This is a genomic window from Paenibacillus sp. IHB B 3084, from assembly GCF_001447315.1.
GTDB lineage: Bacteria > Bacillota > Bacilli > Paenibacillales > Paenibacillaceae > Paenibacillus.
Map to the genome: position 1 here is coordinate 57,672 of NZ_CP013203.1, position 57,671 is coordinate 115,342.

The following is a 57,671-nucleotide window of genomic DNA, read 5'->3' on the forward strand; positions in this document are numbered from 1 at the left end:
TTCTGCATTACCCTGAGTTTCAATTTCCTTGATGGTTTCATCCAAAGCAAGACCGATTTCTGTGCCGCCTGTCATTAAGGTCTGCATGCTGTCGATTTTGGCATAAACGGCTTGCTTCTCCGCATCTGTGCCAATCGGGGTAAACGGCTGAACCAACTGCGCAGTGGACTCAAAGGAAACAATGGCTACCCGCTTGTCTCCATCTATTTGGCCGATCAGACTCTTGGCGGCCGTCAGGCGTTCGTTATCGGGATCTGTTTGCTGCATACTTCCGGAATTATCAATGACGAGCACGAGGTCCTGTACGCTTTTGCGACCTTCCGGGTTCACCTGATAGCCCAGCTCCAGCAGCAGCCCTGCCACGAACAGCATCACCAGCGTAGCAGGCACCAGCAGCTTCCAGGACAGCCCGGAGTACCGCTGCCGCCATGAAGGCCCGTTCAGTTGTGGTGAAATCCATTCGCCGATAAGGCATCCCAGGCCAATACACAGCGCCATGATGCCAAAATACAGCCCAAGCACGATGATATGCGGCCAGTGGCCTATCAGTTTGTTAAGAATCAGCTCTCCAATGATGAAGCCCACTACGGCGCCCAGCAAGCCGAACAGCAGCAGGAGAACATTAAATTTACGCTGCTTCATAAGAATCATTGCTTCCTTCCATAATTAAAGTAGGATACACATGTTGCTACCGCAATTCCGGCAGCCGATCCGCGCTGATCCCGTGAAACACGAAACCATTCGCCATATATGTCTCATAATACGTCTTACCGTTACGGTAGACCATCAGATCCTCCAGATGGAAACCACCCATCAAATGAAGCTTTTCTACCCCGCTGCTGCGGCGCTCATGCACAAACCCCAGCTTGTAAATGCGCGAGGTAATATCCACATCCAGCGCATAAGGAAGAAATTCGCCTTCGTAGTCACCAAAGAAATACTTTTCCTCATACCGATGCTCATGAGTGTAATCCAGTAAACGCACGTTAATGCCGCCGTTTTCCTCCAGCGTTTGGTACAGTTTTTTAAACAGCTCATCCTTCGGAACGACCAGCCGATTTTCATAGGCAGCAGCCACATTCGCCCGCCGCAGCAATTCTTCCTCGAATGTCTGGTTAAACGGCTGTGCGCTGAGGATCAGGGTGCGGCAAGTCTGTGTGAGTCGATCCACCAGCTTTGACGGACCTCCATCCAGCAAATTGGACACAGGACCCATATGCCGTACATCAAAGAATACAGATTTGCCCCGCTTGGTCTCCAGCTCTTGCATGACATCTTCCGTCACACGCTCGTAATACTCAAACAGGTTTTGGCCCGTGTAGCTGTCAGCCTGACGGACGCTGTCCGTTGCAGCCTGATGCAGGTCACGCTCCAAATTGGCAAGCTGTACAGTAATATGTTTCGCCTGCATATGCCATTTTTCAAGAGCCAGCTCATAACGGCGAAGTAGCTCCAGATCCGTTTGAATCCGCAGCATGTGCAGCTTGTGCCCATAGACCGTCTCGGTCAGGTAACGGATAAAGCTGCGCACATTATGTTTATCCATCAGCGGTAAGCGTTGAAAAGGCTGGTCCTCCACTCGTCCGCTATACAGGGCATCCAGTTCGGCAGCGCTGACCTGCAAATCATTGGACGTATCGCGAATCAATCCCCGAATGGCGGTAAGCACATTCCCGGTCTTATTCTCATCCGTCCAGTCCGTAAGCTCGAACAAACTGATCTCAGGGTGCTCCTTGGCCGATTCGTTCACAGCCGTTTGCAGACGTAATTCTGCCTGAAAATCCCCCAACCGTTTGTGTGCGATCCGTTCACAATTATCACGGAAAAAGGCTTCACAGCCCTGTCCGAACAAGGCTTCCTCCGCCTCGCGCAGTGTCATCCGCTTTAACGAGCCGTAGCTGGCTCCGCTGGTCATGAGGGCGCTCATGTCGGTAATGGCCTCATTGCCAGGAACGAGGTCATTACGTGTACGGCCTCGCTCGGTAGCATCCAGACCGAAATAATCCAGCTTATCGCGTATATCCCATTCCTGCTCTGTTCTCATACGCGCCAGCAGCTTCACATAAAAGTGATACAGCACCGTAAGCGCAATCGACTCATTAGGGCGCTTTACCCGGGAAAATCCGGCCGACACATAGCCCTGCCGCCCGGATTCCGTCATGATGTTGTTTTTAAACGATGTATTGTTGTATCCCCCATCCTGTGACCGATAGGAATCCCCCGCCTGATAACGATTTTTAAGAAGCTGAATGTGGCAAATGATATCACAGCTCTCCCGCAGGCTATTCGGCACCGTTACACCGCGTTCGTTCTTGTCGGACAGCACATAGACGAGATCGAACAACGGCGACGGAGCATGAGATACAGGAATGGTCAGTTTGTCCTCAGTCATATGCAGTGGCGCCGTAAACGTATAATCCGGACTTTGAATATAGTCCAGCTCCCGCATAAAAGCGACTGACGCTGCGCTGCTGTAACCAAATTGGGCTGCCTGATCGCTTTCGCTGACCAAAACGTACAAATCCATCTGCACCGACTTAAAGGACTGCGCAAAAATGTATTCCGCCAACAGCGTAATCTCGGGAACCAATACATTCATGGGATCGTCGGCTGTCGTCAGGATCGACAAATGGACACGCTCGAACGAGGAATACAAGCGACCGTAATCCGCCAAGTGCCCACTAGCCCGGCGCAACGCGGCGTTAAGCTCAATCAATTGCGATTCATGTGTATAAAAAGCCTGATGCAAATCACGGCGTCCGGTTTTGTGGCTACTTTCCTCCGGTACCGCTACTGTATGGGCAATGACATCCATCGAACGGTCAACAGCGGCATGATCCTCCTGCGAGCGGATGTGGATGTACGTTACCCCCGTACTGTTATCCCACTTGGTCCGGTTGATATCTGCAATGGTGTTCATCGCCGGGCCCATACGGTCACCGATAAAAAGAAACACGGACGGGAAATGGATGCTGCTGCGTCCATCCCCGCTACCGATTAATTGATCCTCTGCGACTGCATAGTCAGCCGCATAACGTAACAGCTGCTCTCTCATACTTTACTTCAACTTTCTGCGGATATCGTTTAGTTTCCCGGACATTTGAGCGTAGAACGCATAGAGTTCCGCTCCGTTAGCCAGCTCCACCTTTTCATATTCCAATTGATTCCGGGCTTCCATGTAGGTTGCAGCCAGTTCATCCAGCTTCGCCAGCAACGGCGTAATATCCTCGGACGAAGTCAGGACAGCATCACGACGATCCGCCTTACGCATCAGAGCTGCATATTTTTTCTCTTCCAGACCACGGAAGTTCGTAAACACTTCAAACTCCACGTAATTGCGGCTCTTCATGACATTGGCAAACGGCTCCCAAGCCTCTTCCTCTTCGTCACGGTCATAGACGTACAAAGCGCCTTTCTTCGTAATCGTGTCGGTATAGAGTGCCTGAATGAACTGATCCAGCCATTTTTCCTCATCCTGATATTTGCCCAGCAAGGCTTCCAGCTCGGCAGCCTTCGCTTCAATTTGAGTATATTTCGTCAGCTCTTCACGAACCACCTGCGTTAACTCCGGTGAACGGATTAGATTTTCCTTCGCCATCTCTTCATTGATGCTGCCAAAGATGTCCTTGCTTCCCGCCTGTTCCAGCCCTTCAGCCAGCAGACGTTTTAGCTCAGACCATGCTCTCTTCACCTCACCCAGATTCGGCTTGGATTCCTGCAAACGCATATCGTAGCCTGCCAGCAGACCATTCAGATCCAGCGCACGTGAACGCAGCACAGTAAAGCGGCTGCTCGTATTCTGGTCAACATCCTTCTCACGGATCACGCCAAGTGACTTGGCACGGTCGAAGTCATTACGAATGCGGGCATTGTAAGCTTGCACACGCGAATTGACATACGTTTCGCCCCAGGATTTTTCAGGAATCGGCGACGGCAGATTCGTCCAGTTGTTTTGGCCAGTTTGCACCAGATGGCGGCCAATACCTTCACGGTCGAGAATCGTTTTTTCATAGCTTTCTTCATACACCTTGAGCGGCGTATAAACAAACAACGGCACACCATTGCGCGTATTGAGCCAGAAAATCCGGTTACGGACTTCGCTCTCTTTAATTGTAAAGTGTGATTTACCAATTGCATTATTTTGATAATTGCGAACGCCTTTCAGGATATTAGGCGACTGTACAGGTACCGAAACGAAGCCCCATGACGGGAAGTACAGGTTACCGGAGCTATTGCTCAGATGGAAAACAGGCACGGCTTCTTCATCCAGTTTGCTCGCAATATAGCGCTCCACGAATTTTTCAATGGCCTCATCCTGCCCGTATTTCATAACGAGGAAATCCTCCATCGAACGGGTAATCAGATCACCGAACTTGTCGGTCAGGAAGTTGGAGATGGAACTAATGATGTCGATATCCTGATCCTTCACCCATTGATCTGAATTTTCTAACAACTCTTGGGCAAAATCACGAATCAGATCATCACCGTCGCGATTATCCAGCAACTTGGTTACGACTTCGGAAATATCCGGCACGCTGACCAGATTCCAATAATACGTCTTGTTGCCTCTGTGATCGGACTGTTCTTCGCCGTTGATCAGCAGATCGCCATTCTTCTCGAAAATCGCGCTCAGTGCGTTCAAAATTTCAGTAAATACATTATAAATGCGGCTGTTTTCCTTATTCAGCAGATCATACAGGTCTTCATAAAATTCAATAAGCTGCTCTGTACGCTCCACATCGGCCCGAAGCCAGTATTCATTAATTTTCGCTTCGATGTAAGCATTTTTCTTTTTATCCTTGGACACGAACGCGCTCTTGGCGTCGCCCAGCTTTTCGCCCGCCTGTTCACGCGCCCATTCAATATCCGTAGGGATACGATGCAGTGATTCACGCAGCGTCTCAATGTACGAAAGCAGCATTTTCAGCAAGCTAAAGCCTTTTTCCGTATAAATCATACGGGATACATAAAACGGCCCTTGCTCGGGATGCAGGAACATCCGGCGAATTTGGTCGGTAAACTGCCCGGTAATTTCACCCGGAAGCTGCTTCTTCGCCTTGATATATTCCTCGCGGGCACGCGTCAGGAAGGTCTGCTCCAGCTCGGTATCCATATTCACAACTTGCATTTTGACTACATTGTTGTAGCTTAGTCGTTCACTGTTTTCAAAGCCCGGCAGCGGTTCAGGTACACGAGATTCAAAGTTTTTGATCATGCTGTCCAGATCGACACCCAGCTTGCGAGCGAACTTCTCGACATCCTCTTGATTCGGTGATTGCTCGAACATTTTGGACATTTTGCCAAACATCCGGTAGGCCAGGTATGTTGTCATTTCCTCCATCGGCAGTACCGCTGAGGAAGCCCCGATAATATTGTAATCGTAGTTGGCAGGATATGCCTTGTTCATTTGTGCAATATTGGTACGAATGTTGCTGATATAGTCATGAATGGCAAACTCTTCGCCTGACTGCTTTTCCTCGCTCGCCATAAAGTTGGTGATGTTCTCGGCGGTGACATTCATGCAGTAATCATAAGCGTTTTCCAGTAGCTTGCCTTCTGTATTCGTCGCTGAAATGAGATGACACAGATTAAATGGCGGCAACGGTGAATTTACGGTCAAAATGTTGCCATACTGCTGTTTGAACCGTTCACTGCGGCTGTCCACATTCATCCAGTAATCCAGCTCTTTCAGCGCAGCATAGCCGTTCTTTTTAATATATTCACGTGTATGCTCGCTTAAGCTTTTGTTCGCCAGATTAATGTCCGGCGTAAACAGATAACCGAGTGTGTTCACGCGGTCTACACCTGCGGAGCCGTAATCACGCTCAATAATCCCACGGACGATATACGAGATATCGAGGAAGGTACCGCTTCCCGTACCGCCGGACAACCCGGACAGGAGGAACACCATAAGCTTCTTATTGGTGCCTTCAGACAGGGTTTTGATTTTCTTATCAATGCTTTGCACGACTTGATTGATTTTGGTGAACAGCAGCAAACGTCCAGCCTGACGCACCCCTGCGGCCCCGTTCATGCCATCGGTAATGCTCAGCTCGGGTGATAGCCAATCCGTAATGTATGGCTCCAAAATGCTGCGGTTTTGCAGCAAGCCACCGATTTCCGCATTGGACAGCAGGACAAACTCGTTGATCGGGTCCAAGCCAATACCTTTATATTTTTTGTTACGGTCCTGTTCATTCGTTTCAAAAGCGAGAAATTCCACGTTGTCCGGCTTCTCGCTTTTTTTCTTGGAAACCGGATCTGCTGGCAGCTTGAATCTGCGGTTAATCTGATATTTCAAGCGGAGGAGGGCATCGATTCCCGTCCCTCCGAGTCCGATAATCAAAATGGGATTATCAATGGTATCAACCCTGATTTTATCGCTTACGATCCCTCCGCCGAGTGATACATCTAATTGCTGGATATGCTCTCTAACTACTGGTTTCATAGATTTGGCCTCCTAAGGGTTCGTTTAGCTGTTTACTGAAATGAATTCCAGCAAAATGGTTTTGTCCACGCTTGCCAGCGGAATCGTCAGACGATCACCGTTTTTCAGCTCAAGACCACTGCCTGTATCTACAGCGCGTCCGGATTTTTCAATCGTAATCTCCGGAGTGCTGCGCACAATGATACGGTCCTGATTGGCTGGCGTGAACACACCTTATCGGTTCCGGCAAATTCCGGTGCCAGTTGCAGCAACTGGTGCAGATTGAATTTGCCCCGGAAGGTGTTCAGCTTTTGTATTGCGGATACGTTTTTTCGCCGGTATTTTCGTCCCGAATCTCCAGAACGATTTGTCCGACAAAGCCGCGGTTGGCTTTTTTGACAGCCTTCCAGATAAAGTAAGCTGCAATCAGCAGAACGATCAGTCCCAGCCCCAACAGAATGAGGGTAGCAGTTTGGACTTCTCGGTAGGTGCTGCTGGCGCCGTCGTAGTACCGTTATTCGTGCTACTGCCCGCCGCAGCCTTGGCACTGATGGTCACAGGCTGGGTTTCACGGTAGAAGCTCTTTTCCTCTGCTCTGACGGTCAGTTCATAGTCATGCTCATCCGGTATCGTGTAGGAGCCGGTAAGGCGTCTCCCTCATTCTTCAATGGAACCTCATTCGTTGTACCAGAATCAAGGTCCTTGACCTTTAGAACTGCATTCATATTTGCATACAGTTCCTGATCCTGAAGCTGCTGGTTGTTACTCGTCAGGTAGGAACGAATTTGGACTGCGTCACCTTTTTTGTAAGCTTTGGCAGGCGGTGCATCCAGTTTCAGTTCCAAATCATAGTTGAACACCAGATTAATATCAATCTGATCCTGCTGGACTCCCTTGACCTGAAGCTTCCAGTCGCCAGCCACAGGCTTGAGCAGCTTAATCAACGAGTAGCTTTTCGACTTGGACAGCAGTACATCACTTGAAGGAATCGGCTTGGTATTGCCCGACGGGTCTATCAGTCTCGCATCCACCGGCTTGGAGGACATAATCGAAATATTAGCCTCCAGCACGCTATCGTTCGGTACAGTTACCGTAACGTCCTGATAGTTGCCGTTAGCCGTAATGGACTGCAAGGGAACAACCTTCAGCTTCAAATTGCTGGCGAAAATTTCACTCAAGATGTTCGGCAGATCATCCGCCGAGCTTGTAATAAAGGATTTACCGCCCGTTTGCTGCGCAATGTCTGCGAGCTTGTTTTTATTCAGTTTTCCGTTTGCATTCAAACCGATGGTGTAGATCGGAACGCCGCTATTTTTAGCTTCGGCCACAGCCTTTGCCATATCCTGATCGGATTGGCTTTCAGTTCTGCCCGTCGTTTTATTTAAATCGTTGTTACCATCGGCCAGCATAACGATCATAGGCGCATGTCCCGCTGTCTTGCCATCCTGCAAATACGGATCGCTTCCTTGACACCTACGGAGGTGTCAGTATACGCCCCCGGTTCAGCCCGTCAATGAACGACTTCAGTTCCTGCTTGTCCGCTTCGGACGTAATATTAAGCAAAGCCTTCTCGCGCTGTACGACATCCGTATACGCTACAATGCCGACCTTGTCGTTTTGCGTCGACAGCATATCAATGAACATTTTCATGGCTTCATTGCCAATTTTGCCTGGATCACTGGTGTTCATGGAATTACTCACATCGACGAGCAGCACCGCATCCACCTTGGAGGCGGAGGTTGAAGCGGCATTCGCCGTCTGCGGCTGCCATGCCGAAATTGAGGTCATGATCATTGTACATATGATTCCGATGACCAAAAACCATTTTCTGTCTCTACTAAACATCGCCTGTACCCCTTTGCCGATTAGTTCTCATTCTAAATTACAGTTGTACTCCCCTACTATTAATTATAATGAGTTTTACATGAGAGCTAGCTGAAAATGGTGCCCGAATAGCCTGAATACACCCAAGAAGTCTATTACACCGCAGGATTTTACCAATATCCTGCAGTAATGATATAATTATACCCCAACGAGGGCAATTGGGCACCAGCCTTCTCCTTTATACGACAAAAATGACAGAAGCGAAACCCGCCCTTGTAAAATATCGCTGTAAAATCTGAGCAGAAAGAGGAAGTACACTATGATCTCATACGGATGTTTGGCGATTTTGTTTCTTTTGTCGCCATCAAATTAATCACTTACACTATACATAAAAACGCGCTCCCTCGATTACGCAAATTAACACTGAGCTTCTAGCCCTGCTGAACCGGAGAAGTGATCGCAATGAGTAGTTCCAAGCAGCCTGTACAATTTCGTCCGTTTACCCACACCGAGCATGCGTACCAAAAGCTGCGGATCTGCAAACGATGCGGACAGTTCACTGCCCTATGGGAGAAGGAATGTACGTCATGCGGTCGCGATGCGCTGGTGCCTGTAGAGCAATATGCCAACCGCAAAGCCAAGCTTTATTTTCGCAAGGACCTTGCCTTCGGCATCGCGCTGCTGGCCGCCGCCGTCTTTTTCGGTCATTCAACCCAGCAAATGCTCCTGTGCGGTATCGTCGGCGCGCTTCTCCTGCTACCCTTGGTGCTTCTACAGCAGCGTATTCGTCCCTATGAGCAGCACAGGCAGCTTATACGCCTGTTCAGAGGCCGCATAGAACAGATTAAAGAGGGCCTGAGCATCAATCATAAAACGCGGTTGCCCTGCGACAGCTCAGCGAGCGTGTCTCCTATGAAATGCTGCGTGAGATTGCCGTACTCATTCACAACGACCGGATAAGGCTCCAACAAGTCGCCTTGCTGCAATCTTTTGTTCTCCGCAAGGATATGGAGCTAACGCTCGACCCTCTCCTGATCAAAAGCTTTGAACCGCTTATGGTCAGATATATCGGAGAGATTGCGAGATTAAATCGCGAGCTAATTAAGGATCGAACGTTCCGTTACGTCACCTTTTATGAGCGCCGCATTCTGGAAATGGCAGGAGGCGAGGATATTCTTGTCCGTGTTGCCAGCGCAGCAGTCCGTAAAAAGCGCTATGTGGTCACGCACGCCGGTTTTATTTCCAAATATGTGCGCAAACTGCCGAAGGAACGAGTCCAGCGTTTATATCATATCATTCAGGAGAATCCTTATGAACCCTTTGGCGATTTGGCCGATGAGGTCAAGATCGTATACCTGATGGAGCAGTATAAAAACTGATCTGTCCTAATGCCCTTCTATATATGACGTCATTACCATGACAAACCACTGCAATGAAGCAGCAAAAAAACCGTCAGGATCGCCAGCGCCTCCGGACGGTTTTTAGTTCTGGCTTTTGGATCAGCCTTGCAGCTTTTGCTGCGCTTGATTTATGGAAGTAAAATTAAAAGCACGTACACCCTTGCTGTCATACACGATAATATCCTTGTTCAAATACGGGTGCAGACCGTTAAAATAACCGGGCATAATCAGTCTGCGCGTGAACAGGTTTTTACCTAGCATGCGGGGAGAATTTGTCGCCACAACAAGCATTTGTTGGCTTTTGGACCACGGGGCAGGCTGGATATACGAAAGACAATACTCGCCTGCCGTAAAATCGCCGTCCAGTATATACCCTTTTTCCGTACAGGTGATCTGCAAATGGGCTTGATGCCGCTGAAGCAGCTCATGTCGGGACAAGCCCGAGGTGATACAGATCACGTTACTGTCAGCCAACTCTTCCTCCGAAATAGCATGAGAAGCCACGACAGGGTAATGAACACCGATATACGGATTCCAGGTTGCTGTGCGTGGGCTGGCCAATGCCTTCGCCGTCCGTTTTACCGCCTGCTCTTCTTCGGGTGTAGCATAGCTGGACGGAAGGACAATGTGCAGGCGCCCCATATAAACGTCGAGCACTCCCATACCATGGCCAGAAGAATTCCGACCTGCACTTTTTAACCTGAACGTTGCCGTTTCGTCATCCGTTTCTTTTCCAGAACTCCCATACGTTTCGCTCCCCCGTTCAGCAATCAATCGATATTCAGGTGAGGGGCGTTTCCGCGACTCTATTTTAACAAAGCGAAAGCGGTTATATTCTAGTAAATCCAACACGAAAACCCGCGCTCCAATACGGACATGGACAAGCTCCAATGGTACGATCTCATGTGAGAGGTGAATAATAAATTCATCAACGTGGACGGCTCTAACATCCAGTTTACCCGTTTTGCTCAATTCACCGTAAAGTTCGGCGTATTCCTCGGTTTCATCCACTTGTGTCAGCTCCAGCCAATAAGCCCGGTTATGTCTCCCCCGCTCCGTTCGGTAGGCAATACGCTGAGGTACCATCACTCTCTTCCATTGCATTAGCCAGCTCAGTACACCGTCCAAAAGCCTCAGTTCATGCGTGTCCCAATGGTTGGCCCACCGTTCCACTACTCCTTTATAATGGTCGGATGAAAGGTCGGTTTCAGGAGCCGTATAAGCTTGCGCAAACAAGTAATCCTGATCTCCAACCACATTGAATATGGGCATATTCAGTAAGTTCATCAGATGCTTCGGATGCGGTGCGCCAGCAATGACAGCAATAGCCGCAAAACGCGAAGGATACGCCTGTGCCATCGCCCAGGCAGCGTATGCGCCGTTAGAATAGCCCGTCAGATAGATTCGGTCTTCATCCACCCGGTACGCTTGCAGAATGACATCCAGCGCCTCCAGAAAAGCGGCTTCGCCAATATAACTGCCCAGCGTAACTCCACGGCACGAAAAAGTGACGAATATCGCTTCTTCCTCCCAGCCCCGTCCAAAGCCCCGTTTCTGAAAATCCGGCAGACCCAGCTCATACCGTTTGCCCGGCATCAGGACGATCAGAGGATACTGCCGATCCGCCGAATAGTTTCGGGGAAGCTGTATCGTGTAGCGTTGAAGGCTGTTGTCCAAACGGGAGACAAAAAAGCCTTCGCCAATCCCGTCAGGGCACAAAAGGATGTTATCTTCCCGAGATGGATGCTGAGGTCGTTCCGTATATGCATGTGTGAAAATCCGTTTTAGCAGCTTGATATATTCCCGCACTATGCGATAATCCCAGATTTCAAAAGGGTCTTCCGGCAAAGCCGTTAACCTTTTCAGTTCCTCCAGCAAGCCTTCTGCCTGTAAATTCCTCGCAGAGCCGGGAGCATCTATATTATAAAAATGATTATACTGGTCGTACTCTTCTTGCAAACCCTCCACAACCGCCGACAAAGGCCGCACAAGCATCGAGTACACAAAATAATGCTCTCTTGCCTCATGGTCCTGATATGTAACCGTAAAATGCAGCATTCCCGTATTCCCGGTAACTTCCTCATTCCAAACATATTGCTGCTCCTGTTCCCAAACCGCCTGAAACCGGTCCAGCAGCGTTCCCTCATCATTTGTTACCTCGACCCATAACGGCTGATCTACAGGAAGATCTATACGATCCTTGCGCAGCAAATAAAACGAGACCGGACTGTCTTCCCCCTCTCTGCCAGCGGGTTTCTCCACTTCCAGCCATGCCATATGAAAACGTATATTGCGCTCTACGAATTCCTGATGTAGTTCCTCCACATCTGGGCTGTCGCACGTCTGATTTCCACTGATCCGAATAGAGCGAGCTTCATCGGGAATAAAGGCTGCAACGACCACTACTGTATGATTACCTTCCTCCAAATACAAGCGCAAAGGACCGGATTCCGCATATACCAATATGCCGTCCACCCAAATTTGTCCTGTTCCTTCAAACGGTCTGAAAATAACTTCCTGTGCTGCCGCGCAGCGGAGATTCGAAACCAGCAAAAGCCTTTCTTGCTCAGTCAGGGGCGGAAAGACACCTAAATTCAATTCGGCGTTCCGGGGGTCCAGCTCAGTTAATAAGCGGCACGCTACCTTTCCTCCAGCCGAAAGCTCCAGTCCTTCTTCATTACAAGCCCTTTCCAAATCCCATTCCTCAGGGGTAAAATGATCAGACCATGCCCTACCCACACCGCAATTTTCCGGCAGCTTGACCGGACCGACTGCATAAGCAGACGTCAGACGAACCGGATGATCCAACAGCACAGTTGTCGCTTTTTCCAGATGCGTGAACCTCATAACATTCCCCCTCCAGGTTTTTGTTTCCTCAGAGACGTCGCGATAATATTCCGTTAACATTCATTTTAACTATATAAAGCTATTCGTTATCACCTTTGCGTACTCCTTTCTTCCTCCCAAAAAAAGAGGCTATTCTTAAAAAACAAAAAAACGAAGAAAGCAGAGTGCTTAACTTCGTTATTGAAAATTTCTATACTTATAAACCTGTTTTTAGCTGTCATGATTATTGCTATCTCTACTAGGGTATAGTATGTTTAGGAAGAAGTTACTATTTCCAAATGATGAGGAGGGAAAACAATGGAAAAGATGTGTATGGAAATGATGATGACCATGTGTATGGAAGACATGATGGCTAAAATGAAAAGCATGAACATGTGCATGGAAAAAATGTCGGATATGGATATGATGGACATGAACATGGATATGATGATGACTAAAATGCAAGAATGCGACGAAATGATGACGATGATGATGAAAATGATGCGCGACATGAAACAAACTTCAAAATAATTTCTTTGTATTGAGCATTATTTTTCAACTGATTTTCGCGAATTCTTGGCATTGCAGTTACAGCTGCATGCCTTTTTTTATCTAGTTTTGTTATATTTATTGGTATGCCGAACCCTTAATAATGTGCATAACTCGCTTGAATTTGCTTTTCTAACTTGATGCGCTCCAGCTTCAGTTCCCAAATCTGTTCGCTCCACGAATTTCTCTCTACCGTATTATTACTATTTCGTAAAAGATCAAACAACTCCAATAATCTATCGTTGATCTGGTCAAAATGCTGCCAAAGCGCATTGATTTCAGAATCTTTAGTCTCTTTGCCATTCTCCAGCAATTGATGCTGTAAGGCTTCTTTAAGCTCTTGCTGCCACTCTGTATCGTTTAATTGTTTCGCATAATTAAGTAGATCCAAATAGTCATCCACTTGCAGATAGCTATGTGTTTTTATCAGTTGCATATTGTCTCTCTCCTTATGATGCACCCTATTACCAAGTATTATACTCGGTTATCTAGGGAAATCAATACCTTCTTCCACATTTTCGAAAAAAAAGAGGCGGCCTCAGCCACCCCTTACTTTTCAAATGATTCTTAGCCTTGCAATGCCGCCTGTAAGTCTTCGATTAAATCCTCAAGATCTTCAATTCCTACTGAGATCCGCACCAGTCCTTCGGTAATTCCCAATTCTGCGCGGCGTTCTACCGGAATAGATGCATGTGTCATGCGTGCCGGAACACTAATCAGACTTTCAACCGCTCCCAAACTCTCAGCCAGCGTAAAATATTTCAGTTTTTTCAGTAGTGCAACCGCGTTAGCATCGCTTCCTACATCAAAGGAAATAATGCCGCCAAAGCCTTCGGTCTGAGTTTTGGACAGTTCGTGCTGCGCATGGCTTTCCAGTCCAGGATAGTACACTTTGCTAACCTTCGGATGTTTTTCCAAAAAGGCTGCAATTTCCTTCGCATTTTGCTCAATCGCTTCCATACGCAGACCCAATGTTTTAATACCGCGGATCAGTAACCAGGAATCATGCGGACCGAGAATAGCACCAATGGCGTTTTGCAGAAAATGAAGCTGCTCTCCCAACTCGTCGCTGTTCACAACAGCCAGACCAGCTACAACATCGCTGTGGCCGCCCAAATATTTGGTAGCAGAGTGAATGACGATATCGGCTCCAAGCGTAAGTGGTGTCTGCCAATATGGAGTGGCAAATGTATTGTCGACGATCAGCAACAGGTCATGCTTTTTCACCAGCTCCGAAACCACACGGATATCCGTAACTTTCAGCAGCGGGTTCGTCGGCGTTTCTACATACAGTGCCTTCGTATTTGGTCGGATCGCTTTGGAGATGGCCTCCAGGTCGGTCGTATCCACAAAAGTAGCCTCTATGCCAATCCGGTTAAGCACCTTGCTTACAATACGGTAGGTGCCCCCGTATACATCATCGGTCAACAAAATATGATCTCCTGCATTAAACAGTGAAAATACCGCATGGATCGCCGCCATCCCCGAGCCGAAAGCAAAACCGCGTTTTCCTTCCTCCAGCTCCTTGATCAACTCTTCCAGCGCAAAGCGGGTCGGATTGCCTGTACGCGAATATTCGTAGCCCTTATGAACGCCGATTTCCTCTTGCTCATATGTGCTTACCTGATAAATAGGGACGTTAACTGCACCTGTATGCGGATCGGTAGGGAGGCCGCCGTGAATCAGCTTTGTTTTACGTTTCATTTTATATCCCGCCTTCATATATTTTTTTGCTCAGATAACGTTCACTGCTATCCGGGAAAATGGTGACGATATGTGCACCATCCGCTGCGTTCTCTGCTTCCAGTAAAGCGGCATGTAATGCCGACCCGGAAGAGCTGCCGACAAGAAGTCCTTCACGCGCTGCCAGCTCTTTGACACGGTCAAACGCATCGACGTCGCTAATCGTGTGAATGGCATTAAAATAACCCTTATCGATAAACTCAGGAATCAATTCCATGCCAATCCCTTCGGTTTTATGCGAACCCGATTCTCCGCCGTTCAAAATGGAACCTTCCGGCTCCACGATTACGGTTTTAATGGATGTATTTTGTTCCTTAAGGTAACGCGAGGTTCCCATAAAGGTTCCCCCCGAACCTGCTCCTGCTACAAACACATCTACTTTTCCGTCCAGATCGTTCCAAATTTCCGGTCCCATCGTCGTGTAATAAGCCTCTGGATTATCCGGATTGCTGAATTGACGCGGCAAATAGGCATCTTGAAATTCAGCAGCCAGCTCCTTCGTTTTCTCGATGGCTCCCTTCATCCCCTCACTTGTCGGGGTATGAACGATACGTGCTCCCAGCGCCTTCATCAGATCCTGCTTTTCTTGACTGAACTTTTCAGGCACCGCAAAAATAACCGAGATATTATAATGGAGCGCTGCCATAGCAAGACCAATACCTGCGTTGCCTGCTGTGGCTTCAATTAAAGTTCCGCCAGGCTTCAACTGGCCGGTTTTTAAGGCTTTTTCAATCAGAGCCTTGCCCACCCGGTCCTTCACGCTACCGCCGGGGTTCATAAACTCCAGCTTGGCGAACAGACGAATCCCCCTCGGCAGAGAATAGCTGTGCAGTTCTACTAGCGGCGTGCGCCCGATTAATTCCAGCGTATTATGATATACATTCATGATTTCAAGCTCCTTTTAATGGCGAATCCTAATAAACCAATGGTCAAAAATACAGACCTATTGCCGGAGAAGTTCGCTATCATCTCCGAGAAAACACAGTAATACGGTAAGTATTGATGCAATAAGATTTTATGTGTATTTGAAGCTTTTGTCAAATGACATCCTTCACAGCACCCACACCCTTGGTCTCCCTCCCCGATAAGATAGATGGTGTGTTACACAATGGCTATAATCATAAGGAGGATTTCATATGGGAAAGCAATTCATTAAAATAGCTGCTGTGTATTTTGCCCTCGGTGCGCTGCTTAATATGATTATTGGCGTGTCGGGGGATTACAGCCTGTCCAGCGTTCAGTCTCATATTCATTTGCTCGGTTGGACGGCTCTCGGAATTATAGGTTTGGTCTATATCGCCCTTCCTGCGCTTTCGGTTACCGCACTGGCACGCGCCCATTTTTGGCTGCATAATATCGGCCTTCCGTTATTAGTATTAGCGATTGCAGGGAAAACGTATGGGGTGCCTGATATTGGGATTTTGATCATCATAGGGTGGGTACTACTGGCGGCCGGGGTTGTGCTGTTTATGGTGAATGTGTGGGACAAACTGCGCTGAGACAGACGAATATTTTTGGAATGAGCATGAAAAAAGGAGCCTGATCAATTACATCAGGACTCCTTTACATACTTCGTTATACGGGGGTTATCACACCCAAGCGTTCTATTTCGTTACTTTACGGCTCCGTCCTGCACATGCTCTTTGCAGAAGCTCTCAACAGCCTGCAACTCATCCTCTTCCAATTCAAGCTCGATGTAACGGTTCGTTACTTTTTCAATCAGCTCGTATTTCAATATTCCTGTTTTCTCTTCGTCTACTAAATAAAGGGTGCGAATATACAGCCCGTTTTCGGTGTAGAGCTCGTCGTCCTCTTCAACCTCTACATCAATTATAAATTCATAACGCTGCCCACTCAAAATACCAAAAGCGTCTTTAATCTGATCTACCGTGTACGATGTAAAATTTAACATGTCTTCATTCCCTCCGGATTTCCTTCGATTACAGTGCATTCTACGCCCGCAGGCAGTAGTTGTAAAACCTGTGTACGTACTTCTTGGCGGTTCAGATCCTGGCCCATGATGGAGATCCAGCCCCGATCATTTCGCGAGCGAATTAATCGCCCGATGCCTTGTCTGAGTCTGAGCGCCATGTGAGGCATATCTATTTCCATAAACGGATCTGTCGCATCCTTGCGCAGTGCCGTAAAAACCGGATCATTCGGAGGAAAAGGCAGCGACCAGATAATGACGTGCGACAGGGACGGGCCCGGAATATCCAGTCCTTCCCATAACGTAACAGCACACAAGACGCTTTCCTCATCATTTTGGAAAGATGAGATCAGATGGCTGATTTCAGCCGATCCTTCATATAGAAAACGAAAAGCAGACGCTTCACGGTAAGCCGCGAGACCCGTTCTGAATGCAACCAGTTCCTCCTGTGATGGAAACAGGATAAGCGCTCTTCCCTGCGATTTCTCCAGCAGGGCCAACGCTCTCTGGATTGGATCATGCCCCACCTGCAATGGATACAAGGCCGCTTGCATCTGGTCGTTGTAATCATACGGTGAAGCAACGGAAAACGTGAGCGGATTCTCAATACCGAGACTTTGCGCCATATAATCAAAGGAGCTCTCCACGGAAAGTGTAGCTGAGGAGAATACAATTGGTATATGCTGTGCAAATACCCGTTCTTTGAGAATCTCTTTTACCATCTTGGGCATAACCACAAGCGTTAATCCATCCTGATCCTCCATCACCCACGAAATCAGGAGTTCCGGACGCTTAAACAAGGCCAACGCCGTTTGAATCATTTCCAGATGCTCTTCCACGATTTTGACCTGGTACTCATCCAGAGAGAATAACCCGCTTTCAAATACAAGCTCTTCTTCAATCGTGCCGATCAGATCGCCAAAGCGGTTTACCTCTCGAATCAGCGACTCATTCAAGGTAAACTCCTTGCGATTAGAACCCTGTACAGGCTGACTGTTCTTATCGAGCGCAGCGAACAAAACCTCACTTTGGCTTATCGCATCTTCAATCGTCATTGCCAGCGATTCTCGCACTTCCCCCTCTAGCAGACGGGTAATAATGGCCTCGAATTGAGCGTGCTTCAGCTTATAAGTGAGTGCATTCTGCGCCGCCGTCTCCAGCAGATGCCCTTCGTCAAAGACGACAGAGCTGTGCTCCGGCAGTAACGGCAACTGGCCCTCACGCTTTCTCGCTTCATAGGTCCATACATGCTCCATATAGAAGTCATGAGAGCAGATCACCAGATCCGCTGCTTTGCGGTAATGATCACGGGACAACGTCTGTCCACAACGATGCCGCTGATGGCAAACAAGGCAATCCTGAAATACATCCCAGCCCAGTCTGCTCCACTGTCCGTCCGTTAGCTCGGGATACTCTTTGCGGTTCCCGTATGGTGTAAAGGACTGTAGCGTATCCGGAAAATGGACAAAATCCGGCAAGTCCTGATAGATATCACGGAACACATCCGCGTCATCATCCAATCCGCTTCGTACGTTATCCAGCTTGTTCAGACAAATATACTGATCCGGCGACTTACCCAGTCGGGCATCAATCGTCAGGCTCAAATGCCGCGCCAGCTTGGCGATATCCCCCTCCGGTTTCACCAGTTGTTCAATCAACGACTCGTCCGCACAGGCGATAATCGCGGGCTTTCTCATGTACCGGGCATATGCAATAGCGTACAGGAGGTACACCAGCGTTTTGCCTGTGCCCACACCTGCTTCCGCGAAAATCGTTTTCTTTTCCTTATAGGCACGCTCCAGCTGGAATGCCATATAAATTTGTTCATCCCGAACCTCAAAACCGACTTCAGGCAAAACTTCATAAAATACATCCGCAATCCAGTCACTTGCCTGCTCAATAAACGGCTTGGACGGATCAAAGGCAAAAGGATAAGTAGTCAATCGGGCTGTGCCTCCAATTCGTTCATAATGTGCATCCTTTCATTATAACGCAAAACAAGCTAAAAAGAACATGGAAACTGTGCGAACAGCTTACATTTTTTTATTTCGCTATGAAAAGGAAGAGATTTCTCTGTAAAAGAAAGGGCATGGGTGGTCGGCTGTGTGAAGGCGATACGCGTAGGATTTGATCTTACGATCGCTGTTGCCGTCTGTTCATCAATTCATGATATTCGTAGATACCGGGGATAAAGTCGGATGCTGTTCATGTCGCTGCAGCTCTTTTTTATTCACAACCAAGGTTTTGGCACAAAGATCGTGTAGTCCCTGTTTTTTTGCAGTAAAAGCAACAACGATGTAAATAATATGAACAAATACACCAGAAATAGCTTTAATCCAATAACGCCCGGAGGCGTGCATGAATCCAAGACGCATTCCTTCCTCGTTCACGACAATTAGAGAAAACGCAAGCTTGCCTGGTGTTGCTTGAGCATTCGATGACTCCCACAACACACAATACAGCCACGGCACTATAAGCCATAGGATCAGCGGCCACAACATATGTAATGCTTTTATGAAGCCAACCTCCTCCATGTCTAGAAGGACTGGAATCATGGAAAATATTCCCGCTACTAAAAGAGCCATTACAGTTACAATGATCAGATCAATCACAAACGCAGCCGTCCTTTTCCAAAACCCTCCGTATATCTGTTTTTCACTATCGTTCGTTGTTTCCATGGTGATGCATAACTCCTTTTTAAATGAGATTTAAAACCCAATTTATCCCTTTATCCAAGAAGTTATCATACGGATGCCTACCCCATTTGTCAATTTACGAATAAATTCTCATAAATAAGCAACAGGACCTATATCCATGCATTAAAATGAAAAATTTTATAAGAGCTAAGAGCTCATCTTTAATATTTTCCCTCTGATTTAGTATGAGCTAAACAAAGCTATCCCCTCTCTTCTACTAGAAGTAGTTCTTTAGCATCGAATTGCAATCAGCTATTTCGGTTATAAAAAAACAGCGTATATGTAATTGAAAATTACACACACGCTGCCTTCACCGGCCCTACAAGGCACCTACGCAAATAATAGTCCGGCCTGCCGTAGATTTTCCGCATCCCGATTCCCCGATAATCCCGAATTACACACTAAACAAGCCTTCTTCTCCACGAAGTTTTGCCAGTGCCTCGACAAAGAAATAATCGCCGTAAATGATGGGAACGTTAATGTATTTTTGCTCGGGATAATGTACAGTTCCATTCATGAGCAGTCCCTCATGATCCTGCTCCCATGCTGTACAGGTCTCATGCAAGCCCTTGAGAATGGATTCCGCTGCCGTCGTAAAATGCTCCGCACGCGTCGAGTATTTTGCCAGCTCCAGCAGGCCACTCGCTGCAATCGCAGCAGCAGACGAATCCCAAGCTTCACGGTGCCCCTCCTCCGCTCTAAATCCCACACAGGCAGGCAAGCATCGCCCAGTTGGGACAGGAAAAAGTCTGCCGTGTTTTCGGCTACCTTCAAATAACGCGAATCGCGCGTGTACCCGTACGAAAGCGTAAAACCGTACAAAGCCCATGCCGTGCCACGTGCCCAGGCAGAGCCGGGTGCAAATCCCTGTCCGCCGTGCTCGGCGCGTTTTTTTCCAATCTCCGGGTCGAACTCGATCACATGCGCAATCGAACCGTCAGCACGTACAAACTCACGCGCTACGGTATCGGCATGCTGTACAGCCAGAGCGGCAAAACGCGGGTCCCCGCTTTCCTGCGAAGCCCAATAGAGTAAGGGCAGATTCATCATGCTGTCTATAATCGCTACGCCCCGCGTATCCATGTCCTTGGCATGGAAATTCCACGCGCGAATAAAACGGCCATTCACGTTAAACGAGCAGCCAGCAGATTAGCGGCTAACAGTCCACGTCTTCTGGATTCTGTATCTCCGATCAACCGATGGGCTGCCACGCCGCTTAACAGCCAAATAAAGCCAAGATCATGGTCTACGGCTTCACTGTTGTAGAGTACCTTTTCCAGACGTTCCTCGCACTGCTGTGCAATTCTGGCGGCTTCGCTGTCAGGGCGCGCCCGATGTACCAGCCATAGCAAACCCGGATAAAAGCCTGCCGTCCACCATTCTTCCTCACGATGATCATAACGTCCACCTTCTGCAACATGTGGAAAGGAGTCCCCCAGTCTTGCCACTAAGGCAAGCGTTTTATCCAAAGCCAGCTCCCATGATCGTTCCAGCCACGCTTCTGTTTCAGTCATTGCTCTTCACTCTCCCTTTTCCACATGTTAAAAAATCGATTGTTACGGCCCTTATTTATGCTAGCAAATGAATGATAAAAGAAATACGGCTACCCTCGCATTCCAAACGCGCTCCCTTGAGCAAACCATTCCGACAGGCCACAGAAGCCAGTTCTTCTGGCCACACGACATTCGTTCCTTCCGTTGCTGGAATAACCTCCAGGCTCGCACCTGCGTACTCCACCCGAATGCTTTCCTTCTCTTCACCTGTGGACATCACATGATGAATGGTACTGCGTTCCTGGCCGTCATAGGCCATTAAAGGAATAAGCGCCCCCACTGACTGAATATTGCCTTGAAGCTCATACGTCACTTCAATTTTGCCGGGTATCTGCCGATAATGCGTTCGAATTTCCCACACGCCCGGAAACGGACCCTTCCACAACAACGTAAAATCAGTCTCTCCATCAGATGTGGTGCTTTGCTCCATCTGTACCGATCCTCCGCCGTCCAGCGGATCAATGCCTCCGTCCCGGTCGAACTCCAGCGTGCCGGGAATGCCTTCCGACAGGCTGTGCCATTTCCCATCCTCCGTTTGCCAGGCCGGGGTATAGCTGAGCGGGAAAATATCCCCTTCCGCAAAGCCTGTAAAGCCGCGGTCTGCATGCCCTGCCGAGGACGGACCGATTAGCGGAGGCAACGTGGAACGCTGAATACGCACGATGCCGGGAATATTGTACGGGTCATTGACCGATGTTTGCACAAGCATTTGCTGTCCATCTACGGTCGCAATGACGGTCTGGAACCAGCCGTCCGTTTCCAGCACTCGACTGCCGATTTCCGCCGGAATTAAGGATGGTGAAATGCGCTCCACATCCGCTCCGTGCAAAAGTGTGTAAGCCAGTGCAGCGGCCGTCCACAGGCTGTAGCAGGTATGGTTCGAATACACCTCGAAGCCATGCCGCGCCTCGGACGAATAATGGTTGCGGACGATATGCAGCTTGCCTTCGTCGGTCTGCCAGCGGCCAATTACCTGCCAGCACAGGTCCGCTGCCCGCCGGAATGCGCCTGCCAGCCCATGCTCGCCCGCTGCAAAAGCCTGCTGCGCATGTGTCGTGAAAACGAAGGCCGCTGCTGCTTCGTTCCACTGATGCTGCGCGCTTCTTCCACGCGGCGGAATTTCCCCGTGTGGGGATAACGTCAGCAGTGAGCTGAGCGCTCCTCTGTGAAGATGGTCGCGCAGTTCAGGAGCACACCCGCCATCATATCCGCTTTCCAGCATCACGCCCAGATGAAAGCGTGTGACGATGTCGTAGGCGAACGGGCTATTGGGCCGATCCAGCGGACCGTCCTCATACAAGCCCAATCCGGTAAAGCGCGGCAAATGATAACTACGGATATACGTCTCCATCCATTCCGAATCCGCGGCAATTCCTTCTGCCGCACGCATAAACTCACCGGAAATCATAATCGCGTTCCAGTTGATCATACGATTCGGATTTTTCATTTTGCTCATCGTAAAAATGTAGGTGTCTTCCGGCTGAATCCGGCTCAACTGCTGCTTCCATGCCGTGGCCTGCTCTGGCAGCAGGTTTTTGAGCAGCCGATACGCCCCCATCATCATGATCGGAAAAAAGTCCGGATGGTGATCCGGGGCCCTTTCCTCCACCACACATGCTATGCTGTGTGTTAGAGCCGCCGCAGCGGATTCGAGCAAGTCATGCCGACCTTCTTTGACCAGTACCGCCGCTGCCAAAGCATAAGATGGAGTCGAGTAATACCGTTCACTATCAGAATGAGGGTCGATAATGGCCCCATTTTCATCCTGATGCGGAGTATAAGCACGAACCAGCTTTTCCAGCACGGCAAGCTTACGTTGGTGAGTCCAGCCGTCATCCACTCGATTCAGCCCGTTTTCCAACTGTTCATCCAACTGATCTATAAATTCCTCCAGCTCCGTCTGCCAAGGATACACGCTGCCTGTATGCAGCTTATTCATCCTGTCTGCCTCCCATTCAAAATGAAGAATGATTTATGGTAAAAAACAGCTCGCAATCCACGCTTGCAGCGCCGCCACAGCGATCCGAGGCCAGCCCTAACGATGTTTTATACAACACAAACGGTACCCCGTCATGATCCATATGCTGCACAGCCTCTACCTCCAGACGCAGCAGCCTGACATCATAATCCAGCCTGACCAATGTATTCGCTCCCTTCCATTCCACGAAGCCCGTGCCCGTGTAAGGCTGAATACGGCTGATCAAGTTCTCTTGCACATCCCACGGCTGTATGCTCCCGTCCGAAGACGCTACAAACTCAAAATGATCTGTGACGGTAAGCCTCGCCCCCTCGTTCCTCTCCGACATATTCCATGTAAATGAGCGGGTGAACAGCGCCAATTCTTCTACGGGATACGCAGATGTCAAATCCAGCTTCAGCCTCGCCCCCGCCAATGCCGCCCCTTGCTCTTCCAAGACAATATCCAGCACAACCGCCTGTGCCTCCGCACCTGATTGCTGCATGGTTCCGTTAATGACAGGCACAGAATGACCACCGGAAGAAATGTTGATGATCGACTCTCGTCCCGGTGAAAAATAGGCTTTCGTATATAAGCCGGCTCCCAGATCACACAGCAGATTTTCGCCGCCGCCATGAAGGATAAAATGTCCCAGATCATTATGATTGTGCGGTTCATCGTTATGTCCACCCTTAGATGAAAAGGCAAATATCGTGCCCTGTTCAACTGTCGGGGTTCCAGATATGCTGTGGCTGTGGCTGTGACTGCGGCACACCAACCACCCGAGTTGTGGCAAATAATCGACTACAGCCTCACTGTTCCCAAAGGCCAAAGGATCCGTCCAGACCAGATTGCGCAATACATGCGCCCAACGACGGCAAGGGTCCTCCAGCAGACCCGGTACGCGGAAAGGCAGTGTGGACGGTCGTCCCTGCAAAGCATTCACACGAGAGATGAGTCCGGAAGGAAGACGTTCGGTTTCGCTGCTGTCCGAATAATTGGCGAAAACGCCGTCCGATAGATGAACCCGCTCCGCAAAGGCCGCTATTTGCCTAATCTTTTCCGAGCTGAGGATATCCACAGCACCTTCGGTAAGCTCACCCAGCATATCGGCAAAATAAATAAAATAGCCGCAGCCATACACCCAGTAGCCGACACCCTCGGGACAGCCGCCGTCCTCCTTGTACCCTGCAAGAAAGCAATCCAGTGCACCTAGCATTTTCTCAATAGCCGCAGCTTGGCGCGGGTTATCTTCTGATAGCAGCAACACGGCGATTCCACAGCCGGACGCGCATACAGCCGCCCAGTTGTGATCCGCTGTTTCCCATTGAAAGTGACGCGGCTCCCAAAATACAGGTTCTACAACACGCCGTTCTACCTCACCGCGCACCTGAGCGACCACATGGCTATCCAGTTGCTCGCCGAGCAACAGTATGATTTCAGCCAGCGTTTGCGCGGTTTCGGAAGCGAATAAATCCACCTGCTGCCAGGGCGGCGTGACCGTATCCTCTTCCCTGACATGTGCAGGAAGTGCCCATGTATACTCCCTACAGATGTCCAGCAGACCGCGTTCCACCTCTTTGATCCGCCAAGGCTCTGGCTCGGCAACGGCTGCCAGCACGAGGGCAACCAGTCGTCCACGCCGTTCAAAGTACACATCCTCATACGGCTTGCGCTTCCCTGTATTCGCAAATTGCCTGAACAGAGTCAACGGAAGCGTCGGCCATGATGTTTGCCGGTTATTCTCACAGACACGCTCAATATCCTTCCAAAGCCCGGTATATATCGGCTCAGAGAGAGTCGCCCGCAGCCTTTTTGTCCACTCACGCCTTAACCGTCGCCTTGCTGCATCCTGCACGCCGCCAGTCAGCACCGTGACGAGCCGCGAAGCAGGCCAAGCCTCCTTCAGAAGACTCATTTGTATTTCCTCCCCATGAGACACATTCGTTTCGGCTTCTTTTTTGTTAACGCTTTCATTGTATCTAACAATCACCCTAAATTCAAAGGGGTAGAAAAACAATACCGCAAAACACAAAAGAACCTCCACGCCACGTTGCTGTAGTCATGGAAGTTCTTGTTCTACTCTTTTGCCAGACTGAGTCCAGATTGGCCTGGATTTATCGTTTCTAGACCTTTGGCTTTTCCGGTTTCCAGTTTTTAATCCCGTCATCCTCCAGAATACCAAGCGCAGCGTCTGAGATATTAGGATCACGTAACAAAGCATCCTCGACTCTGAATTTGATATCGTCCGCATCTGCCAGTGTCATTCCCGGTGTAAGCTCGATCAGCCCTTCTACGTGATAATAGCGTCCCTCCTGCAAAATGCGCATTTGGTAAATATCCGTCACATGCGTATCTGCAAGAATAATGGAAGCCACGTGTTCTTCGATATCAGGGGGAGCAGATACCCCAATCAAGCCCACCATATTGTCGTAGCCGACCCGAAACGCAACGCCTACCATAAGACAGCCGATGAGAATACTAGATATTCCGTCAAGCAGTTTAAAATCTGTCAGCGATGTGACCACAACAGCCAGCAGGGCAAGCACACCACCCGTTGTTGCTACCAGATCCTCATAAAATACCAGACGAGTTGGCGGTGCAGCACGTCCCACATTGCGAAACGCAGAGGTGAAAATGCCGAACCCTTTCGCCTCAACTCTGGATTCATGCAGCACTTCCTTCATCGCTTTGCTCCATACAAAACCGTCAACCACCAGAGACAAAATCAGGACCACTACATTAATCCAAAATCCATGCGTGGATTCAGCCGGATGCTGTAACAAATGGATGCCTTCCAACGCGGTTTCATAGGCCATGATCGTTACAACAATAACAGCGACCATACAAAACAGGTTAATCACCCGTCCAAAACCGGTAGGAAAGCGCTTTGTCGGCTTTTTCTCTGCCAGCACGCTGCCCGCGAATACAAACACCTGGTTCACCGCATCTGCAATCGAATGCATCATCGTGGCAAACATGGAACCGCTGCCTGTCAGGGCAAACGCAATCCCCTTAATTAACGCAATACTGGTATTACCCAGCGCCGCCGATCCTGAGGATTTGTTCCCCTTTTTCACCAGGCTCCAAAATGAATCCTTTTTCTGCTGCTCAACCATCCTGTAGCTTTCCTCCTGAGGGATACATAATCTGATATCGCCACATTATGTAATCTTTTGTTATGTATTATTTTTAACCCGTCCATATTTTACCTAACCATCCGGGGAGAATCAATACAAACAGCAATATAAATGCCATAAAAAAGAATGCTCCACGTCATCCTGTGACGCGAAGCATTCTATGCTTGTCCTTCTCCGATACATTGGATCAGGTTAAGAGCACGGATAACCCTTATTACCAACTGGCTTTCGTAACGCCTGGAATTTGGCCTTTATGAGCCAGTTCGCGGAACGCGATACGGGATAGCTTGAATTTGCGCAGGTAACCTCTCGGTCTGCCTGTCAGCTCGCAACGGCTTTTCAGGCGAGTCGGGGAAGAATCACGTGGAAGCTTCTGTAATGCTTCGTAGTCCCCTTTTGCTTTCAGTTCACGTCTCAGGTCTGCATATTTAGTTACAATTTCCTGACGTTTCTTCTCTTTTACTACTTTCGACTTCTTAGCCATGTAAAGCTCCTCCTTGTGATATATGCCAATCATGAAGGCTCTCCACCCCTGCCACTGGATGGACGAACACGGAAATGGACATGATTTTTATCTAAATAGTAATCGTTACGATTATTATTTAATATAACGCTGTTTTGGGTGGGTTGTCAACCCAATCTGATGTCCTATGAACATAATGGATTAAACTAACCGAATGAAAAAAACAGCATTAGTCTGAATTTGAACATAAAAGTTTCAGACTGCCGCCGCTATTGAGGTATCATCGTGTTATCATTGCTCTTTCGTAAATGAAAGAAATTAAATTTTAGAATAACGTTCTGATAGTTTCTTTTTATGGGAGTGAAATACTTCTTCTAAAGGAATATCATATTTATTGGATATTACAATTAGGTTACCTAATACATCTCCTAATTCTTCAATAAGCTCCTGTTTGTTTTCCTCAAATGAGCCCTTTGATTCGTCAGGTCTATCTCTACCGATTTCCAAAGCTCTTATCGCTCGTGCCACCTCGCCCGTTTCTTCTGCTAAAAAGCCGATACGAATAAAAATATCTAACTCTGACCAGCCCCTGCTTTCATAGTAATCTTTTACCCACTCTTGGAACTCAGCAATATTCATTTTCATCAGCCTCCATTTTCATTTCTCAAGTTTATCAAATATTGAAAGTCAGATATAATATGATGATGAAAATTTTACGAGGAGGCGTTACAAAGTGAAGAAAATAGCCGTTTTTTGTGGGTCAAGTAATGGAGCAGCTGATATTTATAGAGAAGGTGCCAAATCCCTTGGTAAAGAATTGGTCAGACGCAATATCACGCTTGTTTACGGCGGGGCAAGTGTTGGCATCATGGGAGCTGTTGCGGATTCGGTTTTAGAAGCGGGCGGACATGTAATCGGCATCATACCAAGTTTTTTGGAAAACAGAGAAATCTCCCATAAGAACTTGTCAGAGCTTATCATTGTAAACTCCATGCATGAGAGAAAAGCTAAAATGACTGAGTTGGGAGATGGCTTTATTGCCTTGCCAGGCAGGCCAGGAACGTTGGAAGAATTTTTTGAAATGTTCACATGGGCTCAACTAGGACTCCATAATAAACCTTGCGGACTCTTAAACATTAACTCTTTTTATGATCCTCTTGTTTCATTATTTAATCATATGTCAGCGGAGCAATTTCTGCATGAAAAATACCGTACAATGGCACTTGTGGATACAGACCCAAAGGGCTTACTTGACCAATTTAGTACATATGAACCGCCTACCCAGAAAACTTACATTATTGAAGAAAAACAAACCCGGTAACTTGTCGTATCCCGTCTAATATCAATATATTCATAACATCCAAAGAAGCCGCTGAAACAACAGAACCGATTCATTGTGATTGAACGGTCTGCCGTTTCAACGGCTTCAAAATTTGCTGGCTTAGTTCTGTTCATTCAGCCAAATGGCAAGCCACCCAATGATCTGGTCGAGCCTCACGATAGAGAGGCACTTCCTTGGAGCAGCGGTCAATCGCAAAGGGACAGCGGGTATGGAACTTGCAGCCGGAAGGTGGATTAACCGGACTTGGGATATCCCCTTTGAGCAAAATCCGCTCTCTTTTTAGCTTCGGCACCGGGATCGGTACAGCCGATAGCAGCGCCTTTGTATACGGATGCAGCGGATTCCCGAACAGCTCGTCACGCGAAGCCGTTTCAACCATGGAGCCTAGATACATCACTCCTATGCGAGAACACAGATGCTCCACCACGCTCAAATCATGCGAGATGAACAAATACGTCAGCCCCCGCTCGGCCTGCAACTTGGAGAACAGGTTAATAATCTGCGCCTGAATGGACACGTCCAGCGCCGATACTGGCTCATCTGCGATGATCAGATCCGGCTGGAGCGCCAGCGCGCGGGCAATGCCGATCCGTTGGCGCTGTCCTCCCGAAAATTCATGCGGAAAACGGTCAATATGATACTCCGACAATCCGCACAGCTTGAGCACGTCCAGCACAATCTGCCGGACCTCCTCCTTCGTCGCTATACCGTGATCCAGCAGCGCCTCCCCGATGGCATCTCCGATGCGCACGCGTGGGTTCAGCGAGCTGTACGGGTCCTGAAAGATCAGTTGGATTTTAGGACGAAGCTCCTGCATCCCTTTTGCGGATAGGCTGTGCAGATCGACGCCTTTGTATTTAATGGTGCCATCCGTCTTGTCTGTCAATCTGACAATCGTGCGGCCCACAGTGCTTTTGCCGCTGCCCGATTCGCCCACCAGACCGAAGGTTTCCCCCTGACGGATCGTAAAGCTGATATCATCCACCGCCCGCACATACCCCGTTGTACGGTTCATAAACCCGGACTTGACCGGAAAATACGTTTTTAAGCGGTCGATTTCCAGCAATGGCTCAGCCATGAACAACCGCCTCCTCATATAACCAGCAGGATGCCTTCTGCTGTGCTGAAACTTCTTTTAATACAGGCTCCTTCACGCGGCATATGTCCATGCAATGCCCGCAGCGGTCATGAAAATAGCAGGATGTGGTGAGCTCCAGCGGATTAGGCACTTGTCCAGGGATGGAGTACAGCTCCTTTTGCCGCAGGTTCAGCACGGGCTTGGATTTTAGCAATCCTTGCGTATAGGGATGCTTGGGATGATTAAATAGCTGTACCACTTCGCCTTCCTCAACAATCTTGCCTGCATACATCACAATCACGTAATCCGCCATTTCTGCAACAACGCCCAGATCATGGGTGATCAGCATCAGCGACATATTGGATTGGGCCTTGAATTCACGTAGCATGTCGAGGATCTGCGCCTGTATCGTCACGTCCAGCGCCGTAGTCGGCTCATCCGCAATGAGCAGCTTGGGTTCGCAGGACACGGCAATGGCAATCATAATGCGCTGTAGCATTCCACCGCTCAGCTCATGCGGATAGCTTTTCATAATCTGCTCAGGTCGGGAAATGCCTACCTGTTCGATTAGCTCCAGCGCCCGCTTGTGCGCTTCCTTGCGGCCCAATTTCAAATGCTCGATCAGCGGCTCGGATAACTGTTCTCCAATGGTCATGACCGGATTCAGCGAGGACATCGGCTCCTGAAAAATCATGGATATCTCATGACCACGAATCGTGCGCATCTCATTTCTGCTAAGTCCCAGCAGATCGGTATCCTCAAAACGAATACTTCCGCCTGCCACTTTACCGCCGGGACCCTGGATCAAGCCCATGATTGACATCGCGGTAATGCTTTTGCCACAGCCTGATTCGCCGACAATGCATACCGTCTCGCCCGGCTTCACACGGAAGCTGACATCATCCACTGCCTTGACCGTGCCTTCTTCGGTATAAAAATGAGTGCTTAAATGCTCAATCGAAAGTAAATTGTTCATGGTGTATGATCACCTACCTCTTATGTTTCGGGTCAAGTACGTCCCGCAGTCCGTCACCAAAATATTAATGGCGATGACTGTAGCAAAAATGGAAAGGCCGGGCGGTATCCACATCCACGGACGCTGTTGAAAATCCAGCACATTGTTGGCCGCATCAATCATGTTGCCCCAAGTCGGTGTTGTAGGTAGCACGCCAAGGCCGAAGAAACTTAGTACAGATTCACTCAGGATAGCTCCGCCAATGTTCAGTGTGGCGATGACAATCAGCAACGGCATAATGTTGGGAAATAAATGCTTGAACAGCTTGCGTCGGTTCGACAGCCCCAGCACCGTCGCAGCCTGCATAAATTCACGCTCCCGCAAGCTAAGCATCTGGCCTCTCACCATCCGCGCAATCCCCGGCCAATTGACCAGACTCAGCATTAGCATGACGATATACATACGTTGATCTGGCGGAACCTTCCAGTCAGACAACAGTGCGCCCATAATGAACAGCAGCGGCAAACTCGGAATGGTCAGCAGCAAATCAGCGATCCGCATAATGATCTGATCTGCAATTCCGCGAAAATACGCCGATATGACGCCCAGCGTAGCTCCCAAAAAGACAGATAATACCATAGAAGCCAATCCCACGGTGAGGGAAATTTGGCCTGCCTGCATCACGCGGGTCAGCACATCCCTTCCCAGCTTATCCGTTCCCAGCCAGTGATGAATGTTCGGTGCCTTGTTCATCATTAATATATTCGTTTTGTTATCGGCATAGGGAGAAAATAACGGGCCGATAAAACAGAGCAAAAACATAAAAACAACCACGAGCAGCCCGGCCATAGCCAGCTTGTTTCTGAACAACTGCCGCAGCGCTTGCCGCCACATTGAAGATTTTGCAGCTATTCGCAGTCTGCCGCTGCTTTTGCTCAAATTACTGCTAACGGATGACATTCCATAGCCCCCTCCTTACACCTTTACACGCGGGTCCGCGATACGATACAGAATATCGGACAGCAGTGTCCCCATGACGCTCAAAATAGCAATCAGCATCGTGAAGCCCATGAGCAGCGGGTAATCCCGAAGCGAAAAGGATAACATGTACAGCTGACCAATTCCCGGCCAGTTGAAAATCTTTTCAATAATAAGAGATCCGCCAAACAACGCGGGCAATTCGAAGCCAATCAGCGTAATTGCAGGCAGCAACGCATTTCTCAACGCGTGCGTAAAAAGTACCTTTCTTTCCTTTAAGCCCTTCGCACGAGCCGTGCGGATATAGTCCTGCTGGATCACGTCGATCATATTGCTGCGGAAATAACGGGTCAGCGAACCCAGTCCCAGCAGTGTCATGACAGTCACCGGCAGGGCCATATGCTGAACGACCTCCTTCACATACTCCATGCCTGTAGCGTTACTGCCCGTATTGAGCATGCCGCCCGGCGGCAGCCATTTGAGATCGACCGCTGCAACCTTGATCAGATACAGCCCGATAAAAAAGGATGGAACAGACATGGCGGCAAAAATCACCACCATAACGAGGGTATCGAACCATGAATACTGCTTATAAGCAGCAACCACACCAATAATGACAGCAATAACCCACGTCAGGAAGGTCGATACAATCGCCAATAAAAACGAGTTCCAGATATATTCATTAAACAAGGTCAGCACCGGCTTTTGCTGGGCAAGTGAATAACCAAAATTGCCATGCAGCGCATTCCACAGCCAGCTTCCGTAGCGTTCCAGAATGGGCTTGTTCAGACCGTATATTTCCCTCAGCTCCGCCTTCCTCTCTGGCGACAGCTTGAGATCGCCGCTGATGAAATCCCCCGGTGTCATGGCGTACAGGAAAAAAATCATCATCGAAGCGGCCAACAGAATAATGACCATATACGTCAGTCTTTTCATTAAAAACGAGCTCATGACAGACTCCTTTCATTTTCCCCATTTGGGAGGCCCCTTGATCGGAACCTGACGATTCTTCACAAGGGGCCCGCAAGTATGGCTTTATTTAAGGGACCATTCAAACAGATTGCCGGACAAGCCAATGAACGGACTGACCTTTACATGTTCCATACGGCCATTGTAGGCATATACTGTTTTCTTATAGTTTGTGAAAATGACGGGCAGCTCATCGTTAAGAAGTAAGTACAGCTCTTTATATATTTTCTTACGTTCCTCAATATTCGTCGTGGATAAGCCTTTTTCATACAGCTCTTTTACCTTCGGATTGTTATACCCCTTGATTTCCCCATCGACGAATTGCTCTATCCCGTCAGATGGGTCAGTCAGCATCGGTGTGGAGAAGGTAGCCATATCGTAATCCTTACCATCTACCTTGGCGACCATCGCATTAAAGTCTGCAAAAATTTCCGGTTGGAAATCAACGCCAATCTCCTTGTAATTTTCTGCCGCGAGTGCAATAAATGTGTCTGTTTCCGGGCGTTTGGAGGTCAGCATGTGAATGGTCAGCTTCTGACCATTTTTCTCACGGACACCGTCACTGCCTGCCACCCAGCCTGCTTCATCCAGCAGTTTTTTCGCTTTTTCCGGGTCATAATTGTACGGATTTACCCCGTCTGTCGTGTAGGACCAAAAAATAGGAGAAGACGGAATGTTAGCCACCGATCCTGCACCCTGCGCTGCATCTACATAAATGGTTTTGCGATCCAAACCATAAGTTAGCGCCTGACGAACCTTCTTATCCTTCAGCTTTCCATTCTCCAGATTTAATTGAATATATCCGTAAGTGCTTGGGGTATAGGGCAAAATGCTCAAAAAGCCAAGCCCTTTCAGTTTATCAATGTTTTCCTGAGTCGCGGTGAATTGGGCAAAGTCGGTATCGCCCGTCTCAATAAACTGCCAAGCATCGCCTTCCGCTGTTTTGTAGATAAAATGCTGTGTTTTCGGTTTGCCTTTGAAGAAGTTTTCATTGGCCTCCAGACGAACCTCTTGCCCCGGAATGAATTTCTCCAGCTTGTAAGCGCCATTGCCCAAAGGACTACCGTGCAGGTTTTTAAAGTAATCCAGTTGTCCGAACTTGTAATCCTTGCCGTAGTAGGCTTTGGACAAGACATTGGAGCCCAGAGTTGTCAGTGCCAGCGCGTTTGGCTTTTCCAGCGTTACCGAGATCGTTTGCGGATCAATGACCTTGATGCCGTCAATTTGTTTCGATTTGCCCTCGGTATAGGCCTTGCCGCCTTTGATGTTCAGCTTGCGGATGGGGCTGTCTCCGGCATAGGCTTTGTCATAAATCAGCGTCCATGTAAAAGCCACATCCTCTGCCGTCAGAGGGGAACCGTCGCTGAATTTCGTATCGGGAACCAGATGAAACGTGTACGTCAGATTATCCTTGGAGATATCCCAGCTCTTAGCCAGATTCGGCAGTGGAAGCCCTTTCTCATCAACCGTGACCAGCGGAGTCCACAACTGCGAAATCACGTTGCCGTCATAGCCACTTTGGTTGAAATAAGGAGTGAACACCCCTGCCGGGTCGGTCAGACCGACAATAATTGTGTCGCTTCTCTTTTTGGACACATCCGGCAGCTTGGTCAAATCGGATGCCTGTACCAGACTTGTCAAAGGCTGTGCAGTAGCAGCCGTCTGTGCAGCATCATTACTCTGCGGAGTGGCGCTGTTAGCGCTGTCCGATCCACCGCTGGAGCAAGCCGCTAGTAAGGCTGAACTTGCTAGTAGTAGACTGCTTAGTAGAATGATTCCTTTTTTCAAAATAATCCCCCCGCGTTAATTAGTTAAATTCCGATCAAACAAGTTGTAATTAATAAGATAAATCTCATTATAGGAATCTAATGCGGTTCTGTAAAGGGAGAACTCGACTTTTTTGTATTTAGACAAAAAAAAACGCCGGATCATCTGGATTCCATCTCCAGGTGACCGACGTCTATTCGTTTTAAAGTATTAAAGTCTATGGGTACGCCGCAGCTTATTTCCGTTCCATATAGCCGAGGATGCTGCTATGTATTTCATTCACCGCTGAAAGCCTTGAACTATAGCCGAGCAACGTTTCGCTATCAAAGTGGGCATGGATGAAGCCGGAGGCACGCAGCTTGAAAATATGGTCGTGCGTAATGCCCTTCGATAGCTTGAGGTGACGGACAATTTCAATAAAGGTGCGCGGTGCATCGCTTTGGTGTAAATATTTTAAAATCTTAAGCCTGCTTTTCTCCCCCAAGCTTCGAATCATCCGGTATGCCTGTGGAGATAAAAAATCGTCCTGCTGAAAATAAATGCCCGCTGAATAATGACACAGCAGGAGCGACCCGAACCGATAAATGATATTAAGCGGCTGAAAATGGTAATGCGGTACCAGCAGTATCCGCGTCAGTCCATCGGAAGGCTCAAACTGGAAGCCATTGGTTATTCGATCCACCCATTCCGCAGTGCTATAGACCTCCTTCTCCTTATTTCTCCGCTCGGTTTCCTGTTCCAGCCCAATCAGAATGTTAGCGTCCGCATAGCGAAAGTATTCCTCATACCAACCGGATAGCAGCCGTAAAGCAAGACTGCGGAGCTTCTCCATATCCTCAGATAACGGGATACCATAGGCTAATGCCTGCTCATGCAGTTCCAGTGCTGTCCGGCTCTCCAGACGATCTATAACCTCGTCACTGCCCCCTTCTTCGGAAAGCATACAGACGAGTCCGTATATGACCTTCCAGTCTGCATTGATTTCCATGGAATCCAGCAGCTCGGACAGACCTGGCGACAGCTTGCCACGTACCTGCTCGGCCCACCCGGATGACAAATCCGTCTTCTTGTATGCCTTGCGGCAAATAAAGGTATGCAAACTGCTAAGCAGCTCAAACATCGGTCCAAATCCCACATGTACATCGTAAGGGGCTTTCACGTCGTAGGTCATCACTTTCCGTCCTCTTTTCATTCATGTCTGACGTTCATTATACATATTATTGTACATCCGTTCATTCCCAGTGATCCTTGCATACAAATATGAACGAAACAAGCGACATAATCAAGATGCAAAAAAGCCTGATATGATCAGACTCCAGTTGTTCCAGCTATGAATTAGAAAAGGCTGTCTCCTGCAATATCGCAAGAGACAGCCTTTAAAATAACTTATTGCTTAGCCGCAACTTTCCACTCCAGGATTCCGGTAGATGCGGAACCATTGGATACCATTTCGATTCTTAATTTCGTTGTTTTTACAGGAACAAAAGTGGTCGCATTATACTGATCTGCCGCAGTACCCAATCCTTTGGCCTGCTTGACATTAGACCAGCCTTGACCATTCCAGTACTTAATCTTGTAAGACTTAGGCACATCGATGCCAGCGCCATCCTTAAACCAATAGACATCCGTTTGAGATACCGTATGTTCTTGATCAAAATCGTATTGAACCCATTGCGTTCCTGTTTCAGGCCAGTTGCCATACATGGCATGACTTCTATCGTTGGAATTGGCAGGTTCAAATCCATCATTTAGCGCGCTTATATTTTCCCAGGATGAAGTATAAGAGCTACTAGCCGTTGCCGAAGGCGCTATGTTCACGATTTCATTCGGATCTGTTTCAATTGGGCCATCGTCGTCTTTAGTCGTGGTTGGAAAACGAGCTGTATCCTTTTTGAGCTGACTCCATGTGAAACGCAGCATCCAAATATCCCAGTCGGTGATATGATCGGAATTTCCAGCCCACATAATCGTGTTCGTTGGGAAGCCACCCGGTGGACGCTCGTGTTCTTCATAGAAATCGTTTAATCCAAAGCCATGTCCAATCTCATGTTCAGTAATCTCAATCTCATCAGCGTTCACCGTACTCAGAACGTATTCATCATTCATACGTTGTCCCCAGTCACCGCCGGCTCCCCCACCGAAATTTTCTGTAGCCCAAGATACATATCAAAGCGTTTATCCAATCCACCCGGATACGAATAGTTGGGGTCTGAAAAATGCTCAATCTGGATATTTCATTAGGCGCAACGGGAAGTGCAGCAGGAATTCCCGGTTGTTCAGAAGCTAATCCATCTGCAATAGTATCCGTATAAACAACCTCGTCAGGCTGCTTGTCCAGCAGCAGTGAAGGATCAGCAACAGCCCAACCTACGACTTTTACTTTAATATCCTTGTAGGGCCAGCCATCATATCCCTGGAGATGCTCCGTCCAATGGTTCATCTGACGATCTAGCATTCTGGCAATATCTTGACGCTGTTGAAGCGTAACTGGCTTAGAAGATTGCCAACGCACTACATAATTTAGAGTTCCTTTTCCCGCAAAATTTGATCAAAATCAAATTTTTACGGTTAGTCGAGCCTTCGGTCAGCATTCTATTCTTCCAAACCCACTCAACCGATGATTTGAGATAAGCTGGCATGTCCGCCAATGTCGAATTACTTGTTGCCGCAGCCACGGCACTCCCATTCATATGCGCATCCGCTGATACAAACTAGCATTTCCCATCAGTAATGAACTAGCAATCAGCACAGAAAAAGAAGCCGCCATCATTCTTTTTTTCTTCACCATTCATTTCCCCTCCATAATCATTTCAAAATATTATTTATTGTTTAGCCGCTACTTTCCACTCTAAAATCCCCGTGGATGCAGAATCTTTGGATACCATTTCAATTCTTAATTTCGTTGTTTTTACAGGCGTAAAAGTGGTGGTATTATATTGATCTACCGCAGTACCCAATCCTTTGGCCTGCTTGACATTAGACCAGCCTTGACCGTTCCAATACTTAATCTTGTAAGACTTGGGAACATCAATGCCGGAGCCATCCTTGAACCAATATATATCCGTTTGAGATACCGTATGTTCTTGATCAAAATCATATTGAACCCATTGTGTTCCCACCTCAGGCCAGTTTCCGTACACAGCATGACTTCGGTCATTGGAGCTGGTTGGATCAAAGCCGTCATTGAGTGCGCTCACATTTTCCCAAGGTGAAGTATAAGAAGTGCTGGCCGTTGCAGCAGGCCCAATGTTCACGATTTCATCGGGTGATGTTTCGATAGGACCCTCGTCACCTTTAGTCGTGTTTGGGAAACGAGCCGTATCTTTTTTGAGCTGACTCCAGGTATACCGCAGCATCCAAATATCCCAGTCGGTGATATGATCGGAATCACCAGCCCACATAATGGTGTTGGTTGGGAAGCCACCCGGTGGACGCTCGTGCTCTTCATAAAAATCAGTTAAGCCAAAGCCATGTCCAATTTCATGTTCCGTGATTTCGATCTCATCCGAGTTCAAAGTGCTAAAAAGATAATCATCATTCACACGTTGGCCCCAATCCTGACCGGTTCCTCCTACAAAATTTTCGGTTACCCACAAATACATATCAAAGCGTTTATTATATCCACCCGGATACGAATAGTATGGGTCCCAATAGTGCTCATATCTGGACAAGGCTGCAGGCGCAACCGGGAGTACAGCGGGAATTTCCGGTTTTTCGGATGCTAACTCATCTCTAGTTGTTTCCGTATAAACGACCTCATCCGGCTGCTTGTCCAGCAGCAGTGAAGGATCAGCAACAGCCCAACCTACGACTTTTACTTTAATATCCTTGTAGGGCCAGCCATCATATCCCTGGAGATGCTCCGTCCAATGGTTCATCTGACGGCCTAGCATACTAGCAATATCCTGGCGTTGTTGTAGTGTAACCGACTTAGAAGATTGCCAGCGTACGACGTAATTTAGAGTCCCTTTTCCCGCATCAATTTGATCAAAAATCGTGTTGTTACGAGCCGTCGAGCCTTCGGTCAACATTCTATTCTTCCAAACCCACTCCACCGATGATTTGAGATAGGCTGGCATATCAGCCAGTGTCGAATCCCCCGTTGCTGCAACCGCTACACTCCCATTTTCTGAAGAAGCCGCAGACATGATCGTAGCATTTCCCATCAGCAACGAACTGGCGATCACCGCTGAAAAGGAAGCCATCATCATACCTTTTCTATTCAACATACATATACCTCCATAACTTTTTATATGATTACGGTAGTTTTCCTGAAACGATTAATTCAATCACCTCTTTTTCGTGTTTATGTATTGATCTATGAGATCAACGATAATCTATCAATCCTCCTTGTCGTTTTTTGTAAATAATCACAAATCATATTATCACTGGATTATTGCATCGTCAATATTTTCCTTAATGAATTAAATTAGGTATTTCGAGATCATATTGGAACGAATTCGCCCCTTCTTATGCAAAAAACTGGTATTTTGTGAAATGAAAAAACCGCTTCTCTACTAAAATCAATTCCATCACAGAATTTGATTTTGGAAGAAACGGTCCTATTCATCAGCTTTTTTGCACTATTCTACGTATCTTTTATCGGATAGGAAAACGAGAGGTATCCTTCTTGACCTGGCTCCAGGTATAACGCAACATCCAGGTATCCCACTCTGTTATCTTGGAAGAATTTCCGGCCCACATAATGGTTGGTGTAGGGAATCCACCAGGCGGACGCTCATTTTCTTCATAGAAATCAGGCAGGCCGAATCCATGACCCATTTCATGCTCCGTAATATGAACTTCATCAGAGTTCAGGGTGCTCAGGATATAATCATCAGACATGCGTTGTCCCCAGTCACCACCGGCCCCACCGCCGAAATTAGCTGTTCCCCACAGATACATATCAAACCGCTTGTCCAATCCGCCGGGATAAGCATAGTTGGGATCATTAAAATGTTCAAATCTGGATAGTGCATCAGGCGCAACTGGGAGTTTAGCAGGAATACTCGGGTTCGTTTTGCTTAAATCATCTGTGATTGTGTCAGTGTAAACGATTTCATTTGATTGTTTGTTAAGAATCTGAGACGGATTTGCAACGGCCCAGCCTACTATTTTTACTGTAATATTGTCATAAGGCCAGCCATCATACCCTTTCAACTGCTTATTCCAATTATTGACTTGGCGACTCAGCATGGAAGCCATATCCTTGCGTTGTTGAAGCGTGAGATTTTTGGGAGTTTGCCAGCGCACTACATAATTCAGCGTTCCTTTTCCCGCATATATTTGATCAAAAATCAAATTTTTACGGTTGGTTGAGCCTTCTTTGACGATTCTATTATTCCAAACCCATTCTACCGATGGCTTAAATTTTGCAGGTATATCTGTAGCAGCCAAGCTAACACTTGTGGACTCTATTACAGAAGTGCTTTCCAAATTAGAGGCTGCTGCACCAACATTAGCCCCGCCAACCAGTAAAGAAGCAGCTACTACCAATGAAAAAGAAGCCATCATCATTCCTTTTTTCTTCGGCATTTCTTTAACCTCCATACCTTTGTATTTGATTATTGACTTCATAAAATGGCAATCGAAATCTCTTATCTCTCTCCTTTCTTTTGATTTGAAAAAAAATACAATTTTATGTTATCATTAGGATTCTATAACGTCAATATTTTCCTTTATGCTTTAGAAAAAGGTTATTCTTTTGATCTTTTAACAAATCAGAAACCCCTTCTCTATACAAGAAGGGGCCTAGCATTGAAAGAGTAGACTCACGTCCTGCCTTACTCTATTTATACCAATACCGATTCTGCCAGTGAAGCCAGCAGCTTCGCGGTTCCCGGCAACGCGCGTTCGTCCAGATCGAAGGCTGGATGATGCCATTCCTGACTCCCCGAAGTGCCGACAAAGACGAACACACCGGGGATGCTCTTCTGGTAAAGCCCGAAATCCTCGCTCGCCGAGGAAGGCACGGGACGAACGACCTCCAGACCGGCTGCTTGGGCCGCTTGCTCCGCGAGGACGGCCAGCTTGCCGTCATTCAGCACGGGGGGCGGGCCCTCGATCCAGCGAATGTTCGCTTTTGTGCCAAAAGCATCGACGACGCCCTTTACGACCTGCTCGAAGCGTTCAGCCACCTGTGCGCGCACGTTCTCATCGAACGTCCGGATCGTGCCGTCCAGATGGGCACGGTCCGGAATGATGTTCCAGGCGTTGCCGCTGTGCAGCTTCGTCACGCTAATCACCGCGCTGTCCAGCGGGTTGACGCTCCGGCTCACGATGGATTGCAGCGCCGTGATGATGTGCGACGACACGACGATGGGGTCAATCCCTGCTTGCGGCACAGCCGCATGCGTGCTCAGGCCCTCTACCTCGATGTAAAAGCCGTCTGCCGCCGCCATCAGCGGGCCTTCCTTAATGCCGACCGTGCCTACAGGCAGGTCCGGCTTGTTATGCAGGCCGAATATAGCCTGCACATCTGCCAGCACACCGCTGTCCAGCACTTGGGCTGCTCCCTTCGCCTTTTCCTCCGCTGGCTGAAACACAAGGCGAACCGTGCCTTTCAGCTCCTGCTCCCGCTCTTTTAACAATACGGCAGCTCCGAAGAGGGATGCCGTATGAAAATCATGCCCACAGGCATGCATCTTGCCCGGATGCAGTGAAGCATAGGGCAAGCCCGTCTCCTCCTGAATCGGCAACGCATCAATGTCCGCGCGAAGCGCCACAATCGGCCCCTCCTGCTGCCCGCCGATTTCCGCCACCAGTCCGGTGCGCAACGGCACATCCAGAATGGTTATGTTCTGTTCTTCCAGCAGACGACGGATATAGGCGGTAGTTTCAACCTCCTCGTTAGACAGCTCGGGATTCTGGTGAAGATGGCGACGAATGTCTACCAACTTCTGCTCCAAAACCTGCTCCTTCGTCCCGGTTGATCCACTCATCCCTATTCCTCCTTCGTATAAATCCAAAATGGTTACAACTTTCTCAAGCCAACAACACCTAGGACTGTACAGGCAGACCAGCAAAAGCTTCATGCAACAGCTCAAATGAGCGGACGCGCTTTCCGATATCCCGTATTCCTGTCGTTACGATCAGCTCATCAGCCTGATATTTAGCTTGAATTTCCGTCAAAGTAGCATAGATTTCCTCTTTATTTCCCTTGTTAATTTGCGCTTGTGTAACTTCAATCGTATATTCTTCACCCGATTGCTTACCGAACTCCTCTGCACTTCCCAGCGTGCCCACCGTAGCCGTTTTGCCGCTGGCCAAATGAATTTTGTACAGCTTGTGCTCACCTGCCAACTCCGCAGCTTCCTCGGAAGTATCCGCTACGATGACCGCAAGCGCAAAAAGAGCCTTCGGCTCACGTCCATGACTATAATCGAAAGACTCCCGATACGTACGGAATGAATCCAATGCAGCCTGCTCATTACTATTGATAAATTGCGAGAAAACATAGGGCAACCCCAAACGCGCAGCAATTCCAGCACTGTCTGTGCTCGTACCCAAAACGTAAATATCCGCTGGTGTTTCTGGAATCGGATTCGCCTGTAGCCCTGCTAGCGGTCCCTCTTCGGACGGAATATTATGAATATAGCGGCTCACTTCATCAATTTTTTCTTCGAGAGAAGGCGCGTCATGAACGTTTCGTTGTAACGCCTGTGTGGATTTCGGCAACCCGCCCGGCGCGCGTCCGATTCCCAAATCTACGCGACCCGGTGCAAGAGAGGACAGCACATTAAAGTTTTCAGCTACTTTATAAGGGCTGTAATGCTGAAGCATCACTCCACCAGAACCGACTTTAATACGCTCAGTGCGTGCCAGCAAATGGGAAATGAGTACCTCTGGCGAAGAGCCCGCAACCTGCTCGGAATCGTGATGCTCTGATACCCAGAAGCGCGTAAACCCCAATTCCTCTACACGCTGTGCTAGCTTAATCGTATTACGAAGGGCCTGCGCTGCCGTTTCCCCCTCGTGTATAGGGCTTTGATCCAATACTCCGATTTTAATACTCATGTCTCCCTCTCCCGTCTAAATTGAATAGTTATATTCCGGTGTAATCCGTTTCAGGAATTGCTTCGTGCGTTCCTCTTTGGGATGATTGAAAATGTCATCCGGGCTGCCTTCTTCGATAATGTGGCCTCCATCCATAAATACCACGTGGTTGGAGACATCCCGTGCAAAGCCCATCTCATGCGTGACAACAATCATCGTAATACCTTCCTTCGCAATCTTGCGAATAACCGACAGCACTTCACCTACCAGCTCAGGGTCTAGCGCGGATGTCGGCTCATCGAACAAAATCACTTCCGGGTTCAGCGCCAAAGCGCGCGCAATGCCGACACGCTGCTGCTGTCCACCGGATAGCTGACTCGGATAATGGTCCAGCTTTTCGCCCAATCCGACCTTTTCGAGCACTTCAATACTGATCTTCTTCGCTTCCTCATGCTTCACCTTACGGACGACGACAAGCCCTTCCATCACGTTTTCCAGCGCCGTTTTATGCTTGAACAGATTGTATTGCTGGAAGACCATAGCCGTTTTTTGGCGCAGAGCCAAAACATCCTTCTTCGCAGGTCGCTTGCAGTTTACTGTAAAATCGCCAATGCTGACCTCCCCGTCATTCGGTTTTTCCAGATAATTGATGCAGCGCAGCAACGTTGTTTTGCCCGAGCCGCTCGGTCCGAGAATGACGACAACCTCTCCCTTATTCACGGTCAAATCAATGCCTTTGAGCACCTCATGCTTGCCGAACGATTTCGTAATATTTTGCAGACGGATCATGATGCTCGACCTCCATTAAACACATTGATTTTTTCTCCACCAAGCCGGATATTCGCTCAATTAATACCGTCAAGCCCCAAAATAGCAGTGCAGCCGCGATATATACCTCTAAATATTTCCAGTTGGTAGATGCTAGAATTTCAGCCTGTGCCTGGATTTCTGTGACCGAAACCGTGAAGGCCAAGGTAGAGCCATGAAGCATCCAATAACGGAATTCGTCAGGTTTGGCAAACTCACCACGAACGCCTGCGGAAATACAATCCGTCTCAGCACTTGCCACGTCGTCATACCAACGGCATAAGCCGCCTCGATTTGCCCCTTGTTGACCGATTGGATTCCAGAACGGACGACCTCAGACATATACGCGCCACTGGTAATGGAAAACGAAATGAGTGCAAATACCATATAAGGAACATCTTTGGAATGCAGAGGCCAGCCGAAATGCTTCGCTCCCGCATCAATCAACAAAGGCAAACTGAAATAAATAAGCAGCAAATGCATCAGCATCGGTGTGCCACGGATAAAGGTAACGTAACCGTGAGAAATTTGGGACAACACAGGAACCTTATAGATTCGCGCCAGTGCCGTTATAATACCGATGACCAACCCTGCCAGTACGGAAACCACCGTAATAATTAAAGTGTTGGGCAGCGCGGAGAACAACCCTAAAAGGCAGTATATATAAATCCAAAATCCAGACTCATATGCCTTTACCTCCTTTACTAAGACGAGGACTTCTCAGGTAGCGCACCACAAAACTTTTTCGTTTTTCGGGTTCTTTCTGTACTGCATCCCGATGCTCATGCCGGAGAAGCGTATTTTCCAGCACCTTGAACAATTTTGTAAAATCAGACTGATCACCAGATAGATAAGGGATAACGCGATATAGGTTTCAACAAAATGCTGGGTAGCCGACCCTAATGTCTGTGATTTCCCTGTCATCTCCATCGCTCCGATCGTAAATGCCAGCGAAGTATCCTTCAGATTGCCAATCACCAGATTGGAAAATACCGGAACCACCACAGCCAGCGCTTGTGGCATTATGATACGTGTGAAGGTCTGATAGCCTGACATGCCGACGGACTGCGCAGCCTCGATTTGTCCTCGATCTACTGCCTCTACTCCTGACCTGATAATTTCGGAAATAAAGGCTCCACTATTGAGCGCGTAGGTCGCTACGGCAAACCACAGCACATCCCATCTGGAGGAATTGATATCCACCAGCTTTAGTAGCTCTGGCAGGCCGTAATACACCAGAAACAATTGGATTAGAATAGGTGTTCCGCGAAAAAAGGAAACATACACTTGAGAAACACGTTTGAGAAATGGAATGTTATACATGCGAGGCAGCGCAACCAACAGACCAATGATAAGCCCCAATACAAGCGAGCTTGCCACAATAAACAAGGTGATGTGTAAGTAAGACAGCATTTTCGGGATAAAGCTAAAAACATAGTCAATATTGAACTCTCTGCTCATATGCCTGCCTCCTTTCTATACATCAACGGTCAGAATACATAGAGTACCCTGACCGCTGAAATGTCCAAGTCTATCCTTACTTCTTACTGCTACCTTCTTTTTTCACATCTTCCAGAGACTTCGTGAAATCTTCTCCAAGCCATTTAATGCTCAGCTTCGACAACGTACCGTCGTCCTTCACTTCCTGAATGGCTTTGTCCAGATCATCCGCCAATCCTTGCTCATTTTTGTTCAGTACATACAATACATCCGATTGAGTCAAAGGATCACCAACGGTTTTCAGAGCTACTTCTCCTTTTTCATCGGTGTTAAAACGGTTCGCAAAGTCTGTCGTAATGGTAGCATCTATACGGCCGCTCGTAATTTGTTGCACTGTATCATTGGCTGCACCGCTTGTATAGACAATGTTCAGGGCATCCCCGTGTGTTTTGTTGTATTCCTTCAACACATATGCCGCATTACTCGTCGGGCTGGTGAGTAGCTTTTTGCCTTTCAGATCATCAATCGAGTGAATGGTATTGTTATCCTTCGCTACAGCGACTCTGTTCAGGAAAATGCTGTACGGATTTTTGTTGAACAGATACTTCGCTTCACGCTCCGGGTTTTTTTCCATTTGATGCGATACCAGATCAATTTTACCGGCATCCAGACTCAGCAGCAGATTGCCGAAGTCCATCGTTTTGAATTCAAATTCGTATTGAGGCAGGCGCTTGTCCAGCTCCTTAATCAGCTCAACATCAAAGCCTGTTAAATTTCCGTTTTCATCAATAAAGCATACATTTTTAAATTGAGTGCCTGTACCTACAATAATTTTTTTTACGTCACCGTTTGAACCGGACGCACCAGACGCGTTAGACGCATTATCAGAGGAGCCGCAGCCTGCCAACACCAGAATAATCGCCATAACGGATAACATTGCAAACCACTTTTTCATATGAATCCCCCTCGTCTCTTTGTATATCAGCAGTTTGCGACATACATGGTAGCTGCCACATTAAATAAATAATAATTCCTATGAGTTTAATTGGTTTTAGGATGTGACTAATTTAACACCTGCGCTCATTTACGTCAATCCACCAGGCAATAGAACATTTCATCCATTTGCAAAAAAACGGTTTACAAAACAGCACCACGGAAGCCTTCTGTCAGTGCATCTGCAAAATCCGAGCTTACCGCGCAGTCTTCTTTGGTCGCCACAATGCTGATCTTCATGGACACCCCGGCTACCTCTGGCACATGGATGCGGAACAGCTTCTTATCCTTCAGCTCACGGTTCACACAAACGTCCGGCAAAAAGGCGATGCCCGCTTCTTCCAGCACCAGCTTTTTGGCTGTAACCACATTATCTACCTGAAAGGCAATATCCGGTGGCTGCTCCAGCGATTCAAAAGACCGATGAATCCTCATCCAGTCCAATGACCCGCATTCAAAAAATACCAGCGTTTCATGCTGAATATCCTGTATGCTGGCCTTTCCTGTCTTCATAAACGGATGACCGTCATATACATACAGGGAAATGGGATCTTCATAAAAAGCAAGCGTACGAATGGCCGGATGCATCACTTTACGGACAAAACTAATGTCCACCTCACGGTTCAACAGCTTATGTACCAGTTGATCCGTCGTAGCCGTCACAATTTTGTAGTTAATCTCCGGATAACGGGCGCGGAGTTGCCTTAATATCTCAGGAATGATATAGTTCGACACCGATATCGTGCAGCCAATCCGAACTTGTTGAGGGGCTTTTTTACGCTGTTGAAGCTTTTGCTTGCCCCGTTGCAGCACTTGCAGCATTTGCTCGGCATAAGGAAGAAACTTTCGTCCATCCTCCGTCAAAATGGTTTGCTTGCTTTGGCGGTCGAACAGCTTGCATTCCAGTTCGCGCTCCAGCGTCTGAATCCGAGCTGTGACAGAGGGCTGTGACAAGAACAACGCTTCTGCCGCCTTGTTAAAACTGCCATAATGATTCACGTATACAAAGGCTTCCATATTCTCGATATTCATGCACAAGTCCCCCAGTGAGTTTTAAATACATTTATCCAATACGTTAACTTGGTTTTTTGTATCATAAAACTCACTGAACGCCCTGTCAATGTAAAAATTGAAAATATTTATTACTTCAATAGCTCCGTCAGCTCTTTAACAGAGCGATCCAGCCGTGAAACCAGTTCCTCCGACAGCTTATATGCTCCATCCGGCAAACGTTCAACCCACTGATCTACCGCATACACGCCGCCGAGAATATGTCTTCCTCCCAGCGCGTTAAGAACTGGCTTCAAAGCATAATCAATGACCAGCAGGTGAGCCAGCGTACCTCCGATAAATAAAGGAAGTACAGGTTTGCCTCTCAGCCCCTCCTGCGGCACCAAATCCAGAAATATCTTCAATAATCCGGAATAGGCCGCTTTGTACACGGGAGAAGCGACGATGACCGTATCCGCTGCCGCAATTACCGCAAGTGAGGCCGTGATATCGGGGCTGTTAAAGTTTGCCTTAACCAGATCCTCGGCTGGTAAGTCGACCACATTCAGCAATGTGACCTCCACTCCGGCCTGCTGCAATTGCTTGGTCGTATAGTTAATTAAGCCGTATAGACGGGATTGTGTAGATGGACTGCCTGATAGGATGACAACCTTGGACATGCTTTTCCCTCCTTCTTGTTATGCGTCTACCTTCACTTTGGATTTAGCTGCTGTGTAGCGGTTCTCAGGAATCGGCACACCCAGGTTTTCACGCAATGTGCTAAATTCATAATCCTGACGGTAAATACCGCGCTCCTGCAAAATAGGCACAACCAGATTTACGAAATCATGCAGACCCGACGGTACATCAGAACCGATAATGAATCCATCTGCTCCTTTTCTTTCAAACCACTCCTGCACTCGATCCGCCACCTGCTCAGCTGTACCGATAAAAGAGGTTCTAGGCGTTGCCGAACGTAATGCCACCTCGCGCAGCGTCAGATTTTGCTCTTTGGCCGTCCGTTTGATTTTATCCGTGCCGCTGCGGAAGGAATTGCTGCCGATACCATCAAGCTCTGGGAATGGCTCATCCAGCGGATATTGTGAGAAATCATGATGATCGAAGAAACGGCCCAAAAATTTTAACGCAGCCTCAATCGTCACTAAATTGGTAATCTCCTCATACTTACGCTCTGCTTCTTCCGTCGTGCTACCGATAATCGGTGAAATTCCCGGCAAGATGACAATATCCTCTTCGGATCTGCCATAGCGTACCGCCCGTTCCTTCACATCACGGTAAAACTGCTGCGCTTCCTCCAGCGTTTCATGTCCCGTAAATACAGCATCCGCTTCCTTAGCGGCCAGATTTTTGCCATCTTCCGAGGAACCTGCCTGGAAAATAACCGGCTGTCCCTGCTTGGATCTTCCAATGTTCAATGGACCCTGCACAGAAAAAAACTCGCCTTTATGGTTCAGGGTATGCAGCTTTTCAGGGTCAAAGAACACGCCGGATTCCTTATCACGAACAAATGCATCCTCTTCCCACGAATCCCACAGTCCTTTGGTTACCTGCAAATATTCTTCCGCGATTTTGTAACGCTGTGGATGCGATGGATGCTCGCCTTTGTTAAAGTTAAGAGCAGAGCCTTCCAGCGGGGAAGTCACTACATTCCAGCCTGCACGACCACCGCTAATATGGTCAATAGAAGAAAACTGACGTGCTACCGTAAACGGTTCGCTGTAGGAAGTCGACAGCGTGCCAACCAGCCCGATATGCTTCGTCCCCCCGGCCAAAGCGGACAAAATCGTAATCGGCTCAAAACGGTTCAGAAAGTGGGGAATGGATTTTTCGTTAATGAACAGACCGTCTGCGATAAAAACAAGGTCAAACTTGCCTTCCTCCGCCTTTTGCGCCTGTGTTTTATAAAATTCAAAATTAACACTCGCGTCCGCAGGTACTTCAGGGTGACGCCAAGTCGTCATGCTTCCTCCAACACCGTGAATAATGGCACCAAATTTGATTTGTCTGTCTTTCGCCATGAATTGTTCCACCTCTCTTGAAAATTATTGTTATCCTAGGGCTAATCATTTTTTCAAGGCAGCTATGCTGCTACATCTTTGTAGGACAGTCTACACTGCTTGTATTGTATAGGCAGCGTAGCTACTGACCTTTTCCCGTTGGCTTATACCGCCTGACTGTAACTTTCCAGCACTTTACCCAGCTCTTCCAGATCCGGGTTGAGCAGTGCCTCATATTTGTTATCCCCACCTACCTCAACAACAGGGACAAAGCGAACACCATATTTTGTCTCCAGCACGTCACGCAGGGCATCATTTCCGTCTACCTGAATATTTTCATAAGGCTGATTTTGGGATTCCAGATATGATTTAATCTCTCCACAAAAATGACAGCCTGTTTTACTCCACAAGACAACTTTGGGTTTGGATGACATATACATACCTCCGTGAACTTAATGTTTATAATCCCGATGAACTAAATAAGAATTATATTTATAATGTATCCTGCTCACTCTTTTCCGTCAATCGCCTGCGTAATAGACATTGATAATGCAACGATAGAAAATCTTAATACGATTTAAACGGTTATCTAAAATTGGATGACCCAGCGTTTAAACAAACCTTGGTGCGGACATGCTTGGAATATCAGCGCACTTGCGGCGGAATGAAATGAGGTTGAGCATATGCAGGAATGGGCCGAGGTTGCTTTACGCACGCTAATGGCTATCGCTATATTATTTTTAATTACCAAAATTCTCGGGAAACGTCAGGTATCTCAGCTTTCCTTGTTCGAATATATAACCGGAATTACGATCGGTAACCTGGCTGCTTCCATTCCCCTGGAACGAGAATCCGCTTGGTATTTGGGCTCTGTATCCATGGCAGTATGGGTCCTGACAACGTTTTTCATTGAATTGTTGCAAATTAAAAGTAAGAAGGCCAGAGATTTTATCGACGGAAAGACGACCACTTTGGTCAAAGACGGAAAAATTTTAGAGGATAATCTGAAAAAGGAACGACTTACACTGGATGAACTCATGGAGCAGTTGCGGAGCAAAAATGTATTCAAGGTTGCTGACGTGGAATTTGCCCTTATGGAGACCAGCGGTGAGGTCAACGTGCTGCTGGCCAAAGACAAGCAGGCTGTGACGCTTAAGGATCTCAATATGCTGCAGCTACCGGAGAAGGAACCCACAGCCATTATTATGGATGGACAACTCATGGAGCAGGAAATGGCGTACATGGGAATTACTCAACAATGGCTGGATGCAAAGCTGAAAGAAAAAAGCCTGACGGTCAAGGACGTATTTTTCGCCCAGTTGAACCCGCAAGGGGAGCTATATATTGACCAATACAGCGATAATGTGCAATTGTCCAAGGTACAGGATTCTAATCAAGCCGTGCTGACGCTGTTGGAACAATGCACGACGGAATTGCAAAAGCTGGCGGCAGACTCCAGTGAACAGCAAAGAAAACAACTGTATGAGCAATGCTCCCAAAGTCTGAAGGAAGCCATACAGGATATGAAGCCGATCAACTCTGCCAATTCCTGAGCACCTCATATTTTAAGATCTGAAACATCCAAAAGGGAGCATTTTCAAAGCCAAAATGGCTATGAAGGTGCTCCCTTAAACTTATAACTACCTTACTTTACATTTCAAAAAAATAATCCCGTTCTACCTTACATACTCTAAGACCGTAGCTTTTATACCATTCTGCTTTTCCTTTTTCCTGTGCGACTTGGTGCGTTTCATGATGCTTCCAACTCCTGATAGCGTCTAAGGACTCCCAATATGAGACGGTGATGCCTACTCCTTGTGAGTCACGAACACTTTCCACGCCTAAAAAACCAGGTTGTTTAGCAGCTAATTCCAACATTTTGTCACCCATTTTTTCGTATCCACGATCTCCTTCGTTACGTTCAGAAGTAAAAATGGCCGCATAATAAGGCGGCTGTGGAGTTTTAGCAATTGAGTCCATGTGTACCTCCCAAGAACAAAATAAGTAATCTTTCTTTAATTTGATTATAATCATAAATATTAAATAAAAAAAATGAATTTATATGATACGATACATGAATATATTTCATAGAAGGTAGGAGTGAGTACACGTTGTTTAAATATAAGGTTTTTCTTAGCGTAGTTGAAATGGGAAGTTTCACAAAGGCAGGGGAAGTTCTAAATCTTACACAATCAGCAATCAGCCATGCCATTTCTGCTTTAGAACATGAAATAGGGTTAACACTCTTGATCAGGGGTCGTTCAGGCATCAAATTAACCAACAACGGAGAAAGATTAATGAAGCACTTCAGAGAGATTATACAAATGGACGAAAAGCTCTATCAAGAGGTAGCTTTAATTAAAGGATTGGAAATCGGAACCGTAAAAATAGGTACATTCTCAAGTGTATCTATTCATTGGCTGCCGCGTATTATAAAAAATTCAACGAGCAGTTTCCTCTCATTGAGATGAAACTGCTCGATGGGAACTACCATGAAATTGAGAGTTGGTTAGTCAGCGGCGAGGCTGATTTTGGCTTCGTAAATCTGCCCACGTTAGACACTTTAGAGGCCTTGCCATTAAAAAAAGAAAAAATGCTTTGCCTGCTTCCTTCTAATCATATTCTTGGGGAGCAAGCCGCTATTCGTGTGGATCAGCTCACAGATGAGCCTTTCATTATGCCTGTTGCAGGCTGTGACACCGATGTGCGAAATATTTTTTCACAGTATAATATTTCACCGAAAATCAAATATGAATTAGAAGATGATCATGCCATTATGGCCATGGTACAGAACGGCTTAGGTGTGAGCATTCTTCCTGAAATGATTTTATCTCACATTCCTTATGACATCTCTATTCGACCTTTGGAAGGAAAACATTCCCGCACTATTGGTATCGCTACCGCTTCATTAAAAAATGTTTCTCCAGCGGCCAAAAAATGTATGGACTTCATTGCTGAATGGATCACTAGGTCCATATGACAATACACTACATCCTATTTTTGTAAATTAGATACACCTTTTAATTTATAGACGAGGATTCATCCGTTGTCGGCCATGGTAACGGATTTTCAAAGCCGGACCAGTCCATGTCCATTTCGCTATCGTTCAGCAGACATTCATCCAGCTCTTCTTCCAACTCCGGTTGATTCATTCCGATACCGATCATGACAATTTCGCTCATGCGGTCGCCCCACTGCTCATCCCAGTTATCTAATGCCTCAGGATCAGCCGCGACGATCTCCTGACGTTCTTCCTCGGACAACGCCGCCAGCCAGCTTCCAGCAGGGCCAAATTGAATGGAAGGACCTGCCTGGCTGATACTGGCCGCCCAATCCTGAGGGGAGGCGATCCAGGCCAATCCTTTGGCTCGAACGACTTCTTCCGGCCAGTAGCTCATAAATTCAGCCAATCTGGCAGGATGGAACGGTCTTCTGCGGCGATATACAAAGGAATTGATGCCATATTCGTCCGTTTCCGGTGTATGGTTCTCCAGCTCCAGCTCACGAATCCATCCGGCGGATTGGCTGGCCTTGTCAAAGTTAAACAATCCCGTGTTCAAAATGTCTGAAGGAGCGACCTGTCCCTTGGAAGTACGAATGATTCTGGCCTCAGGCTGCAATCTGCGCAGAACGCCCTCAAGTTTGTCCAGCTCCGCAGGCTGAACCAAATCGCATTTATTCAGAACCAGTACATCACAGGTTTCAATCTGGTCAATCAGCAAGTCCGAAATATCACGCGTGTCGTCTTCTCCCGTAGCCTGCCTGCGATCCAGCAGCGTTTCTCCCGATTCAAAATCATGCCAGAAACGGTTCGCATCGACCACGGTCACCATACAATCGAGCTTTGCCAGGGAAGCCAAATCAATGCCTGTCCCTTCATCGGCGTACGTAAAGGTTTGAGCGATAGGTACAGGTTCACTGATCCCTGTGGATTCGATTAAAATATAATCAAACTCGCCTTGTTCCGCCAGCTTCTTGACTTCCAGCAGCAGGTCTTCGCGCAATGTGCAGCAAATACAGCCGTTGGACAGCTCGACCAGCTTTTCTTCTGTTCTGGACAAGCCCCCCTCTTTTTTGACCAGCTCGGCATCAATGTTCACTTCGCTCATGTCATTGACGATCACGGCCACTTTCATTCCGTCCCGATTGTTTAACACATGATTCAAAATCGTTGTTTTCCCTGCACCCAAATATCCGCTCAGCACCGTTACCGGTATTACTTTCTTATTCATTGGTGGTACGCTCCCTTTAATATAAACTCATTATCTTCATGTCATTTAAATAGTAATCATTACTATTATCATTAGCATTCAGTAATATACAGTATCCCTTTCGCCTTGTCAACTACGAAGAAACCCTTGTAATGAATCATAAAAAGTTATTAATATATGGTAATAACGATACTTAAAGAATAAGGTGAATGTTTTGCGATCAATCTGGCTCGGTATATTGGCGGCTTTCTTTTTTGCTTTTACATTTGTTCTCAATCGGTCAATGGAGTTATCAGGCGGAAGCTGGATATGGAGTGCTTCTTTGCGCTATCTGTTTATGCTCCCCGTTTTATTCGTCATCGTTTTGACTCAGCGCAAGCTTAAACCTCTTTGGAACGTCATGAGAGAACGACCGGGGATCTGGGTTTTATGGAGCTTCGTCGGGTTTGGACTGTTTTATGCTCCATTGTGTTTCGCATCGGCTTATTCACCAGGCTGGCTGATCGCGGGAACATGGCAAATTACCATTATTTCCGGTTCATTGCTTGTTCCGTTATTTTCTGAAATTGTGCAAACGGAAAATGGCCCTTTAAAAGTACGAGGAAAAATCCCCATTCAGGGACTTATGATGTCTTTGGTTATTTTACTTGGGATTATTCTCATGCAATTCGAACAGTCGCAATCCATTTCCACCCAGGATTTTGTATTCGGCATTCTGCCTGTCGTACTCGCTTCATTTGCCTATCCACTAGGTAATCGTAAAATGATGGAAGTTTGTGCAGGGCGGTTGGATGCCTATCAACGTGTTCTCGGGATGACATTAGCCAGTTTGCCGTTCTGGTTATTCCTCTCGTTATACGGGGTTTTTAGCGTGGGAATGCCGAGTCAGGAGCAGACGCTGCAATCCGCTTTGGTGGCCGTGTTTTCAGGAGTGATTGCTACAGTCCTGTTTTTTAAAGCAACAGATCAGGTTCGGGGAAATATGCAAAAGTTAGCAACGGTGAAAGCAACACAATCTCTGGAAGTGCTTTTCGCATTAATGGGAGAACTGATCTTTTTATCCATACAGATTCCCTCTCTTTTATCATGGATAGGTATGTTCATCGTTATTCTTGGCATGATTCTGCACAGTTATGTTACACATGATAAGAAAACCATCCCTCGGATAATGCCCAAAAAGACAGATCACGTTTAGCGCAGGATTATTCTGGTCTTGATCGCTTATTTCTCAGGTTCTGACAGGGCAATCTAGTAAAAAAGCAGCAGACTCAGGAGGCTACTCCTACTCTGCTGCTTTTTTGCGATTCGCTTCTTGTCACCTTGGCACTCACCGTCAATGCTCACTTCGCTTCCACGAATGATGCCTAAATAGGAATGATGCTTGAATAGAAAGGGTTCAACTTACCAAGCGTAGGCTTCCGGCGCAGGTTTGCCGGGACCAGGGAAAATTTCGTTCAGCTTGGCAAGCACATCCTCGCTCAATTTGACCTCAGGCACCCGGAGAGCATCCTCCAGTTGTTCCAATGTCCGTGGACCGATAATCGGAGCCGTTACGGCCGGATGGGACAATACCCAAGCCAGCGCAATCACGTCTTCCTTTTCGCCCAGCTCGCGAGACAACGCTGCAAATTGCTCCAGCTTCCCACGATTCTGTTCAATCTTTTCCTTGGAACGTGCGCTGCGTGAGCCGGTGCCTGCCAATGCATTACGTCCCAGCAGCCCGCCAGCCAGCGGGCTCCATGGAATAACGCCGAGTCCCAGCTCCTGAGCCGCAGGTAATACCTCTAGCTCAGCGGAACGTTCGTTCAGATTATACAAATGCTGCTCGGATACAAGCCCCAGAAAACGGCGTGCCTTCGCTTCGGCCTGCGCCACAGCAATATGCCAGCCGGCAAAGTTACTGGAACCGATATAGTCAACTTGCCCGCGGTCCACAACCGACTCAAAAACGCCCCACAGCTCATCCCATGACACATTTCGGTCAACATGATGCATCTGATACAGCTCGATATGATCGGTCTGCAAACGTTTCAGAGAAGCATCCAAATGACGGCGAATTTTGTAAGCTGACAAGCCTGATCCTGCGTTCGGACCGTCGTTCTCATTTTCATATCCCCGTATACCTTCGTTGCAAGCACGACCTTCTCGCGTCTTCCGCCACCCTGCTGGAACCAGCGTCCAATAATTTCTTCCGTCCACCCTTTACGGGCCTGTCCGTACACATTGGCTGTATCAAAGAAGTTAATGCCCGCATCCAGCGCGGCATCCATAATTTTAAACGCTTCCTTTTCTTCGGTTTCCGGTCCAAAATTCATTGTCCCCAGACACAACCGACTAACCTGCAAGCCTGACTTTCCCAAATATGAATATTCCATACTGCCTCCCGCCTTTGCCTAAGAATTTTAAAATTTCGTAAAAATCCCCTGCCAAAAAAGACCATACCCACTTTATTCACCAGAAAACACCACCTTGAAACACCCTAAAATAGAAATGTATTATTTAGCGCAAACAAAAAAGCCTCACACCCTGCCGAAGCCGTCAGCGCGAGGCCATCCCCCCTCATACTACCCGCCGTATGTTAAAAAGAAAGTGACTTTACGGTGGTAGCCCCAGCGGAGCGGAGGATTTGAATCTGTAGAAGCGGAGCGTTCGTAAGATCAAATCCTTCGCGGAGCCGCCCCCACACCGTAACTCTCTCTCTTTTTAACAATCAAGGAATCAATTTCGTCTCTTTCGCACGCTCAGCCATCTTCTTCGTATGCTTGCTGAGCGGCTTCTTAAGCACTAATCCAAACAGGAAGCAACCCCCGATAAAGACAAACAGCATTACCACATCCCGCGTCACCGTCGAAGGCAGCATTCCTCCTACCGTTTCCCGTAGCAGACTAACCGCATAGGTGAACGGTACAAACGGATTCAGCGCTTGAAAAAACGGCGTGCTTGTAGCAATCGGGAACGTGCCACCTGAACTGGAGAACTGGAGCACCAGCAAGATAACCGCCAGCCCCTTACCAATATTGCCAAACACCGAAACCAGTGTATAGGTCATGGCCGTGAACACGAGACTAATCAGCATGGAGGACAGTACAAATGCCACCTTGGCATCCACATACGCACCGAGCAGAAACAAGTCACCAAGCGACACACTAAGCGCCTGAAATATACCAATGGTGGAGAAGGTCATAAGTCGCCCGAAGTACACTTGGTAGCTTTTATATTTACCTTCCGGGTCCTCCACATCTACTCTGAACATCGACACCAGCAGCATCGCACCTACCCAAATGGACAATGTAGTATAAAAAGGCGACATCGCAGAACCGTAGTTCGGAATCGGATAAATCCGCTCCTGTTTCAACGACACCGGACTGCCGAGAAAATCGCTCTCCTTTTTCACATCCCCCTTGAGCAGCGCAATGGCCCGTCCGAGGGCATTTTCACCTTTTAGCTTGCGAATCGTGTCCGCAGCCTGACGTATGGAATCCTCAGCCGCAGGAAGATCCGTTCTTACAAAGTTGGCTACCTGGTGCACCGCGTGCTCGGCCTCTGGAAACTTGTTCTCAATCAGGTCAGCCATTTTGACAAACTGCTGCTCCGCTTTCGGCAAATCGTTACGTACAAAATTCGCCGCCTGATGAATTTTGCTTTTAACCCCAGGCAAATCGTTATTTACGAAGTCCGCTGCCTTGTTTACGGCATTCGTAAATTCGCTCATGCGGCCCTGAATCGTCGTAGCCGCTTCATGCAGCTTTTGCCGATATTGTGGCAGGTCCTGCTGAAGACGGGTCAGTTCTTCCTGACCAAATTGTGCGGCAGCCTGAGCATCGTTTAATATTTTTTCAATATTCGGTAGCTGCTCTTGGGCCGTATTCAGCACATTCGCAGAATTGCGGGCAACGGTCTTGATTTGATCCAGCGCCTTTTGAATGGCTGGTGCATATTCCGTATCATAGTTGCCCAAAATGCTGTCGATCCCGCTGCTGATTTCTCCAGCAAGGCGGTCAGCGTCATCCAGCAGATTTTGTGCAGGCTTCTCGCCGCGCTGAATGGCATCTCCGATGCTGGTAACCGTGCTGTTCAAGCGACGGAATCGATCCTCTACCCCACTCACACGGGAAATAAGCGAATCCAGCGGCTGACTCGGCAAATATCCGTTAACACGGGTCAACATCTGAGAAATACGATCCAGCACTCCCACGGCAGTGGTCAGTCTTCCGCTAACCCGATTCACCGCAGCCTGTGCTGCTTTAGGATCAAAATCAACACCGCGGATGATTCCTGTGATCTCCGAAACTCCATTCGCAATTTGCTGTACCAACTGTAAATCCTCTTTGACTACAGTGCCGATTGAATCCAGCGCACCATCGTTTTTATCCAGAAAATCAAGCAATCCGGTTGTAAAATCCTTGCCAGTATCCGCAATTTTTTGTACTTCCGGCAACGCTTTTTGTGCGGCATTAATGACCTTGAGTGCCGTTTGTGTATCCTCCAGGGCTGTAGCCAATGCGCTTTCTACCTTACCGAAATTTTGGTCCAGCTCCACGATCCGATCCCCGGCCTTTTGAATGTCCGGCAGCCTTTTTTGTATATCTAAAATAACCGCCGCCACCTTGTCCAGCTCGGGCAAGTTTTTTTCAATTTTCAGCACCAGTTCGCCAGCGCGGTTAATTTCAGGAATTTTCTCCTTTAATGCAATGATCTTTTGTCCCTGTGCCTTAATTTTCGGCAAATTCTGTTCCAGTTCGATAGCCTGCTTTCCTAATCTGTCGATATCCGGCAATCGGTTGTTCAGCTCCAGCACCCGGTTCTCAATGTTGCGAATGGTTGGCAGCTCCTCCTCCAACTTCACCCCGGCTTCCTTTAACTTGGTTAGTACGGCCTGACTGGCGGTTTCAATAAAGTTTTGACTAATCTGATTCGTCAGAGCGGTTGCTCCAGAAGAAGTGATTTTGGGAGCAACCGCATTGATTTTTTCATTGACGGCGTAATCAATCTCCGGCTTTTGCGGATTTTCCGTGAGCACGCTCGTAATTTTTTCGGAGAAATCCTTTGGAATGAGCAGGCTTGCGTAATAATCTCCGTTCAGCAAACCTTTTCGCGCTTCCGCTTCATTGACAAAGGTCCAGCCTAATTTCTTGTTATTTTGAAGATTATGCAAAACCTCGTCACCGATATTAATCTTCTTTCCGTTCACCTCAGTGCCCTGATCCTGACTCGTTACTGCGATTTTAATACCAGATGTATTCGCATAAGGGTCCCACATTGCTTTCAAATTTACCCATGCATAGACGGAAGGCAAAAGAATGATACCTATGACCAATAAAGTCCCGGTTGATACTTTGAATACATTTTTCCAGTCTGTTAAGTAGATTTGCCATATCTTCCGCAACTTCACCACTCCTTGTATGTACATTAACCTGTCGTCCAGTGTTGTATGCACACGTATTGTAAACGATTCGAGCGAATGAAGCCAATTATTGTGAAAGATGATGGCACTCATGATTAACCGTATGGATTCCACTTGGTTGTTAAATGAAGACATTGGCAGAACGTGAGAAGCTGCTTGCTTTAATTCCGAACACCGTTTGCAGGCTTAGCCTCCAAAGAATAAAAAGCTCCTTTT

40 protein-coding genes and 8 pseudogenes (1 of these 48 only partly in view) are annotated in these 57,671 nt (G+C 47.7%); 8 read left to right on the top strand and 40 right to left on the bottom strand.

All coding sequences use genetic code 11. From position 1 onward, the window contains the following. From ASL14_RS00290 to ASL14_RS00305, 4 genes and pseudogenes are all read right to left on the bottom strand, one after another. A protein-coding gene (locus tag ASL14_RS00290; RefSeq protein WP_134909836.1) for a vWA domain-containing protein crosses the window boundary here: on the bottom strand, positions 1-642 show its beginning. It extends 651 nt beyond the left edge of the window; the window shows 642 of its 1,293 coding nt (coding positions 1-642); its start codon is at positions 640-642; its stop codon lies off the left edge, out of view. Positions 643-688: 46 nt separating this feature from the next. Further along, the gene (locus tag ASL14_RS00295) at positions 689-3,055 is read right to left on the bottom strand and encodes a transcription initiation factor TFIID (RefSeq protein ID WP_134909837.1); all 2,367 of its coding nucleotides are present in this window, start codon (positions 3,053-3,055) and stop codon (positions 689-691) included. 3 nt (positions 3,056-3,058) lie between these two features. After that, positions 3,059-6,448, bottom strand: coding sequence for a tubulin-like doman-containing protein (locus ASL14_RS00300; RefSeq protein ID WP_134909839.1), 3,390 nt, complete (start codon positions 6,446-6,448; stop codon positions 3,059-3,061). Between the two features lie 24 nt (positions 6,449-6,472). Beyond that, positions 6,473-8,272 (bottom strand): annotated as a pseudogene (locus ASL14_RS00305) (vWA domain-containing protein). A gap of 441 nt (positions 8,273-8,713) precedes the next feature. On the opposite strand from ASL14_RS00305, the gene ASL14_RS27585 reads away from it, so the two are divergent. Together ASL14_RS27585 and ASL14_RS27590 are read left to right on the top strand one after the other, a co-directional pair. Next, positions 8,714-9,211, top strand: coding sequence for a hypothetical protein (locus ASL14_RS27585; protein WP_223264149.1), 498 nt, complete (start codon positions 8,714-8,716; stop codon positions 9,209-9,211). Continuing rightward, positions 9,169-9,630, top strand: coding sequence for a hypothetical protein (locus tag ASL14_RS27590; protein WP_223264150.1), 462 nt, complete (start codon positions 9,169-9,171; stop codon positions 9,628-9,630). Before ASL14_RS27585 ends, ASL14_RS27590 begins: the two co-directional genes overlap by 43 nt. 120 nt (positions 9,631-9,750) lie before the next feature. Here ASL14_RS27590 and ASL14_RS00315 read toward each other — a convergent pair whose 3' ends face one another. Next, positions 9,751-12,498 carry an alpha/beta hydrolase family protein gene (locus tag ASL14_RS00315; RefSeq protein WP_134909841.1) on the bottom strand — a complete coding sequence of 916 codons (2,748 nt, stop codon included), beginning with the start codon at positions 12,496-12,498 and terminating at the stop codon, positions 9,751-9,753. Positions 12,499-12,795: 297 nt separating this feature from the next. Here ASL14_RS00315 and ASL14_RS00320 point away from each other — a divergent pair, with 297 nt between their 5' ends. Beyond that, a complete protein-coding gene (locus tag ASL14_RS00320) occupies positions 12,796-13,008 on the top strand; it encodes a hypothetical protein (protein WP_134909843.1) in 213 nt (70 codons plus the stop codon). A 115-nt stretch (positions 13,009-13,123) separates the two neighbouring features. Here ASL14_RS00320 and ASL14_RS00325 read toward each other — a convergent pair whose 3' ends face one another. From ASL14_RS00325 to ASL14_RS00335, 3 genes are all read right to left on the bottom strand, one after another. Continuing rightward, entirely contained in the window at positions 13,124-13,462 is a 339-nt protein-coding gene (locus ASL14_RS00325; RefSeq protein WP_134909845.1) for a hypothetical protein, read from the bottom strand. A 131-nt stretch (positions 13,463-13,593) separates the two neighbouring features. Continuing rightward, positions 13,594-14,730, bottom strand: coding sequence for a bifunctional cystathionine gamma-lyase/homocysteine desulfhydrase (locus tag ASL14_RS00330; RefSeq protein ID WP_134909847.1), 1,137 nt, complete (start codon positions 14,728-14,730; stop codon positions 13,594-13,596). A gap of 1 nt (position 14,731) precedes the next feature. After that, on the bottom strand, positions 14,732-15,655 hold the full coding sequence (locus ASL14_RS00335) for a PLP-dependent cysteine synthase family protein (protein WP_134909849.1): 924 nt from the start codon (positions 15,653-15,655) through the stop codon (positions 14,732-14,734). Positions 15,656-15,905: 250 nt separating this feature from the next. Between ASL14_RS00335 and ASL14_RS00340 the strand changes: the two genes are divergently transcribed. After that, positions 15,906-16,268 carry a hypothetical protein gene (locus ASL14_RS00340; protein WP_134909850.1) on the top strand — a complete coding sequence of 121 codons (363 nt, stop codon included), beginning with the start codon at positions 15,906-15,908 and terminating at the stop codon, positions 16,266-16,268. 113 nt (positions 16,269-16,381) lie between these two features. Here the strand turns inward: ASL14_RS00340 and ASL14_RS00345 are convergent, their stop codons facing one another. The 9 genes and pseudogenes from ASL14_RS00345 to ASL14_RS00385 form a co-directional block, all read right to left on the bottom strand. Beyond that, on the bottom strand, positions 16,382-16,681 hold the full coding sequence (locus tag ASL14_RS00345; protein WP_134909852.1) for a DUF6509 family protein: 300 nt from the start codon (positions 16,679-16,681) through the stop codon (positions 16,382-16,384). Then, positions 16,675-18,642: an ATP-dependent DNA helicase gene (locus tag ASL14_RS00350; protein ID WP_134909854.1), complete on the bottom strand. Its 1,968-nt coding sequence runs from the start codon at positions 18,640-18,642 to the stop codon at positions 16,675-16,677. The genes ASL14_RS00345 and ASL14_RS00350 overlap by 7 nt, the downstream gene beginning before the upstream one ends. 216 nt (positions 18,643-18,858) lie before the next feature. Beyond that, complete coding sequence (locus ASL14_RS00355) at positions 18,859-19,377, bottom strand: RDD family protein (protein WP_134909856.1); 519 nt, start codon at positions 19,375-19,377, stop codon at positions 18,859-18,861. A 412-nt stretch (positions 19,378-19,789) separates the two neighbouring features. After that, a pseudogene (locus ASL14_RS00360) lies at positions 19,790-20,909 on the bottom strand (glycoside hydrolase family 88 protein). Between the two features lie 55 nt (positions 20,910-20,964). Beyond that, entirely contained in the window at positions 20,965-22,887 is a 1,923-nt protein-coding gene (locus ASL14_RS00365) for a glycosyl hydrolase (protein ID WP_134909858.1), read from the bottom strand. A gap of 16 nt (positions 22,888-22,903) precedes the next feature. Next, positions 22,904-24,823, bottom strand: coding sequence for a heparinase II/III family protein (locus ASL14_RS00370; protein ID WP_134909860.1), 1,920 nt, complete (start codon positions 24,821-24,823; stop codon positions 22,904-22,906). A gap of 208 nt (positions 24,824-25,031) precedes the next feature. Beyond that, entirely contained in the window at positions 25,032-26,024 is a 993-nt protein-coding gene (locus ASL14_RS00375; protein WP_134909861.1) for a cation diffusion facilitator family transporter, read from the bottom strand. 235 nt (positions 26,025-26,259) lie between these two features. Further along, on the bottom strand, positions 26,260-26,529 hold the full coding sequence (gene rpsN / locus ASL14_RS00380; protein WP_134909863.1) for a 30S ribosomal protein S14: 270 nt from the start codon (positions 26,527-26,529) through the stop codon (positions 26,260-26,262). A 297-nt stretch (positions 26,530-26,826) separates the two neighbouring features. Beyond that, entirely contained in the window at positions 26,827-27,147 is a 321-nt protein-coding gene (locus tag ASL14_RS00385) for a MazG nucleotide pyrophosphohydrolase domain-containing protein (RefSeq protein WP_134909865.1), read from the bottom strand. 94 nt (positions 27,148-27,241) lie between these two features. On the opposite strand from ASL14_RS00385, the gene ASL14_RS00390 reads away from it, so the two are divergent. Beyond that, positions 27,242-27,829 (top strand): LOG family protein, encoded by a 588-nt coding sequence (locus ASL14_RS00390; RefSeq protein WP_134909866.1) that lies wholly within the window; start codon positions 27,242-27,244, stop codon positions 27,827-27,829. 130 nt (positions 27,830-27,959) lie between these two features. Here the strand turns inward: ASL14_RS00390 and ASL14_RS00395 are convergent, their stop codons facing one another. From ASL14_RS00395 to ASL14_RS00485, 19 genes and pseudogenes are all read right to left on the bottom strand, one after another. Continuing rightward, the gene (locus tag ASL14_RS00395; RefSeq protein ID WP_134909868.1) at positions 27,960-28,928 is read right to left on the bottom strand and encodes an ABC transporter ATP-binding protein; all 969 of its coding nucleotides are present in this window, start codon (positions 28,926-28,928) and stop codon (positions 27,960-27,962) included. Further along, positions 28,921-29,904, bottom strand: coding sequence for an ABC transporter ATP-binding protein (locus tag ASL14_RS00400; protein WP_134909870.1), 984 nt, complete (start codon positions 29,902-29,904; stop codon positions 28,921-28,923). Before ASL14_RS00400 ends, ASL14_RS00395 begins: the two co-directional genes overlap by 8 nt. A gap of 13 nt (positions 29,905-29,917) precedes the next feature. Continuing rightward, a pseudogene (gene opp4C, locus ASL14_RS00405) lies at positions 29,918-30,843 on the bottom strand (oligopeptide ABC transporter permease). 15 nt (positions 30,844-30,858) lie between these two features. Further along, the gene (locus ASL14_RS00410; protein WP_134909872.1) at positions 30,859-31,812 is read right to left on the bottom strand and encodes an ABC transporter permease; all 954 of its coding nucleotides are present in this window, start codon (positions 31,810-31,812) and stop codon (positions 30,859-30,861) included. An 84-nt stretch (positions 31,813-31,896) separates the two neighbouring features. After that, positions 31,897-33,618, bottom strand: coding sequence for an ABC transporter substrate-binding protein (locus ASL14_RS00415; RefSeq protein WP_189338208.1), 1,722 nt, complete (start codon positions 33,616-33,618; stop codon positions 31,897-31,899). Between the two features lie 214 nt (positions 33,619-33,832). Next, positions 33,833-34,768 carry an ArsR family transcriptional regulator gene (locus tag ASL14_RS00420; protein WP_134909876.1) on the bottom strand — a complete coding sequence of 312 codons (936 nt, stop codon included), beginning with the start codon at positions 34,766-34,768 and terminating at the stop codon, positions 33,833-33,835. 215 nt (positions 34,769-34,983) lie between these two features. Continuing rightward, positions 34,984-36,385: pseudogene (locus ASL14_RS29180) on the bottom strand (discoidin domain-containing protein). 34 nt (positions 36,386-36,419) lie between these two features. Beyond that, the gene (locus ASL14_RS00430; protein WP_134909878.1) at positions 36,420-37,826 is read right to left on the bottom strand and encodes a discoidin domain-containing protein; all 1,407 of its coding nucleotides are present in this window, start codon (positions 37,824-37,826) and stop codon (positions 36,420-36,422) included. 370 nt (positions 37,827-38,196) lie between these two features. Next, positions 38,197-39,132, bottom strand: a complete 936-nt coding sequence (locus tag ASL14_RS00435) for a dockerin (RefSeq protein ID WP_134909880.1) — start codon at positions 39,130-39,132, stop codon at positions 38,197-38,199. A 257-nt stretch (positions 39,133-39,389) separates the two neighbouring features. Further along, on the bottom strand, positions 39,390-40,538 hold the full coding sequence (locus ASL14_RS00440; protein ID WP_134914318.1) for an amidohydrolase: 1,149 nt from the start codon (positions 40,536-40,538) through the stop codon (positions 39,390-39,392). A 58-nt stretch (positions 40,539-40,596) separates the two neighbouring features. After that, a complete protein-coding gene (locus ASL14_RS00445; protein ID WP_134909882.1) occupies positions 40,597-41,613 on the bottom strand; it encodes an LLM class flavin-dependent oxidoreductase in 1,017 nt (338 codons plus the stop codon). Between the two features lie 15 nt (positions 41,614-41,628). Beyond that, on the bottom strand, positions 41,629-42,381 hold the full coding sequence (locus tag ASL14_RS00450; protein WP_134909884.1) for an amino acid ABC transporter ATP-binding protein: 753 nt from the start codon (positions 42,379-42,381) through the stop codon (positions 41,629-41,631). Then, a pseudogene (locus ASL14_RS00455) lies at positions 42,378-43,085 on the bottom strand (amino acid ABC transporter permease). Before ASL14_RS00455 ends, ASL14_RS00450 begins: the two are co-directional and overlap by 4 nt. Beyond that, a pseudogene (locus ASL14_RS00460) lies at positions 43,082-43,860 on the bottom strand (amino acid ABC transporter permease). The pseudogenes ASL14_RS00455 and ASL14_RS00460 overlap by 4 nt, the downstream one beginning before the upstream one ends. Before the next feature lie 76 nt (positions 43,861-43,936). Then, positions 43,937-44,794 (bottom strand): transporter substrate-binding domain-containing protein, encoded by an 858-nt coding sequence (locus ASL14_RS00465; protein WP_134909886.1) that lies wholly within the window; start codon positions 44,792-44,794, stop codon positions 43,937-43,939. 182 nt (positions 44,795-44,976) lie between these two features. Then, positions 44,977-45,864, bottom strand: coding sequence for a LysR family transcriptional regulator (locus ASL14_RS00470; protein ID WP_134909888.1), 888 nt, complete (start codon positions 45,862-45,864; stop codon positions 44,977-44,979). Positions 45,865-45,974: 110 nt separating this feature from the next. Continuing rightward, positions 45,975-46,502 (bottom strand): NADPH-dependent FMN reductase, encoded by a 528-nt coding sequence (ssuE, locus tag ASL14_RS00475; RefSeq protein ID WP_134909890.1) that lies wholly within the window; start codon positions 46,500-46,502, stop codon positions 45,975-45,977. A gap of 18 nt (positions 46,503-46,520) precedes the next feature. After that, positions 46,521-47,861, bottom strand: a complete 1,341-nt coding sequence (locus ASL14_RS00480; protein WP_134909892.1) for an LLM class flavin-dependent oxidoreductase — start codon at positions 47,859-47,861, stop codon at positions 46,521-46,523. Between the two features lie 143 nt (positions 47,862-48,004). Beyond that, entirely contained in the window at positions 48,005-48,274 is a 270-nt protein-coding gene (locus ASL14_RS00485; RefSeq protein ID WP_044645553.1) for a glutaredoxin family protein, read from the bottom strand. Positions 48,275-48,523: 249 nt separating this feature from the next. Between ASL14_RS00485 and ASL14_RS00490 the strand changes: the two genes are divergently transcribed. After that, complete coding sequence (locus ASL14_RS00490) at positions 48,524-49,393, top strand: DUF421 domain-containing protein (protein ID WP_134909894.1); 870 nt, start codon at positions 48,524-48,526, stop codon at positions 49,391-49,393. Positions 49,394-49,490: 97 nt separating this feature from the next. Here ASL14_RS00490 and ASL14_RS00495 read toward each other — a convergent pair whose 3' ends face one another. Then, positions 49,491-49,820 (bottom strand): antibiotic biosynthesis monooxygenase family protein, encoded by a 330-nt coding sequence (locus ASL14_RS00495; RefSeq protein ID WP_025685554.1) that lies wholly within the window; start codon positions 49,818-49,820, stop codon positions 49,491-49,493. A 167-nt stretch (positions 49,821-49,987) separates the two neighbouring features. Here ASL14_RS00495 and ASL14_RS00500 point away from each other — a divergent pair. Further along, a pseudogene (locus ASL14_RS00500) lies at positions 49,988-50,820 on the top strand (LysR family transcriptional regulator). A gap of 40 nt (positions 50,821-50,860) precedes the next feature. Here the strand turns inward: ASL14_RS00500 and ASL14_RS00505 are convergent. After that, positions 50,861-52,072: a GTP-binding protein gene (locus ASL14_RS00505; protein WP_134909896.1), complete on the bottom strand. Its 1,212-nt coding sequence runs from the start codon at positions 52,070-52,072 to the stop codon at positions 50,861-50,863. A gap of 193 nt (positions 52,073-52,265) precedes the next feature. Here ASL14_RS00505 and ASL14_RS00510 point away from each other — a divergent pair, with 193 nt between their 5' ends. Beyond that, positions 52,266-53,246 (top strand): DMT family transporter, encoded by a 981-nt coding sequence (locus ASL14_RS00510; protein WP_134909898.1) that lies wholly within the window; start codon positions 52,266-52,268, stop codon positions 53,244-53,246. Positions 53,247-53,452: 206 nt separating this feature from the next. Here the strand turns inward: ASL14_RS00510 and ASL14_RS00515 are convergent. Both ASL14_RS00515 and ASL14_RS00520 read right to left on the bottom strand, forming a co-directional pair. Continuing rightward, a pseudogene (locus ASL14_RS00515) lies at positions 53,453-54,426 on the bottom strand (aldo/keto reductase). Positions 54,427-54,761: 335 nt separating this feature from the next. Next, complete coding sequence (locus ASL14_RS00520) at positions 54,762-57,437, bottom strand: YhgE/Pip domain-containing protein (protein ID WP_134909900.1); 2,676 nt, start codon at positions 57,435-57,437, stop codon at positions 54,762-54,764. Positions 57,438-57,671 lie beyond the last annotated feature (234 nt).

Excerpts from the sequence above, each read along its gene's own strand:
- ASL14_RS00295 (WP_134909837.1), bottom strand. The coding sequence starts at position 3,055 with ATGAGAGAGCAGCTGTTACGTTATGCGGCTGACTATGCAGTCGCAGAG.
- ASL14_RS00300 (WP_134909839.1), bottom strand. The coding sequence starts at position 6,448 with ATGAAACCAGTAGTTAGAGAGCATATCCAGCAATTAGATGTATCACTC.
- ASL14_RS27585 (WP_223264149.1), top strand. The coding sequence starts at position 8,714 with ATGAGTAGTTCCAAGCAGCCTGTACAATTTCGTCCGTTTACCCACACC.
- ASL14_RS27590 (WP_223264150.1), top strand. The coding sequence starts at position 9,169 with ATGCTGCGTGAGATTGCCGTACTCATTCACAACGACCGGATAAGGCTC.
- ASL14_RS00315 (WP_134909841.1), bottom strand. The coding sequence starts at position 12,498 with ATGAGGTTCACGCATCTGGAAAAAGCGACAACTGTGCTGTTGGATCAT.
- ASL14_RS00320 (WP_134909843.1), top strand. The coding sequence starts at position 12,796 with ATGGAAAAGATGTGTATGGAAATGATGATGACCATGTGTATGGAAGAC.
- ASL14_RS00325 (WP_134909845.1), bottom strand. The coding sequence starts at position 13,462 with ATGCAACTGATAAAAACACATAGCTATCTGCAAGTGGATGACTATTTG.
- ASL14_RS00330 (WP_134909847.1), bottom strand. The coding sequence starts at position 14,730 with ATGAAACGTAAAACAAAGCTGATTCACGGCGGCCTCCCTACCGATCCG.
- ASL14_RS00335 (WP_134909849.1), bottom strand. The coding sequence starts at position 15,655 with ATGAATGTATATCATAATACGCTGGAATTAATCGGGCGCACGCCGCTA.
- ASL14_RS00340 (WP_134909850.1), top strand. The coding sequence starts at position 15,906 with ATGGGAAAGCAATTCATTAAAATAGCTGCTGTGTATTTTGCCCTCGGT.
- ASL14_RS00345 (WP_134909852.1), bottom strand. The coding sequence starts at position 16,681 with ATGTTAAATTTTACATCGTACACGGTAGATCAGATTAAAGACGCTTTT.
- ASL14_RS00355 (WP_134909856.1), bottom strand. The coding sequence starts at position 19,377 with ATGGAAACAACGAACGATAGTGAAAAACAGATATACGGAGGGTTTTGG.
- ASL14_RS00365 (WP_134909858.1), bottom strand. The coding sequence starts at position 22,887 with ATGAATAAGCTGCATACAGGCAGCGTGTATCCTTGGCAGACGGAGCTG.
- ASL14_RS00370 (WP_134909860.1), bottom strand. The coding sequence starts at position 24,823 with ATGAGTCTTCTGAAGGAGGCTTGGCCTGCTTCGCGGCTCGTCACGGTG.
- ASL14_RS00375 (WP_134909861.1), bottom strand. The coding sequence starts at position 26,024 with ATGGTTGAGCAGCAGAAAAAGGATTCATTTTGGAGCCTGGTGAAAAAG.
- rpsN (WP_134909863.1), bottom strand. The coding sequence starts at position 26,529 with ATGGCTAAGAAGTCGAAAGTAGTAAAAGAGAAGAAACGTCAGGAAATT.
- ASL14_RS00385 (WP_134909865.1), bottom strand. The coding sequence starts at position 27,147 with ATGAATATTGCTGAGTTCCAAGAGTGGGTAAAAGATTACTATGAAAGC.
- ASL14_RS00395 (WP_134909868.1), bottom strand. The coding sequence starts at position 28,928 with ATGGCTGAGCCATTGCTGGAAATCGACCGCTTAAAAACGTATTTTCCG.
- ASL14_RS00400 (WP_134909870.1), bottom strand. The coding sequence starts at position 29,904 with ATGAACAATTTACTTTCGATTGAGCATTTAAGCACTCATTTTTATACC.
- ASL14_RS00410 (WP_134909872.1), bottom strand. The coding sequence starts at position 31,812 with ATGAGCTCGTTTTTAATGAAAAGACTGACGTATATGGTCATTATTCTG.
- ASL14_RS00420 (WP_134909876.1), bottom strand. The coding sequence starts at position 34,768 with ATGACCTACGACGTGAAAGCCCCTTACGATGTACATGTGGGATTTGGA.
- ASL14_RS00430 (WP_134909878.1), bottom strand. The coding sequence starts at position 37,826 with ATGTTGAATAGAAAAGGTATGATGATGGCTTCCTTTTCAGCGGTGATC.
- ASL14_RS00435 (WP_134909880.1), bottom strand. The coding sequence starts at position 39,132 with ATGCCGAAGAAAAAAGGAATGATGATGGCTTCTTTTTCATTGGTAGTA.
- ASL14_RS00440 (WP_134914318.1), bottom strand. The coding sequence starts at position 40,538 with ATGAGTGGATCAACCGGGACGAAGGAGCAGGTTTTGGAGCAGAAGTTG.
- ASL14_RS00445 (WP_134909882.1), bottom strand. The coding sequence starts at position 41,613 with ATGAGTATTAAAATCGGAGTATTGGATCAAAGCCCTATACACGAGGGG.
- ASL14_RS00450 (WP_134909884.1), bottom strand. The coding sequence starts at position 42,381 with ATGATCCGTCTGCAAAATATTACGAAATCGTTCGGCAAGCATGAGGTG.
- ASL14_RS00465 (WP_134909886.1), bottom strand. The coding sequence starts at position 44,794 with ATGAAAAAGTGGTTTGCAATGTTATCCGTTATGGCGATTATTCTGGTG.
- ASL14_RS00470 (WP_134909888.1), bottom strand. The coding sequence starts at position 45,864 with ATGAATATCGAGAATATGGAAGCCTTTGTATACGTGAATCATTATGGC.
- ssuE (WP_134909890.1), bottom strand. The coding sequence starts at position 46,502 with ATGTCCAAGGTTGTCATCCTATCAGGCAGTCCATCTACACAATCCCGT.
- ASL14_RS00480 (WP_134909892.1), bottom strand. The coding sequence starts at position 47,861 with ATGGCGAAAGACAGACAAATCAAATTTGGTGCCATTATTCACGGTGTT.
- ASL14_RS00485 (WP_044645553.1), bottom strand. The coding sequence starts at position 48,274 with ATGTCATCCAAACCCAAAGTTGTCTTGTGGAGTAAAACAGGCTGTCAT.
- ASL14_RS00490 (WP_134909894.1), top strand. The coding sequence starts at position 48,524 with ATGCAGGAATGGGCCGAGGTTGCTTTACGCACGCTAATGGCTATCGCT.
- ASL14_RS00495 (WP_025685554.1), bottom strand. The coding sequence starts at position 49,820 with ATGGACTCAATTGCTAAAACTCCACAGCCGCCTTATTATGCGGCCATT.
- ASL14_RS00505 (WP_134909896.1), bottom strand. The coding sequence starts at position 52,072 with ATGAATAAGAAAGTAATACCGGTAACGGTGCTGAGCGGATATTTGGGT.